At 62.6% G+C, this 43,053-nt stretch carries 43 protein-coding genes; 25 read left to right on the forward strand and 18 right to left on the reverse strand.

All coding sequences use genetic code 11. The features are described 5' to 3' along the window. Positions 1-126 precede the first annotated feature (126 nt). The gene (locus P353_RS17510; RefSeq protein WP_034372286.1) at positions 127-582 is read left to right on the forward strand and encodes an Lrp/AsnC family transcriptional regulator; all 456 of its coding nucleotides are present in this window, start codon (positions 127-129) and stop codon (positions 580-582) included. Between the two features lie 180 nt (positions 583-762). Here P353_RS17510 and azu read toward each other — a convergent pair whose 3' ends face one another. Beyond that, positions 763-1,218, reverse strand: coding sequence for an azurin (azu, locus tag P353_RS17515; RefSeq protein ID WP_034372289.1), 456 nt, complete (start codon positions 1,216-1,218; stop codon positions 763-765). Between the two features lie 211 nt (positions 1,219-1,429). Next, positions 1,430-2,233: an exodeoxyribonuclease III gene (locus tag P353_RS17520; protein ID WP_034372292.1), complete on the reverse strand. Its 804-nt coding sequence runs from the start codon at positions 2,231-2,233 to the stop codon at positions 1,430-1,432. 10 nt (positions 2,234-2,243) lie between these two features. Between P353_RS17520 and pyrE the strand changes: the two genes are divergently transcribed. Both pyrE and P353_RS17530 read left to right on the forward strand, forming a co-directional pair. After that, entirely contained in the window at positions 2,244-2,945 is a 702-nt protein-coding gene (gene pyrE / locus P353_RS17525; protein WP_034372361.1) for an orotate phosphoribosyltransferase, read from the forward strand. A gap of 8 nt (positions 2,946-2,953) precedes the next feature. Further along, on the forward strand, positions 2,954-3,619 hold the full coding sequence (locus P353_RS17530) for a hypothetical protein (RefSeq protein ID WP_034372294.1): 666 nt from the start codon (positions 2,954-2,956) through the stop codon (positions 3,617-3,619). Between the two features lie 11 nt (positions 3,620-3,630). Here the strand turns inward: P353_RS17530 and P353_RS17535 are convergent, their stop codons facing one another. The 5 genes from P353_RS17535 to P353_RS17555 all read right to left on the reverse strand — a co-directional run bounded on the left by P353_RS17535 (position 3,631) and on the right by P353_RS17555 (position 7,350). Next, positions 3,631-3,984, reverse strand: a complete 354-nt coding sequence (locus P353_RS17535; RefSeq protein WP_034372296.1) for a hypothetical protein — start codon at positions 3,982-3,984, stop codon at positions 3,631-3,633. Positions 3,985-4,070: 86 nt separating this feature from the next. Then, entirely contained in the window at positions 4,071-4,289 is a 219-nt protein-coding gene (locus P353_RS17540) for a hypothetical protein (RefSeq protein WP_034372298.1), read from the reverse strand. Positions 4,290-4,379: 90 nt separating this feature from the next. Continuing rightward, positions 4,380-5,501 (reverse strand): HPP family protein, encoded by a 1,122-nt coding sequence (locus tag P353_RS17545; protein ID WP_232776647.1) that lies wholly within the window; start codon positions 5,499-5,501, stop codon positions 4,380-4,382. Positions 5,502-5,636: 135 nt separating this feature from the next. Next, a complete protein-coding gene (locus P353_RS17550; RefSeq protein WP_034372301.1) occupies positions 5,637-6,212 on the reverse strand; it encodes a nitroreductase family protein in 576 nt (191 codons plus the stop codon). A 100-nt stretch (positions 6,213-6,312) separates the two neighbouring features. Continuing rightward, a complete protein-coding gene (locus tag P353_RS17555) occupies positions 6,313-7,350 on the reverse strand; it encodes a hypothetical protein (protein WP_034372364.1) in 1,038 nt (345 codons plus the stop codon). Positions 7,351-7,626: 276 nt separating this feature from the next. On the opposite strand from P353_RS17555, the gene serA reads away from it, so the two are divergent. The 4 genes from serA (at position 7,627) to P353_RS17575 (ending at position 12,312) form a co-directional block, all read left to right on the forward strand. Then, positions 7,627-8,856, forward strand: a complete 1,230-nt coding sequence (gene serA / locus P353_RS17560) for a phosphoglycerate dehydrogenase (protein WP_034372367.1) — start codon at positions 7,627-7,629, stop codon at positions 8,854-8,856. A 160-nt stretch (positions 8,857-9,016) separates the two neighbouring features. Further along, positions 9,017-11,017: an OPT family oligopeptide transporter gene (locus tag P353_RS17565; RefSeq protein ID WP_034372303.1), complete on the forward strand. Its 2,001-nt coding sequence runs from the start codon at positions 9,017-9,019 to the stop codon at positions 11,015-11,017. Beyond that, positions 11,014-11,850: a hypothetical protein gene (locus P353_RS17570; RefSeq protein WP_034372305.1), complete on the forward strand. Its 837-nt coding sequence runs from the start codon at positions 11,014-11,016 to the stop codon at positions 11,848-11,850. The genes P353_RS17565 and P353_RS17570 overlap by 4 nt, the downstream gene beginning before the upstream one ends. 123 nt (positions 11,851-11,973) lie before the next feature. After that, a complete protein-coding gene (locus tag P353_RS17575; protein WP_034372308.1) occupies positions 11,974-12,312 on the forward strand; it encodes a YegP family protein in 339 nt (112 codons plus the stop codon). 43 nt (positions 12,313-12,355) lie between these two features. On the opposite strand, the gene P353_RS17580 is transcribed toward P353_RS17575, so the two are convergent. The 5 genes from P353_RS17580 to gatC form a co-directional block, all read right to left on the reverse strand. Continuing rightward, positions 12,356-13,168: an alpha/beta hydrolase gene (locus P353_RS17580; RefSeq protein ID WP_034372311.1), complete on the reverse strand. Its 813-nt coding sequence runs from the start codon at positions 13,166-13,168 to the stop codon at positions 12,356-12,358. 616 nt (positions 13,169-13,784) lie between these two features. Continuing rightward, positions 13,785-14,477: a hypothetical protein gene (locus P353_RS17585; RefSeq protein ID WP_034372314.1), complete on the reverse strand. Its 693-nt coding sequence runs from the start codon at positions 14,475-14,477 to the stop codon at positions 13,785-13,787. A 194-nt stretch (positions 14,478-14,671) separates the two neighbouring features. Further along, positions 14,672-16,129 (reverse strand): Asp-tRNA(Asn)/Glu-tRNA(Gln) amidotransferase subunit GatB, encoded by a 1,458-nt coding sequence (gene gatB / locus P353_RS17590; RefSeq protein ID WP_034372317.1) that lies wholly within the window; start codon positions 16,127-16,129, stop codon positions 14,672-14,674. A 114-nt stretch (positions 16,130-16,243) separates the two neighbouring features. Beyond that, positions 16,244-17,734, reverse strand: a complete 1,491-nt coding sequence (gene gatA, locus P353_RS17595) for an Asp-tRNA(Asn)/Glu-tRNA(Gln) amidotransferase subunit GatA (protein WP_034372320.1) — start codon at positions 17,732-17,734, stop codon at positions 16,244-16,246. A 21-nt stretch (positions 17,735-17,755) separates the two neighbouring features. Continuing rightward, complete coding sequence (gene gatC, locus P353_RS17600; RefSeq protein ID WP_003074628.1) at positions 17,756-18,055, reverse strand: Asp-tRNA(Asn)/Glu-tRNA(Gln) amidotransferase subunit GatC; 300 nt, start codon at positions 18,053-18,055, stop codon at positions 17,756-17,758. Between the two features lie 212 nt (positions 18,056-18,267). Here gatC and P353_RS17605 point away from each other — a divergent pair, with 212 nt between their 5' ends. From P353_RS17605 to mrdA, 4 genes are all read left to right on the forward strand, one after another. Further along, entirely contained in the window at positions 18,268-19,311 is a 1,044-nt protein-coding gene (locus tag P353_RS17605) for a rod shape-determining protein (protein ID WP_003059473.1), read from the forward strand. Positions 19,312-19,476: 165 nt separating this feature from the next. Next, positions 19,477-20,493, forward strand: coding sequence for a rod shape-determining protein MreC (gene mreC / locus P353_RS17610; RefSeq protein ID WP_034372323.1), 1,017 nt, complete (start codon positions 19,477-19,479; stop codon positions 20,491-20,493). Next, positions 20,490-21,008 carry a rod shape-determining protein MreD gene (gene mreD, locus P353_RS17615; RefSeq protein WP_034372326.1) on the forward strand — a complete coding sequence of 173 codons (519 nt, stop codon included), beginning with the start codon at positions 20,490-20,492 and terminating at the stop codon, positions 21,006-21,008. Before mreC ends, mreD begins: the two co-directional genes overlap by 4 nt. Positions 21,009-21,130: 122 nt before the next feature. Continuing rightward, positions 21,131-23,083 carry a penicillin-binding protein 2 gene (gene mrdA, locus P353_RS17620; protein ID WP_034372329.1) on the forward strand — a complete coding sequence of 651 codons (1,953 nt, stop codon included), beginning with the start codon at positions 21,131-21,133 and terminating at the stop codon, positions 23,081-23,083. A gap of 36 nt (positions 23,084-23,119) precedes the next feature. On the opposite strand, the gene P353_RS17625 is transcribed toward mrdA, so the two are convergent. Next, complete coding sequence (locus P353_RS17625) at positions 23,120-23,878, reverse strand: sulfite exporter TauE/SafE family protein (RefSeq protein ID WP_003074636.1); 759 nt, start codon at positions 23,876-23,878, stop codon at positions 23,120-23,122. Positions 23,879-24,452: 574 nt separating this feature from the next. Then, positions 24,453-26,120: a GMC family oxidoreductase gene (locus P353_RS17630; RefSeq protein ID WP_034372333.1), complete on the reverse strand. Its 1,668-nt coding sequence runs from the start codon at positions 26,118-26,120 to the stop codon at positions 24,453-24,455. 312 nt (positions 26,121-26,432) lie between these two features. Here P353_RS17630 and P353_RS17635 point away from each other — a divergent pair, with 312 nt between their 5' ends. From P353_RS17635 to P353_RS17655, 5 genes are all read left to right on the forward strand, one after another. Then, the gene (locus tag P353_RS17635) at positions 26,433-27,560 is read left to right on the forward strand and encodes an MlaE family ABC transporter permease (RefSeq protein ID WP_034372336.1); all 1,128 of its coding nucleotides are present in this window, start codon (positions 26,433-26,435) and stop codon (positions 27,558-27,560) included. Positions 27,561-27,686: 126 nt separating this feature from the next. Beyond that, entirely contained in the window at positions 27,687-28,547 is an 861-nt protein-coding gene (locus P353_RS17640) for an ABC transporter ATP-binding protein (RefSeq protein WP_419186594.1), read from the forward strand. After that, the gene (locus tag P353_RS17645; RefSeq protein ID WP_034372338.1) at positions 28,547-29,494 is read left to right on the forward strand and encodes an MlaD family protein; all 948 of its coding nucleotides are present in this window, start codon (positions 28,547-28,549) and stop codon (positions 29,492-29,494) included. The genes P353_RS17640 and P353_RS17645 overlap by 1 nt, the downstream gene beginning before the upstream one ends. Positions 29,495-29,602: 108 nt before the next feature. Continuing rightward, positions 29,603-30,286, forward strand: coding sequence for an ABC-type transport auxiliary lipoprotein family protein (locus tag P353_RS17650; protein ID WP_034372341.1), 684 nt, complete (start codon positions 29,603-29,605; stop codon positions 30,284-30,286). A gap of 172 nt (positions 30,287-30,458) precedes the next feature. Continuing rightward, positions 30,459-30,956, forward strand: a complete 498-nt coding sequence (locus P353_RS17655) for a hemerythrin domain-containing protein (protein ID WP_034372373.1) — start codon at positions 30,459-30,461, stop codon at positions 30,954-30,956. 98 nt (positions 30,957-31,054) lie between these two features. Here P353_RS17655 and P353_RS17660 read toward each other — a convergent pair whose 3' ends face one another. Continuing rightward, positions 31,055-31,702 carry a MarC family protein gene (locus P353_RS17660; RefSeq protein WP_003059455.1) on the reverse strand — a complete coding sequence of 216 codons (648 nt, stop codon included), beginning with the start codon at positions 31,700-31,702 and terminating at the stop codon, positions 31,055-31,057. 182 nt (positions 31,703-31,884) lie between these two features. Between P353_RS17660 and P353_RS17665 the strand changes: the two genes are divergently transcribed. Then, positions 31,885-32,577: a dienelactone hydrolase family protein gene (locus P353_RS17665; protein WP_034372344.1), complete on the forward strand. Its 693-nt coding sequence runs from the start codon at positions 31,885-31,887 to the stop codon at positions 32,575-32,577. 185 nt (positions 32,578-32,762) lie between these two features. Here the strand turns inward: P353_RS17665 and P353_RS17670 are convergent, their stop codons facing one another. Together P353_RS17670 and hemB are read right to left on the reverse strand one after the other, a co-directional pair. Continuing rightward, positions 32,763-33,971: a magnesium transporter CorA family protein gene (locus P353_RS17670; RefSeq protein WP_034372346.1), complete on the reverse strand. Its 1,209-nt coding sequence runs from the start codon at positions 33,969-33,971 to the stop codon at positions 32,763-32,765. Positions 33,972-34,104: 133 nt separating this feature from the next. Beyond that, positions 34,105-35,115 carry a porphobilinogen synthase gene (gene hemB, locus P353_RS17675; RefSeq protein WP_003059450.1) on the reverse strand — a complete coding sequence of 337 codons (1,011 nt, stop codon included), beginning with the start codon at positions 35,113-35,115 and terminating at the stop codon, positions 34,105-34,107. Positions 35,116-35,247: 132 nt separating this feature from the next. On the opposite strand from hemB, the gene P353_RS17680 reads away from it, so the two are divergent. From P353_RS17680 to fusA, 8 genes are all read left to right on the forward strand, one after another. Beyond that, positions 35,248-35,664 carry a CopD family protein gene (locus tag P353_RS17680; RefSeq protein WP_034372349.1) on the forward strand — a complete coding sequence of 139 codons (417 nt, stop codon included), beginning with the start codon at positions 35,248-35,250 and terminating at the stop codon, positions 35,662-35,664. Positions 35,665-35,721: 57 nt separating this feature from the next. Beyond that, positions 35,722-36,819, forward strand: coding sequence for a VanZ family protein (locus P353_RS17685; RefSeq protein ID WP_034372377.1), 1,098 nt, complete (start codon positions 35,722-35,724; stop codon positions 36,817-36,819). A gap of 11 nt (positions 36,820-36,830) precedes the next feature. Then, a complete protein-coding gene (locus P353_RS17690) occupies positions 36,831-37,187 on the forward strand; it encodes a (2Fe-2S) ferredoxin domain-containing protein (RefSeq protein WP_034372352.1) in 357 nt (118 codons plus the stop codon). 161 nt (positions 37,188-37,348) lie between these two features. Beyond that, positions 37,349-37,987 (forward strand): alpha/beta hydrolase, encoded by a 639-nt coding sequence (locus tag P353_RS17695; RefSeq protein ID WP_003064008.1) that lies wholly within the window; start codon positions 37,349-37,351, stop codon positions 37,985-37,987. 151 nt (positions 37,988-38,138) lie between these two features. Continuing rightward, on the forward strand, positions 38,139-39,311 hold the full coding sequence (locus tag P353_RS17700) for a D-alanyl-D-alanine carboxypeptidase family protein (RefSeq protein WP_034372355.1): 1,173 nt from the start codon (positions 38,139-38,141) through the stop codon (positions 39,309-39,311). 236 nt (positions 39,312-39,547) lie between these two features. Continuing rightward, positions 39,548-39,925: a 30S ribosomal protein S12 gene (gene rpsL, locus P353_RS17705; protein WP_003059441.1), complete on the forward strand. Its 378-nt coding sequence runs from the start codon at positions 39,548-39,550 to the stop codon at positions 39,923-39,925. Positions 39,926-40,093: 168 nt separating this feature from the next. Further along, complete coding sequence (gene rpsG, locus P353_RS17710; RefSeq protein WP_003059438.1) at positions 40,094-40,567, forward strand: 30S ribosomal protein S7; 474 nt, start codon at positions 40,094-40,096, stop codon at positions 40,565-40,567. Between the two features lie 145 nt (positions 40,568-40,712). Next, positions 40,713-42,821, forward strand: a complete 2,109-nt coding sequence (gene fusA, locus P353_RS17715; RefSeq protein WP_034372358.1) for an elongation factor G — start codon at positions 40,713-40,715, stop codon at positions 42,819-42,821. 30 nt (positions 42,822-42,851) lie between these two features. Here the strand turns inward: fusA and P353_RS30000 are convergent. After that, positions 42,852-43,053, reverse strand: a 202-nt coding sequence (locus tag P353_RS30000) for a hypothetical protein (RefSeq protein ID WP_232776651.1), incomplete at its 5' end; no start/stop codon positions are given.

The raw sequence follows: 43,053 nt of genomic DNA on the forward strand, positions 1-43,053 counted from the left end.
AGTCAAGGCGGCGTAAGACACGGAATTCCCTCGAAAAGCGTTGATGCCGAGAGAATATGGAAGAGGAGAGAGAATGTGCTCTCAATATTCGCCGCTGATCGGTTTGAAATTGGAAGAAACTGCCCCGTGAACTCGCTGGATCGAAAAATTCTTGCTGCGCTCGAAAACAATGGCCGCCTCACGGTGACCGAGCTGGCCGAGCAGGTGGGCCTGAGCCTGTCACCCTGCCACCGGCGTGTGCGTGCACTGGAGGAGTCGGGCGTGATTCGCGGCTACCGCGCCGAGCTGGACCCTGCGGCGCTGGGGCTGGATTTCTCGTCCCTGGTCTTTGTCACGCTCAAGGACAGCAAGTCCGTGCCCGCGTTCGAGGACGCCGTGGCCCAGCTCGACAACGTGGTGCAGGCCCAGCGCCTGTTTGGCGACCCCGACTATCTGCTGCAGGTCGTGGTGCGTGATCTGCCGGCCTATCAGCGTCTCTATGACGAGCACCTGACCCGGCTGCCCGGCGTGCTGCGCATGACTTCCACGCTGGTCATGAAGCATGTGGTGAGCAACAGGCCGCTGACGTCGGCGATGGAATAAGCCATGAAAAAAGCCATGAAAAAAGCGCCGGTGACTTTCGTCACAGGCGCTTTGGGCTAGCCAGATTTGCTATTAATTCAGAAGCTTATTGCGCTTGCCTATCAATGTTTTCAGGTATTTATATAGCTGAAATACTTGTTGGGAAAGCGCTGCTAGCTACTAAAGAGTGAGCTTTCAGGATCAGGAGCCCAGCTTGAGCGTGCCCTTCATGAGAGCCGAGTGACCGGGGAAGGAGCAGAAGAAGGCGTAGTCCGTACCAGCCTTGAGCTTGCTCGCATCGATGTCGAACTTGGTGGTCTCGCCGCCGCCGATAACCTTGGAGTGAGCCAGCACGCGTGCATCGCCGGCCTTCACATAGTCGGCACCAGCACCTGCGGCCATGCCGTCAGTGATCACGGCCTGCATGTCGGCGGCGGTGCTGACCACGATGTTGTGGCCCATGGCGGTCTTGGGCATCTTGCCCACATGCTTGAGAGTCACGCTGAACTTCTTGCAGGACTTGGGCACATCGATGCTTTTGACATTGAACTGCATGGCGTCGTTGCTCTCGACGACGGCTTCACAGCCTGCCGCCATGGCGGGTGCGCTCAGGGCACCGGCTGCACACAGGGCCAGGGTCATCAGAATCTTCTTCATTGGCTATTCCTTTTCCTAAAAGCGAAACGGGAACCGCTGTGGCCTTGTCGCCCTCCAGGTTCCGCCGTTCATTCTTTCGGAAACCTGCCCAGCCGGCTCAGTACAACTCATGCTCGCATGGGTTGTACTGTTGCACCTTGCGCTAACTCAATTCGCCGAGCATGCGTGCGTTCACTGCCTTGCAGCGTGCTGCCGGCGTTGCCTGCGCGCCTCAGAGCGTCAAGTCGTAGCCAATGGTGATGGGCGCGTGGTCCGAGAACTTCTCGCCCTTGTAGATGGATTCGGTGCGCGCCAGGGCCGCGATCGCCGGCGTGGCCAGGTGGTAGTCCAGCCGCCATCCCACGTTGTTGGCATAGGCCTGGCCGCGATTGCTCCACCATGTGTAGCAGGCGTCCGTGGTGTCGGGCTGGAGCAGACGGTAAACGTCCACCAGACCGCCGCTGATCTCGGTCTTGTGCAGCAGCTTGCTCATCCAGTCGCGCTCCTCGGGCAGGAAGCCGCTGTTTTTCTGGTTGCCGCGCCAGTTCTTGAGGTCGGCCTGCTGGTGCGCGATATTGATGTCGCCGCAGAGCACGAAGTCGCGCTCGGCCTTGAGATGCATCAGGTGGCTGTGCATCTTGGCCAGAAAGCGGAACTTGGCCTCCTGGCGCAGCTCGCCCGAGCTGCCGCTGGGAAAGTAGGCGCTGATGATGGACAGCTTGCGGCCGGGCGTGTCGAAGCGGGTTTCGACGTAGCGGCCTTCGGCATCGAACTCGTCGATGTCGAAGCCCACGACCACATCGCTGGGCTCGTGGCGGGTATAGACGCCCACGCCCGAATAGCCCTTCTTCTCGGCAAAGTGGAAGTAGCCTTTCATGCCGGCCAACACTTCAAAGCGCCCGGCCATATCCGAAGCCTGGGCCTTGATTTCCTGGACGCAAATACAATCCGGCGCAGTGGCTTCGATCCAGGCTTCGGCGCCTTTGGTCGTGGCAGAGCGGATACCGTTGAGGTTGAGGCTGGTTAATTTGAACAAGGATGAATCCATGGTGGTGAGTGAGAAGCCAATGGGCGGTGCAGACCGTCTGGCGCAGGATTTCGTGCAGTTTGCCGTCGATGCGGGCGTGCTGCGTTTCGGCGAGTTCAAGACCAAGGCCGGGCGCATGAGCCCGTACTTCTTCAATGCCGGCCTGTTCGACGATGGCGCCAAGATGGCCCGTCTGTCCGAATTCTATGCAAAAGCCATTCTGGCCAGCGGCATGGAGTTCGATATGGTCTTCGGGCCTGCCTACAAGGGCATCCCTTTGGCAGCCACGGTGGCGGTGGAGCTGGCGCGCCAGGGCAAGAACGTGCCCTTTGCCTACAACCGCAAGGAAGCCAAGGATCATGGCGAAGGCGGCACCCTGGTGGGCGCTCCCCTCAAGGGCCGCGTGCTCATCATTGACGACGTGATGTCGGCCGGAACGGCCGCGCGTGAGTCGATTGCCATCATCAAGGCCGCCGGTGCCCAGCCGCATGCCGTGGCCATCGCTCTGGATCGCCAGGAAATGGCGACAGAGAATGGTCAGGACGTGTCGCACAGCGCCGTGCAATATGTGCGCAACCAGCTGGGCATGCAGGTGTGTGCGATTGCCAAGCTGGCAGATCTGTTGCTTTATCTCGAGCAGCAGGGCGGGGAGGCCGGCCCCGAGCATCATGAGCGCGTGCTGGCCTACCGTCAGCGTTATGGTGTCGAAGACAAGGAATAAACACGCAAATGAAGCAGGCCTTGCATGCAAAACTGAGTTTGTATGTGGTAGCTACCGTCTTGGCAGGAGCCATGCCGGCTCAAGCCCAGGCCAATAGCGGCGGTATCTACGCCTGCACGGATGCCAATGGGCGGCGCATCACGGCCGACAGGCCGATTGCCTCCTGCGTCGATCGCGAGCAGCGTGTGCTCGGCAACACGGGGGTCGAAGTGCGCCGCGTGGGCCCCACGCTGACCGATCAGGAGCGCAGCGCACAGGAGGCCAAGCGCCGCCAGGACCAGGTCGAGCAGCAGCGCCTGCGCGAGGAGCGCTCGCGTGACCGCGCCATGCTGGCGCGCTTTCCCAGCCAGGGCGTGCATGATGCTGCCAGGGCCGAGGCGATTGCCCAGGTCAACGATGTGATCGGCGTGGCTCAGAAGCGCCAGATCGATCTTCAGGAACGTCGCCGCAAGCTCAACACCGAGCTGGAGTTCTATCAGAACGATCCGAAGAAAGCTCCCGCCAATCTGCGCCGCCAGCTCGACGACAACACGGAATCCCAGGCCGAGCAGCAGCGCTTCATCAAGCAGCAGGAAGAGGAAAAGCAGCGCATCAACCAGCGCTTCGATGCCGAGCTGCAGCAGCTGCGCAAGCTATGGGCAGAGCTGCCGCCTGCCGCGCCGCGCTCGCACTGACGGCTACGCCTTCAGTCTTCGTGGCCGTCTTTGTGCATGGCCATGACTCGACCCAGCAGCAGGGTCGCAATCCAGGCCACTGCCGCAATGATCAAGGGCATCTGCACCAGCAGCGGTGCCTGAGCCATGAGCATCAGCGCATCGGCTTGCCACAGCGCCCCATAACCCTTGAACAAGCCATAGGCCAGCCATAGCAGCAGGCCTGCGCTGGCAATGGTGGCCATGCTGCGCATATTGCGGCCGTCACGGCTGCCTGCCGGAACGCGCAGGGCCGAGCGCCAAAGCCAGCCCATGGCCGCCAGCACCAGCAGCACGCAGGCCGCGACGGACAGCGGCAACCAGAGGGAGAGAGGAATCAGCGACATGGCGCCGCACTTTAGCCCAGTTGATCACTGGATGAAAAAGAAAATACCCACCGAGGTGGGCATGCATGAAGGGGCTTGTCAGCTGCTCAGTTTGCGCGCCAGACCACATGGTGGCCCGGCACGGACTGAATGCCCAGCACGGTGGCGTGGTGGGCGAGCAGCTCTTCGAAGGTCTTGGTGATTTCGCTGCTGGCAGTGCTGCCTTCATATTCCGTGGCCACCTGTGTCGCGGTAAAGGAATTGGCGCCAAAGCTTTGCACGATGTTGCGCAGCTTGTCGAGGTTGGGGGTGAACACGGCGTCCATGGCAGCAACTCCTTTTCGGGCAATCAAACCAGTACTGCCCATAGTTTATCCAGCAGCCTGTGCCAGGCAAGAGGGCCTTTGCCCACATGGCTATTGATTGATGGAGAGCAATGTGCGAATCACGTCCGAGCGCGTGATGACCCCGACCAGGGTTTTGCCGCGCAGCACGGCAATGAACTGCACGCTGTGCGATGCCAGCTCGTGCAGCAGATCGCCCATGGGCGTGTCTTCCTGCACGCTCATCTCTGGTGCGCGCATCAGCTCCTGAGCTATGGATTGCACCTTGGATGGCCGGCTGCGCAGGCGCTGCCAGAGGTTTTGCTGCTGGCGCGCGCGGTGGTCCTGCCAGAGCCAGTCGAACAGGTCGGCGCGCAGCACCCGGCCGATCAGCTCGCCCTGTTCATTCACCACGGGCAGGCTCTTGATCAGGTGGCGGTGAAACAGCTCGGCGACTTCTTCGAGCGGAGTCTGCGGGCCCACGGTCAGGAGCTTGGCGGACATGACGGTGCCGCAGTTCACGCTGGACAGCCGGCGCTTGATGGCCTCCTCCTCGGCGGCGGCCAGCAGCTCACCCAGGTCCTCGGGTGTCAGGTTGTAGCTTTGCTCGAAGCGCTGCAACAGTTGTTCCAGATCCTGCTCGCTCAGTGCCAGGCGCGTGGTGGGGCGCTGGGTCTTGGCCGCCAGGGGCGGCTGGTGCAGATAGGGGCGGCCGCAGGCGCGGTGGTAGAGCACGCCGACGGCGGCAAGAACGCCCGAGAGCACGGCCATGGGCACCAGCAGATGCCAGCCAAGGGGAGCCATCTGTGCGGAGGCCAGTACCGTCAGCAAGGCCACGGCGCCGCCCGGCGGGTGCAGGGCGCGCAGCAGCAGCATCAGGGCAATGGCGCCCGCCACGGCCAGCGCGGCCAGCGAGGTCTGGGACAGCATGGGGAACGCCCACAGCAGCAGCAAGGTGTAGAGCGCGGGCACGGTGTTGCCGACCACACAGTTCCAGGGCTGGGCCAGCGGGCTGCTGGGCACGGCGAACACGAGCACGGCGGTGGCGCCCAGCGGTGCGAACAGGAACAGGGTGTTGGGAAAGAAATGCTCGACCAGCCCCACCAGAATGCCGGCCAGTGCCAGACCCAGACCTGCGCCGATGCTGGCGCGGATCAGCTCTTTCCAAGAAGGGCGCGAGGCCACCGGCCCCAGGCGCTGCCACATTGTTTGCATGACGGACATAGGCTCAGGCTGCGGGGCGCAAGATTGATAGCTGCTCCCGCAATGTTGTATTGATTAATGCGGCAATTCTGTCAAAAAAAAGCTCCACAGGGTGAGCTGTGGAGCTTTGGCGGGATTGGCGCCGCTTCAGGCAGTGGCGGCGGCTTGAACGGCTCCGGCACTCAGCATTTCGGCCAGCAGCTTGCGGCCCGAGGGCTGCTCGCGCTCGCGCAGATCGTCGGGCAAAGTGGAGGCATCGGCGCGGCGGCCCACGGCGATCACGCATTCGGGCACCAGATGCTCGGGCAGGTTCAGCACCTTGCGGGCTTCATCGGCAGAGAGGCCGCCCATGGCGTGCGTGGCCAGGCCCATGGCATGGGCCTGCAGCGCCAGATAGCCCCAGGCGCAGCCCGCATCGAAGCTGTGCTTGGCGGCGGAAGCCTGCTTGTCCGACAGCAGCACGATCAGCGCGCCGCCATTCAGGCACCAGCGGCGGTTGGCTTCGTTGGGGATCTGCGAGAACGCCTGCCAGTTCGCGTCATCGCGCAGGGCGTAGGCAAAGTGCCAGGGCTGCTTGTTGCTGGCCGAAGGCGCCCAGCGGGCGGCTTCCACCAACTGCTCCATCTGGGCAGCACTCAGTGCTTCAGGTACAAAGGCGCGGGGCGACATGCGCTCGATGAATTGCGCGTGGACGGGAACGGTACTGCTACGGGTGGTGCTCATGGTGATATCGCTGAACTGAAAAGAAAAGGGCCCGCCTACTGTACAGAGGCGGGCCCGAAACCATAGCGCAAGCTCCGGCCTTTTTGCCGGAGCCGGAAAATCAGGACTTTTGACCCGATTGCGCGCCGATGCCGCGCAAATGGCGCTCCATGCGGAACATCACCAGCGCCATCATCACCATCACCAGGCAGGAAATCAGCAGCGTGGCAAAAGCCGTGTCCATGCCCAGAAACTCCCACTTTTCCTCATCGGGGTTGTCGCCGCGCAGCTTGGCGGCCGTGCGGTCGAACGACAGCGTGTAGTTGGTCAGCAAGGTGTTGACGATCTGCGGGGCGGACTGCTGCTGCAGCTTCTTGGCCAGGTTTTCGTTGCCCAGCACCTTCTCCAGTGCCACGGGCAGTCCCTTGATGTAGGCCGTGTACGAGCCCTCGCCATGCTCCATCTCTGCGGCCTGGGCACGGTCGTTGATTTCGGAGGCCAGGTTCACCGGATCCATCAGCATGGCGTCTTCGCCCGCCGCCTCGGCAGCGGCCGCAATCGCTGCATCGGCTGCCGCATCTGCGGCGGCACGGGCCATGCGGTCCTCGCGGGTCAGCGAGATGCGGCGTGCCGTCCAGGCGGCATCCACTTCGGCAGCGGCCGCGTCGGCGGCGTCCTTGTCGCAGCAGGAGTTCTCACGCGCTTCGCGCATCTTGATCTGGCGGTTGACATCGTCGGCCGAGGGCAGGGCATCGCCCTTGAGCAGGGGGTGGATGGGATCCAGGCCCTGGCTGCTGTTTTCCGTTTCTACGCGTTTGCGCGCAGCCGTGTCCTTGTAGATGAAGCCACGCAGCAGGCCGTCGGCCTTGCGGAAATCCGGACGCAGGGCGGGGTCAGCCAGACGCTTTTCCATGGGCACGGCGTTGCCGAGGCCGCTCAGATCGCGACCGGTCTCTTCTTCCATGTACTTGAGGTCGTAGGGTGCATCCTTCCAGTTCAGCGCCGTTGCACCGGCAGTGGCGGTATCGGGCTTCTTGGGCTTGTAGTGGTCCCAGATCCAGTGGCCCATGCCAAACAGCACAAAGATGGAAAAGGCGAGCAAGACAAGACGCAGAACTTGAATCAGCAAATCTTCTGCGCGGCGCAAGAGGGTCAGCATAGGCAGCAAATCCTTGTAAAAAGCTTGAGTGGTCTGCACTTTCAACTATGAAATTGGAAGCGCGTGAATGATCGCGATTGTAGGAAGCGAATCAGAAAGTCGTAATTTGTTACAGGTGAGGCGACAAATGCATGCTTCTGTCCTGCCCAGCGCTCGTTTTTGGGCCAGGCACGCCGGTGCTGCTCCTCTTCACCTCACGAAGGGGCGATGCACCCAGATCCTGTAACGGAATTACGAAACCGCTGTAATGGAGTTTTGATGGATCGAGGCTGGATCATGGGTAAGACGTCGCTGGATAAATCGAAGATCAAGTTTTTGCTGCTCGAGGGCATACATCCCTCCGCGCTCAAGGTGTTGCATGACGCGGGCTACACCAATGTGGAGGCACTGACCGGCGCGCTGGACGGCGAGGAACTCAAGCGCAAGATTGCCGATGTGCACTTTGTCGGCATTCGCTCGCGCACCCAGCTCACGGCCGATGTGTTCGCGGCCGCGCAGAAGCTGGTGGCCGTGGGCTGCTTTTGCATCGGCACCAACCAGGTCGACCTCAACGCGGCGCGCGAGCGCGGTGTGGTTGTCTTCAATGCGCCTTACTCCAACACCCGTTCGGTGGCGGAGCTGGTGCTGGGCGAAGCCATTTTGCTGTTGCGCGGCATCCCCGAAAAGAATGCGGTCTCCCACCGCGGCGGCTGGAAGAAGAGCGCGGAGAATTCCTTCGAGATTCGCGGCAAGACGCTGGGCATCGTCGGCTATGGCTCCATCGGCACCCAGCTGTCGGTGCTGGCCGAAGGCCTGGGCATGAAGGTCATCTTCCACGACGTGGTGACCAAGCTGCCGCTGGGCAATGCCCAGCAAAGCAGCGGTCTCAGCGAGCTGCTGGCCCAGTCCGACATCGTCACCCTGCATGTGCCCGAGCTGGCTTCCACCAACGGCATGATGGGAGCGGCCCAGATCGCCGCCATGAAGCCCGGCAGCATTCTGATCAATGCGTCGCGCGGCACCGTGGTCGATATCGAGGCCCTGGCCGAGTCGCTCAAGAGCGGCAAGCTGCTGGGCGCCGCCATCGACGTCTTCCCCAAGGAGCCCAAGAGCAACAAGGACGAATTCCTGTCGCCGCTGCGCGGCATGGACAACGTCATCCTCACGCCGCACATCGGCGGCTCCACCATGGAAGCCCAGGCCAATATCGGTCTGGAAGTGGCGGAGAAGCTGGTCAAGTACAGCGACAACGGCACGACCACCTCGGCCGTCAACTTCCCCGAAGTGGCACTGCCCGAGCACCCCGGCAACAACCGCATCCTGCATGTGCACGAGAACCGTCCCGGCATTCTCTCTGCCATCAACCAGGTGTTTGCCGACAACGGCATCAATATCGCGGGCCAGTACCTGCGCACCGATGAGAAAGTGGGCTATGTGGTGATCGATATCGATGCCAAGTCCTCGGCGCTGGCGCTGGAGAAGCTCGCGCAGATTGCGGGCACCATTCGCTGCCGCGTGCTGTTCTGAAGCCTTGGCAGCTGAACGCAAAAGGAGACCTCGGTCTCCTTTTTTCATGAACCAGCCATTGCCAACGCCAGGAGCCGGCGCGAAGGGGCGCACGACGGATATGGTGTCGTGCGCCGCTGATGCTAGGCTTGTGCCGTTAAAGACCCCTCCCGCTTGCACAATGAATACACCAACCAAGAGAGAGTTCACCTTCCGTGGCGTGCTGCTTGGCGCGCTCATCACCCTGGCGTTCACCGCCGCCAACGTCTATCTGGGGCTCAAGGTCGGGTTGACCTTTGCCTCGGCGATTCCCGCTGCCGTGATCTCCATGGCGCTGCTCTATCGCTTCAAGGATTCCAACATCCTTGAAAACAATCTGGTGCAGACCCAGGCCTCCGCGGCCGGCACCTTGTCCTCGGTCATCTTTGTGCTGCCGGCCCTGCTCATGCTGGGGCTGTGGACGGGTTTCCCGTTCTGGCAGACGGCATTGATCTGTGCAGCCGGCGGCACGCTGGGCGTGCTCTACACCGTGCCCCTGCGCCGCGTGCTGGTGGTGCAATCCGAGCTGCCCTATCCCGAGGGCGTGGCCGCTGCCGAGGTCTTGCGCGTAGGCGACGAGCAGCGCCACGCCCATGACCCGGAGAACCTGGGCAAACCGCGCAGTTCGGGCTTGCGCGAGCTGGGCTGGGGCACGGGGCTGGCCGCGCTGTTCGGCTTTCTCAGCGGCGGTCTGCGCCTGCTCGGCGATGCCTTCAATTTCTGGATTCCCGCAGGCAGCGTGGCCTTTCGCGTGGCGGCGGGCTTCTCGCCTGCCCTGCTGGCCGCCGGCTATCTGATGGGCGCGGCCGCAGGCATTGCCGTGCTTGTGGGGCTGGTGCTGTGCTGGGGCGTGGTCGTGCCCTGGCTGACGGCCCAGGCTTCTCCTGCGGCCGGCCAGGCGCTCTCCGAGCTGTCCACCCAGCTTTGGGGCAGCAAGGCCCGCTTTCTGGGGGCGGGCGTCATCGGCATCTCGGCGCTGTGGACCGTGGCCACGCTGGCCAAGCCCATTGTCCAGGCGATTCGCAACCAGCCTGCGCGCAGCGTTGCCGAGGGCGCCGGCGGCGACGAAACCGACAAGGACATGCCGCGCAGCTGGATGCTGATGATAGGAGCCGCCGCCCTGGGCGTGCTGTTCCTGGTGGTCAATGACTTCATCGCCGGGCATATGCCTGATCTTGCCGCTGGCGCGCGCTACGGACTGGCGGCCCTGTGCGTGCTGTTTGCGGCCCTGTTCGGCTTTCTGGTGGCGGCGGCCTGTGGCTACATGGCCGGCCTGGTCGGCTCTTCGGCCAGCCCCATCTCGGGCATCGGCATCATTGCCACCTTGCTCATGGGAGTGAGCCTGCTGGCGCTGCATGCTCTGGTGCCGGCCTATGCCAGCGCCGTGGCGGGGCAGATGGGCATTGCACTGGTGCTGTTCATGGTCTCGGCCGTTCTGGCCATGGCTGCGATCTCCAACGACAACCTGCAGGATCTCAAGACCGGCTATCTGGTGGGCGCCACGCCCTGGCGTCAGCAGATCGTGCTCATCATCGGCTGCCTTGTCGGCGCGCTGGTCATACCGCCCGTGCTGGATCTGCTCTACAACGCCTACGGTTTTGCGGGCAGCATGCCGCGTGCCGGCATGGACCCGAATCAGGCACTGGCCGCACCGCAGGCCACGCTGATGATGCAGATTGCCAGCGGCATCTTCAAGGGCTCGCTGGACTGGAGCATGCTGGGTCTGGGCGTGGCCGTGGGCATTGCCGTGATCCTGGTCGATCTGGCCCTGCGCAAGAGCGGCAAGGGCGCGCTGCCGCCACTGGCCGTGGGCCTGGGCATCTATCTGCCACCCACCATAGGCCTGACGCTGACCATAGGCGCGGTGCTGGGCTGGTGCATTGCCAGAGCCATCAAGGCCTATGCGCAGCGCGGCGGCAAGGACTGGACTGCGGTGGCCGAGGAGCGCGGCCTGCTGCTGGCCTCCGGCCTGATCGTGGGCGAGAGCCTGATGGGCCTGCTGATTGCTGCACTGATAGGCTTCAGCGGCAAGGATGCGCCGCTGGCCCTGGTGGGCGAGGGCTTTGCGCCCGCCATGTGGCTGGGCCTGGCCTATTTCGTGGGCCTGTGTGTGTTCTTCTATCGCCGGGTGCTGCGCAAATGAAGACAGGACGTTTCGACGGGGAGCAGGCCGAATACCGCCAGGGCAACTTCGGCTTCGCCCATGAGTGGCTGCAGGAGTTCAAGACGCTGGACGAGGTGCTGGAGCGGCTGTCTGTGCTGCGTGCCGCCGACCCTGCACATCGCTACCTCTGCACGCTGGACGATGTGAGCCAGTGCAGCTACACCAGCGGCCATGCGAGCCAGGATGAGCGCCTGTATCTGGACAGTCCCGACGACATGGATTGGGACGACCCGGCGCAGGAGCAGGCCTTGACGCTGGCATCGCTGCAGCACCGGGTGGCGCAGCTGCAGAGGCCTGAGCTCGTGCAGGACTGGGCGCAGGTCTGCGGCACGCTGCTACTGGCTGCCGAGGACGTGAATGCCCTGCTGCAGGCCAACCGCAGTCCCGAGGCCCTGCTCGACGAGGTGGTCTATGTACAGCGTCTGCCCGTGCCCAGCGACGAGCTGATGATTGCGGGCCAGCCCAAAGGCTATTTCAGCGCGGACTGGGACAGCTTCCAGAACCACGCCGTCATCTGCCATCTTGCGGCGCAATATGGTTATCGCTTCTTCGGCATGGGCGCCGCATGGATGGGTTTTGTGCGCTGCAGCCTGCCCGATGCGGTGCTGGTCGATCGGCTGATAGAGGATTTGCGCATGCTCTACGGCCAAGGGCAGGGCGAGGTGCGGGAGCATGCGGGCTGGGCACAGCTGGCGTCCGTGCTGCTATCTCGGCGTACGCTGATGCTCGGTTATGCCGAGAATCTGGCCGAGGGGCTGGCCGAGAACCCGGGGCTGGATCAGCCACCCTATGACAGCGCCATGAAAAGCTGACAAGGCTGGATTTGTCACCGCCGGAGCCGGCCATGAGATGCCCGGTTTCAGCGGTGATGGTTTTATAGTGTGCGGGCTACCCCCTGCGGCGCAGGCCGCTTTTTGCAACTGAAGGAGAAACCAATGGCAGGTCATTTCGAGTTGAGCAAGAGCAGCGATGGGCAGTTCCGGTTTGTGCTCAAGGCCAGCAACGGCGAGATCATTCTCACCAGCGAGCTGTACAAGACCAGGGCGGCGGCCGAGAACGGCATTGCCTCGGTGCAGACCAACAGCCCGCTGGCCGAGCGCTATGAGAAAAAGACAGCCAGCAACGGCAAGGAGCACTTCAACCTCAAGGCTGCCAACCATCAGGTTATCGGCACAAGCCAGCTCTATGCATCGGCGGCCTCGCGCGATGCGGGCATTGAGTCCGTCAGGAAAAACGGCGCGACGACGGTCGTCAAGGATTTGACTGGCACTTGAAACCCATCGCCGCACAGCACCTGCTGGGAGCGTCAGAGGCCTTTCAGGCCTCTTTTTGATGCCCGTCCACAAACTGCTCTATGGCGCTCCAGAAACCGTTGGCGCGGAAGATGGTCGAATGGTTCGCCTGGGCAAACGCCAGCACCCGCACTGCCTTGCCCTTGAGGCTGCGCAGCAGGGCGTCGGTGCGCTCGGGCAGCACCACCTGGTCGCGTCCCGCGCGCAGCACCAGAATCGGCCCGCGGTAGTTGCGCAGATGCGCGGCAGAGTCGAAGGGATCGCGCAGCAGCAGCTCCACGGGCAGCCAGCCATACATGCCGCGCACCGTGTTCAAAATGCTGTCGAAGGGCGTGACCAGCACCAGTTGCTCTGGCTGGCGCAGATCGGCCACGGCAGCCGCCACGCCCGTGCCCAGGCTGCGCCCGATCACGGTGATGGGCAGCTCGGGGTGCAGGCGCTTGACCTCGTCGAACAGGGCGGCGGCATCGAGCTCCATCAGCTCCTGCGTGGGCTCGCCCTCGCTGGCGCCATAGCCGCGGTAGGCCAGCATATAGATATCGCTGTGCGGCAGGCTGCGCGACAGCTGCTGGCGCCGGTGGGCAATGTTCTCGGCATTGCCGCCAAAGTAGATCACCGCATTGCGCGCCTTGCCGTCGGCCGGGTGCAGTTGCCAGCCCCGCAGCAGCACGTCGGCGCGCTGCAGCGAGAAGTCGGTGCTCTCGGCAGCCACCTGCGTGCCGCCTCCCGGAAAAATCATCTGGCGCTGCTGCGCAAACATATAGCTGCAGATGCAGACATAGACCGCCAGGCACAGGGCCAGCAGCCAGAGCAGGGGTTTGAGCAGCTTGGAGAGCATGGGGCGCAAAAATGTGGGGTTTGCGCCGGATTGTGCGCAGATTTGTGTGGGTTTGGTGTGCGCTTTACCTCGGCTTTATGTAAGCGGTGGTTTTTGAAATTGATAGCGGGTGGCGCTTGTGTTGTCTGTGCTTGGGGCTGGTTTGGCACGTACTTCAGCTTCAGCCCTTCTTCTGGATGACGGAGCTGTCTGCATGCCTGCCTTGCTTGCAGAGGGCGGGTCTCGGCCCGCCTGCCGACCTACTTTCTGCTGCCGGTATGCCGGACCACCAGAAAGTAAGCAAAGAACACAGCCCCTGCTGCCCCCGTCCCTCCGGCTTCGCCTGCGGGCAACGTGGGCAAAAGGGGGGGCAATACCGGATGCGGGATAGCTTCTTTGAAAAATTAATAGCTGCTACCGCAATCAGCAATTGGGCTTGAAGCCAATTTCGTTCCAACTCTCGCAGGCCGTCCGTACCCGCTTCCACCCGTGTGTCAGCGCCTGCGGCACGCGGTTCGGGCTGCGGGCAACGCTGCCGAAGGAAAGCGTTGCATCGTGATCTGGCATTGGCCTGCAGGCTGATCCAGTTGGAATTCCTTGTTTCCTGCGATCAGGTGGCGACCTGATCAATCAGCCCTCACGCTCCCGGCAAAAAATACCCCGCCTTGTGCTGATTCCGAGAACTGCTCACGCACAGCTTCAGTCGCGCCTCCATGTACTGGCGCACTTCCGAGCGGTCACACATCTGGGCCAGGTCTTCCCAATAGAGCAGGCTGGTGAAAGAAGGCTTCGCGGACTCAGCCGTGTCGCCCTCGCTCACTTCTGCGGCGCGCGCAGGGGTGGGAACATAGATAGGTCCATTCACCGGGGCGTAGTGCTGCACCGGGCGGCCTGCGGCTTCTTCCTTGCGTCTGGAGGTCAGCACAAAGTAATGCTGGCGGGCGTCGGCCAGATGGGGCTTCTTGTCGGCGTCGAACACCTTGTCCAGGCGCTCCAGCCCTTTGGCCACATCGGCGGCGTAAGTCCAGTTGCTCAGGTATTTGGTCTCGATGAACAGAAAGACCTGGCGTGCGGGGTCTGAGATGAGCACATCGGCCAGCTTGCTGCGCAGGCGCTCGTGGCACAGGTAGGCGTGGGTGTCAAACGAGATATGGGGGCTTTGAATGCCCAGGTCTTCGCGGCCCGTGACTTCCTGGATGTAGCGGTTGAACTGGACGATGCGTTTGGCATAGCCGGCCGTGAATTCGTTGAAAAAGTAGCCGGCAAAGAACTTGGTGCAGAGGTTGCGTTCTTTTTCAGATTCGATGAGGGAAGCGTTCGAGAAGATCACTGATTTTTTTCCTGAGCAGGTGGCACAGGAGATGGAAACTGGGGACTTGGGCGTCCGGCAAACGACAAGGCCGCAGGCATTGCTGCCTGCGGCCCTTGGGGTACGCCCCATTATCTGGGGACAGAGGCACGCCTTTGGGGACGCGCGTGTAACGACGTGCGTGTAACGACGCGCTTGTAGCAGAGTGAGCGCCCTCAGGCCAGCTTGGCCTTGAGCAGCTCGTTGACCTGGCTGGGGTTGGCCTTGCCCTTGGAGGCCTTCATGACCTGGCCGACCAGGGCGTTGAAGGCCTTGTCCTTGCCGGCGCGGTATTGCTCCACGTTGGCGGGGTTGGCGGCGATCACCTCGGCGATGATGGCTTCCAGTGCGCCGGTGTCGTTGGACTGCTTGAGGTCCTTGGCTTCGATGATGGCGTCCACATCGGAGCCTTCACCGGTCCACAGCGCCTCGAACACCTGCTTGGCCGAGTTGTTGCTGATGACATTGCCGTGGATGCGGGCGATCAGGGTGCCCAGCTGCTCGGCGCTGACCTTGACCTGGTCCATGCCGATCTCTTCCATGTTCAGGCGGCGCGAGATCTCGCCCATGATCCAGTTGGACGCCAGCTTGGGCTGGCCGCAGGCCTTGGCGGCGGCTTCAAAGTAGGCGGCCATGGCCTGGCTTTGCGTCAGAGTGGTGGCGTCGTACTCGGGCAGGCCGTATTGCTCGACAAAGCGCGCGGCCATGGCGCGGGGCAGCTCGGGCATCTCGGCCCTGACCTGCTCCACCCATTCAGGCGCCACGACCAGCGGGGGCAGGTCGGGGTCGGGGAAGTAGCGGTAGTCGGCCGCGTCTTCCTTGGTGCGCATGGCGCGGGTCTCGCCCGTGTCGGGGTTGAACAGCACGGTGGCCTGCTGGATCTTGTGGCCGTCCTCGATCTGCTCGATCTGCCAGAGGATTTCGTAGTCGATGGCGATCTGCATGTTCCTGAACGAGTTCAGGTTCTTGATCTCGCGGCGTGTGCCAAGCGGCTGGCCGGGCTTGCGCACGGAGACGTTGGCGTCGCAGCGGAAGCTGCCTTCCTGCATGTTGCCGTCGCAGATGCCGATCCAGGTGACGATCTTGTGCAGCTCCTTGGCGTAGGCCACGGCTTCGGCGGTGGAGCGGATATCGGGCTCGGTCACGATTTCCAGCAGCGGCGTGCCGGCGCGGTTCAAATCGATGCCGGACTGGCCGATGAACTCGTCGTGCACGGACTTGCCGGCGTCTTCCTCCAGGTGGGCGCGCACCAGGCGCACGGTCTTGAGGACGTTGTTCTTGCCTTCTTCCAGATAGAAGCTGACTTCACCGCCCTGCACCACGGGGATCTCGAACTGGGAGATCTGGTAGCCCTTGGGCAGGTCGGGGTAGAAGTAGTTCTTGCGCGCGAAGATGGAGCGCGGCGCAATCGTCGAGCCCAGCGACAGGCCGAGCTTGATGGCGCATTCCACGGCCTTTTTGTTCATCACCGGCAGCGTGCCGGGCAGGGCCAGGTCCACGGCGCTGGCCTGGGTGTTGGGCTCGGCGCCGAAGGCGGTGCTGGCACGGCTGAAGATCTTGCTGTTGGTCGCCAGCTGGGTGTGGGTTTCGAAGCCGATGACGACTTCGTATCCATTGATCAGTTTCACAGTCATTGTTCTGTGTGTCCTAACTGCTAAAAGAGAAGCAGCTTGCGCTTTGTCTGATTGGATTTCAGGTTGTTTTTGTGCTGAAAGTAAGTCAGTACATGCGAAAGCAGCTATTAATTTTTAAATGCCAACAGGGCTCTTCAGGTGGAAGTCTGTCGCTTGCTGGAAGCGGTGGGCCGCGTTCAGCAGTTTGGCTTCGCCGAAGTAGTTGCCGATCAGCTGCAGGCCCACGGGCATGCCGCCGTCGCCAAAGCCTGCGGGCAGGCTGAGACCGGGCAGGCCGGCCAGCGATGCGGGCAGGGTGAAGATGTCGGCCAGATAGTTGCTCACGGGGTCGGCCTTGCCGCCAATCGCCCATGCGGTTGTCGGCGCGGCTGCGCCGGCGATGACGTCGCAGTCCTTGAAGGCGGCCTGGAAGTCGTCGGCAATCATGCGGCGGATCTTCTGTGCCTGCAGGTAGTAGGCGTCGTAATAGCCTTCGGACAGCACATAGGCGCCGATCATGATGCGGCGCTTGACCTCGTCGCCGAATCCTTCGGCGCGGGTCTTCTTGTACATATCGTTGAGGTCTTCGTACCTGGCGGCGCGGTGGCCGAACTTCACGCCGTCAAAGCGCGACAGATTGGACGAGGCCTCGGCCGGAGCCAGGATGTAGTACACGGGCACGGACAGTTCGGTGCGCGGCAGGCTCACGGGAACCAGCTTGGCGCCCAGCTTTTCGTATTCCTTGAGCGCTGCGTCGACGGCTGCGCGGACATCGTCGGACAGGCCTTCGCCAAAGAACTCGGCGGGCACGCCGATGCGCAGGCCCTCGATCGAGTCACCGAGGCGGGCAGTGAAGTCCTCGGCGGGGTAGTCCAGGCTGGTGGAGTCGCGGTCCAGATCGGGGCCGCACATTTCGGAGAGCAGCAGCGCGCAGTCTTCGGCGCTGCGGCCCATGGGGCCGGCCTGGTCCAGGCTGGAGGCAAAGGCGATCATGCCGTAGCGGCTGGCGCGGCCGTAGGTGGGCTTGATGCCGGTGATGCCGCAGAACGAAGCGGGCTGGCGGATCGAGCCGCCGGTGTCGGTGCCGGTCACGGCCGGGGCCAGACGTGCGGCCACGGCAGCGGCAGAGCCGCCCGAGGAGCCGCCGGGCACGCGCTCGGTGTTCCAGGGGTTGCGCACGGGCTGTGCCGCGTCAAAGCCCACGGGGGCCACGGCCGAGTTCTCGTTGGCGCCGCCCATGGCAAATTCGTCGCAGTTGAGCTTGCCCAGGGTGACCACGCCGGCATCGGCCAGCTTCTTCACCACGGTGGCGTCGAAGGGCGAGCGATAGCCCTGCAGCATCTTGCTGGCGGCGGTGGTGGGGAAGTCCTTGGTGACGAAGATGTCCTTGTGCGCAATGGGCACGCCGGCCAGCTTGCCGCCCTTGCCTTCGGCGATCAGGGCGTCGGCCGCCTTGGCCTGGGCCAGGGTGGCGTCTTCATCGATGGCGACAAAAGCGCCCAGGCTCTGGTGCTGCTTGGCGCGGGCCAGGAAATGCTGGGCGGCTTCGGTGGCGGAGACCTGCTTGGCGCGCAGCTGCGCGGCCAGCTCGGCCACGCTCAATTGGTGGAGTTCGGTTTGGCTCATGTTCTTGTGTGTCCCGCGCGTTTATTCGATGACCTTGGGCACGAGGAAGTAACCCTTCTCGGCTGCAGGGGCGTTCTGCATGTTGGCGTCGCGGTTATTGCCCTCACTTACCAAATCGTCACGTAGCCGTAAGGCGACGTCCTGGATGGCTGCCACCGGATGTGACAGGGGGCTGACGCCTGAAGTATCCACAGCCTGCATTTTTTCGACGATGCCGAAAAAGTTGTTTAGTTGCGCGAGCATGCGCTCACTTTCGTCTTGCGACAGCTCAAGGCGGGCCAAGTTGGCGATGCGCGCAATGTCTTGATCGTTCAATGCCATAGAAATTATTTAACAGGGCCGCCGCGTGTAAAGCAGTGTTTCTAACCCTGACAGTAGAAGTTATTCACAGGGGATACGGTATTATCTCGGCTTTGCCGCAATACCTCCGTTTGGCTGGTCATTGTGCAAAAAATGCCCACCACCCAGACTCCATTACCTTACATCCCGGCGACGGCCAGCCGATGCGCAAGCCGTGCCTGAGAGGACCTTGAATGTTCGGAGCTTTCCGTCGGTACTTCTCCACCGACCTTGCCATTGACCTTGGCACAGCTAACACCCTGATTTTCGCCCGAGACAAGGGCATTGTTCTGGACGAACCTTCGGTGGTTGCGATCCGTCACGAAGGCGGCCCTCACGGCAAGAAGGTGATCCAGGCTGTCGGCCGCGAAGCCAAGGCCATGCTGGGCAAGGTGCCCGGCAATATCGAAGCCATCCGTCCCATGAAGGACGGCGTGATCGCCGACTTCGTGATCACCGAGCAGATGATCAAGCAGTTCATCAAGATGGTGCATCCGCGCTCGGTACTGACGCCCAGCCCCCGCATTATCATCTGCGTGCCCTGCGGCTCCACCCAGGTCGAGCGCCGCGCCATCAAAGACGCCGCCGAAGCTGCGGGCGCCACGGCCGTGTACCTGATCGAAGAACCCATGGCTGCCGGTATCGGCGCGGGCCTGCCCGTCTCCGAAGCCTCGGGCTCCATGGTGGTGGACATCGGCGGCGGCACGACCGAAGTGGGCGTGATCTCGCTGGGCGGCATGGTCTACAAGGGTTCCGTGCGCGTGGGCGGCGACAAGTTCGACGAGTCCATCATCAGCTACATCCGCCGCAACTACGGCATGCTGATCGGCGAGCCGACGGCAGAACTGATCAAGAAGCAGATCGGCTCGGCCTTCCCCGGCTCCGAAGTCAAGGAACTGGAAGTCAAGGGTCGCAACCTGTCCGAAGGCGTGCCGCGCAGCTTCACCATCTCTTCCAACGAAGTGCTGGAAGCGCTGACGGATCCGCTCAACCAGATCGTTTCCGCCGTGAAGAACGCGCTGGAGCAGACGCCTCCCGAGCTGGGCGCCGACATTGCCGAACGCGGCATGATGCTGACCGGTGGCGGCGCGCTGCTGCGCGATCTGGACCGTCTGCTGGCCGAAGAAACCGGTCTGCCCGTGCTGGTGGCCGAAGAGCCGCTGACCTGCGTGGTGCGCGGCTGCGGCATGGCACTGGAGACCATGGATCGCCAGGGCAGCATCTTCACCAGCGATTAATCGCTGTGCAATGTGGTGTTTTGCGGCACGCGGCATAGTGCGCGTACCGCAGCCACTTCCATGAACAGGGCCTGAGTCCGTGATACGCCTGCATACCGCGCTCTCTTTTTGCATTCCTTCTGGTTGGGAAGGCCGTGCGCATACGGCCACGCCCAGGGAGCGCACATGAGCCTGGACACCCTGGACCACCGCGCTCCATCACTGTTCAAGCAACAGGCCTCGCGCACTTCCCAGCTTGCCCTCTACAGCGCCTTGGCGCTGTTTTTGATGGTAGCCGACGCACGTTTCAAGATCACCACCCCCGTGCGCTCCGCCTTGTCGGTGGCGCTGTCGCCCGTGCAATGGGTGGTGGCCCAGCCGGTGCTGGCCTATCAGAACGCCAGCCGCTATGCCGAAGTGCAGCAGCAGGCCGTGGCCCGCGAGGATGCTGCGCGCAAGGAGCTGGTCGTCATGGCTCAGCGTGCCGAGCTGGCCGACGAGTTGATCAAGGAGAACGAGCATCTGCGCTCCATGCTGGAGTTGCGTGAGCGTTCGTTGACGCCGGGCCAGGTGGCCGAGGTGGTCTATGACAGCCCCGACCCCTATACGCGCCGCGTGGTGATCGACAAGGGGCAGGCCGACGGGGTCGAGCCGGGCTCTCCCGTACTGGATGAAAAAGGCGTGATCGGTCAGGTCACGCGCGTCTACCCGACGCGCGCCGAGGTCACGCTGCTCATTGATCGCGATCAGGCCATTCCCGTTTTCAACCCGCGCACCGGCGCGCGCAGCGTGGCCTATGGCGATGCGTCTTCGACGCGCGCTGGCGGGCTGGAGTTGCGCTTCATGCCCAGCAATGCCGATGTACAGGTGGGCGATCTGCTCACTACCAGCGGTATTGACGGGCTTTATCCCTTGGGTCTGCCCGTGGCCAAGGTGGTGACGGTGGACCGCCGTGCCGACTCTGCCTTCACCCGCATCTACTGCGAGCCCGTGGGCCGCGTGCAGGGCGTGCGCCATGTGATGGTGCTCAAGCCCCAGGGGCGGACGGAGCATCCCGAGGCTGCCAATATGCAGGCCCAGGTCGATGCCGGGAAGGCCGACCGCGCAGCCAAGGCGCGCGGCAAGAAGGAAGCGGCCGCTGCCGAAAAGGAGAAGGCCGCCGCCGATAAGGCGGGTGCCAAGCCCGCAAAGGACCCCGCATGATCATGCCGCGCGGCCAGCAGCTGTTGCTGCCGGTCAATCCTCTGTTCATCGTCGTCACCCTGGTGATCGGCCTTGCCGTCAACATGCTGCCGCTGGGCCGCATCGTCTGGCTGCCGGACATGCTCATGTTGCTGCTGGCCTTCTGGAGCCTGAACCAGCCGCAGCGCGTGGGTCTGGGCATTGCCTTTGCGCTGGGCCTGGTCATGGATGTGGACCGAGCCTCGCTGCTGGGCCAGCATGCACTGGCCTACACCTTGCTGGTCTTCGTGACGGGCTGGATGAGTCGTCGTCTGCTCTGGTTCTCGAGCCCCGTGCAGGCTTTGCACCTGCTGCCGGTATTTGCTGCAGCGCACGGCATTCAGGTACTGCTGCGTGTCGCGACGGGGGGTATCTTCCCCGGGCTGGAGTTTCTGATAGCTCCAGTGATCGAGACCTTGCTGTGGCCTGTGGTCAGCGCTTTGCTGCTGGCGCCGCAGCGCCGTGCGCCGGACAGCGATGAAAACCGCCCTCTGTAGATGAAAGCCCCCTTGAGTCGCTGCGCGCCTTTCCCCCTCTCGTTTCGCGGGGGGGAACGACTGCCTCGCTGCGGGGCGGCCCTTGCTTGCAGTCACTGGCTTGGCGTGCGGGGAGCCTGCGCATGATGGAGATCCGTAACACCGAAGTCGAGCTGCAGCGCTTCCGGATGCGTGCAGTCGTCATGGGCTGCGTGGTGTTCCTGGCGTTCTGTCTGCTGGTCTGGCGTCTGCTGGTGCTGCAGGTCGAGCGCCATGAGGAATTTGCCGAGCGGGCCGAGAGCAATCGCACGGCGGTGGTGCCCATCGTGCCCAACCGGGGCCAGATCCTGGACCGCAACGGCGTGGTGCTGGCGACCAATTACTCGGCCTATACGCTGGAGATCACACGCTCCAAGGTCGAGGATCTGGACGAGACCATCGAGGGGCTGTCCGGGGTCATAGAGATCACGCCGCGCGACCGCCGCAAGTTCAAGCGGCTCATGGATGACTCCAAGAGCTTTGAGTCGATTCCGATCCGCTCGCGCCTGACGGATGAGGAAGTCGCCAAGTTCGCGGCTCAGCGTTATCGCTTTCCGGGCGTGGACATCAAGGCGCGCCTGTTCCGCTCCTACCCGCTCAAGGAAACCGGCAGCCATTTGATCGGGTACATCGGTCGTATCAATCAAAGGGAAAAAGAAGAGATCGACGATTCCGACGATGCCGCCAACTACCGCGGCACCGAGGTCATGGGCAAGCTGGGTGCCGAAAAGAGCTATGAGCTGCAGCTGCACGGCCAGACAGGCTGGGAGGAAATGGAAACCTCGGCCGGCGGCCATGCGGTGCGCCGCCTGGGCAGTCGCCCTGCCACGCCGGGACACAGCCTGCAGCTGTCGGTGGACATCAAGCTGCAGAAGATGGTGGAAGACCTCTACGGCAATCGCCGCGGCGTGGCCATCGCCATGGACCCGCGCAACGGCGAGGTGCTGGCCATGGTCAGCAAGCCGACCTACGACCCGAATCTGTTTGTCGACGGCATCGACCAGGAGAGCTGGAAGGCACTCAACGAATCGCTGGACCGCCCTTTGCTCAACCGCTCCATGCGCGGCACCTACCCTGTGGGCTCGACCTACAAGCCCTTTATGGGCCTGGCGGGCATAGAGACCGGCAAGCGCACGCCAGGCACGGTGATCCAGGACGGCGGATCCTGGACTTTCGGTGGCCACACCTTCCGCTCCGGCCATGCGCTGGGCCCGGTGGACCTGGCGCGCGCCATCCAGCATTCCAGCAACGTCTATTTCTACACTCTGGCCAACGAGATGGGCGTGGATGCGATCCACGACTTCATGAAGCCGCTGGGCTTTGGCCAGATCACCGGCATCGATCTGCCCGGCGAGGTGCGCGGCGTGCTGCCCAGCAAGGAGTGGAAGCGCAAGACCTACAAGCGCGCCGCCCAGCAGCAATGGTTTGCAGGCGAGACGATTTCCCTGGGTATCGGCCAGGGCTACAACAACTTCACCATCCTCCAGCTCTCGCATGCGCTGGCCACGCTGGTCAACAGCGGCATGAGCTTCACGCCCCATGTGGGCAAGGAGCTGATCGACTCCGTCACCGGCACGCGCACGGCCATTGTTCAGCCAGCTCCCGTCAACCTGGGCTACAAGCAGAGCAATGTCGATGCCGTCAAGCGTGGCATGGTGGGGGTGGTGACCGGCGGCACTGGGCGTGGCGTATTCGGTAGTGCCAGCTACCTGTCGGGTGGCAAGACCGGCACGGCCCAGGCAGTGAGCGTGGGCCAGAAGGAAAAGTACAACGCTGCGCGTCTGGCCGAGTATCAACGCGACCATTCGCTCTATATCGCCTACGGCCCGGCCGAAGCGCCCAGGATTGCCGTGGCCGTGATTGTGGAGAATGCCGGCTTCGGTGCGGCGGCGGCCGCACCTATCGCACGCCGCATCCTGGACTACTGGCTGGTGGGCAACTATCCCAGTGAGGCTGATATTGCTGCCGTGCGCCAGGGCAAGGCAGGCGCGCCGATCGGCACGCCGCGCCGTGTGGAAGATATCCCAGTGCTGTCCGACGACGAAACGGCACCTTGATCAATGGATAGCTGCTGACGCTTTTAACGCAAGGGCTTAACGCAGAAAAGCGTCGTAACCTGTCTTCAGAATCAGCAAGCTGACCACGCCGATGAAAATCGTGCGTACAAAGCCCGTTCCGTGGCGCAAGGCCATCCAGGTGCCCAGCATGCTGCCCAGCACGTTGGCCACGGCCAGCGGGATGGCAAAGTGCCACCAGACATGGCCCTTGAGCGTGAACAGCAGCAGAGCTGCGGCGTTGGAGGCCAGATTCAGCAGCTTGGCGCTGGCCGAGGCGTTGAGGAAGTCATAGCCCAGCAGGCGCACGAACAGGAACACGAAGAAGCTGCCTGTGCCCGGGCCGAAGAAGCCGTCGTAGAAACCGATCAGCAGGCCGATGGCGCTGGCGGTCAACATCTCGGTGCGGCCCGCCAGGCGCGGCTCGTGGTCGCGGCCCAGCTCTTTTTTGGCCAGGGTATAGCCCAGCACGCCCAGCAGGATGAAGGGCAGCAGCTTGCGCAGAAAATCGGGCGAAATCAACGTAACGGCCCAGGCCCCGAGAAAAGCTCCCACCAGCGTCGTGCCGATGGCGGGCAGCAGCGTGGCCCAGGTGATATGCACACGCTTGCTGTACTGCCAGGCGGAAATGGCCGTTCCCCAGACAGCGGCGCTCTTGTTGGTGCCAAAGAGCGTGGCGGGCGTGGTGGTGGGGAAGGCTGCAAACATGGCCGGCACCAGAATCAGTCCGCCGCCTCCCACGATGGCGTCAACAAACCCGGCAAGGGCCGAGGCGAGGGAAACAAGAATCCATTCCATGGAGCAAATGCCTGCAATTGGTGCATGCCGTGAGCAGCGCGCGTTGCCGCTGGGGCGGCGCTGCCGGAGGCGGGATGAAGAAGCCAGGGGAGAGCGGGCGTGAATGCCCGAGGATGGCGCCGGCATTGTCGCACCGCCGCCTCAAGCCTGTGCGCCGGCATAAAAAAAGCGCCCACTATGGGGCGCTTTTGAACGCATCTTTGATGCTTTTATATGTATTGGTCTGGTTGTGTCGAGTTGTCTCCTCGGCCCTCCATGCTGCTTCGTGGAGCAGCGAGAGTGACGAGAATGTAAGGGCTGCACCTGTGTGGTGCATTGGGGAATTCCCTTGGGTTATATCAAAAACGTCTGACAAATGAATCAGAAAGTTTCGTGACATCCTTATGAGTTTTGCGATATTTCAAAAACAATAGCGTCATATGCTTATAAGCAAAAGATCTCTGCGGACTTTGATTCATAGAGCATGACGCCGCGCGGAATTCTTCCGCTCGGACAGACTTTGCGCTCCAGAGCGAATCTCAGGCGCTGACGGGCTTGTCGCAGTGAATCGCTCGACTTTTTCGAGAGACCGTTTTCAGGTCGCATCACGAATCCACTGCGCCGCCTTCTCGGCCATCATCAGCGTCGGGCTGTTGGTATTGCCGCTGGTGATGGTGGGCATGGCGCCAGCATCGACCACGCGCAGGCCTTGCACGCCTCTTACCTTGAAACGGCTGTCCAGGACCGCCATCGGGTCGTCGGCGCGCCCCATCTTGGTCGTGCCCACGGGGTGGAAGATGGTGGTGGCGATATCGCCGGCCAGACGCGCCAGCTCCTCGTCGCTCTGGTATTGAGCACCGGGCTTGAACTCTTCGGGGTGGAAGCGTGCAAGTGCCGGCTGGCTGACGATGCGCCGCGTGACGCGCAGGCTGTCTGCCGCCACCTGCCGGTCTTCTGCCGTGGAGAGGTAATGGGGGGCGATGGCAGGCGCCTGGTGGAAATCCGCGCTTTGCAGTTGCACCGTGCCGCGGCTGCTGGGGTTGAGGTTGCAGACGCTGGCGGTGAAGGCGGCAAAGTCGTGCAGCGGCTCGCCAAAGGCATCCAGCGACAGCGGTTGCACGTGATATTCCAGATTGGGGTGGGCCAACGCCGGATTGCTGCGTGTAAAGGCCCCGAGTTGCGAGGGTGCCATGCTCATGGGGCCGCTGCGCTTGAGTGCGTATTCCAGGGCTATGGCCGCCTTGCCCCAGAGAGTGCCGGCCATGGTGTTGAGCGTCTTGGCGTTGTGCACCTTGTAGACCGAGCGGATTTGCAGATGGTCCTGCAGATTGGCGCCCACGCCGGGCAGGTCGCGGCGCACGGCCACGGCATGGCGGTGCAGCAATTCGCCGGGGCCTATGCCCGACAGCTGCAGGATATGTGGCGAGTTGACCGCACCCGCGCAGAGCAGCACTTCGCGCCCGGCCTGCACGGTCACCATCTCCTGCCCGGTCCAGACTTCGGCTCCGGTGCAGCGCTGGCTGCCGTCCGGCAGATCTTCCAGAAGCAGCCGGCGCACCTGGGCGCGGGTCCACATCTCGAAGTTGGGGCGGCCGTAGCAGGTGGGACGCAGAAATGCCTTGGCCGTGTTCCAGCGCAGACCTGACTTCTGATTGACTTCAAAGTAGCCCACGCCCTCGTTGCAGCCGCGGTTGAAGTCGTCGGTGGCCGGAATGCCGGCCTGCTGCGCGGCCTGGGCAAAGGCGTCGAGTATGTCCCAGCGCAGACGCTGCTTCTCCACGCGCCACTCGCCGCTGCCGCCGCTGCTCTTGCTGCCGTGCAGGCGTTTGAACTCCTCGCCGGCATCGCCTCCGGGGTCCAGACGCCAGTGATCCTCGTGCTGCCTGAAGGCCGGCAGGACCTGCTCCCAGCGCCAGGTGTCGTCGCCGGTCAGCTCGGCCCATTGCTCGTAGTCGCGGGACTGGCCGCGCATATAGATCATGCCGTTGATGCTGGAGCAGCCGCCCAGTGTCTTGCCGCGCGGGTAGCGAAGGCTGCGGCCGTTGAGTCCGGGGTCGGGTTCGGTCTGGTAGAGCCAGTCGGTGCGTGGGTTGCCTATGCAATAGAGATAGCCCACAGGGATATGGATCCAGTGGTAGTCATCCTTGCCGCCTGCTTCGATCAGCAGAACCCGGTGATTCTTGTTGCGGGTGAGACGGTTGCACAGCAGCGAACCTGCTGTGCCGCCGCCGATGACGATGTAGTCGAACTGGGTATCACTCATGGGCAGATCAAAAGGCCGGTACAGCTTGGCGCAGAGGCCAGAGCGTCAGGCAGTCATGGGCAAAAAGTCCGGTTCATTAGGTGCGATGACCTTGCCAGTGTCGATAGGGAAAGCGCTCGCATACTCCTGTTTTGGAAGCTGCCGGCGCAGTGCTGGTTTTGACTTTCGCGGGTTTTTGATAAAAATTGCAACGCTATCATTGCGTGGCATGCGGCAGCGGCCTACGTGCTGCGTTTGGCATGTTCCTCGCTTGGCGCGTTATGCTGGCCCTTGTGGCCAGCCCGTCTCCCTCATGTCCTAGGAAGCTTTTCTTTGCCCAGCCCAGACCAACTACCTCAATGCCCGCTGCAGTCCCGCGAAGGTCAGCAATGGGCCGTGCCTGTGGGCCGCTGGAGTGCTGCCGAGCTGGGCGACCGCCATATCTGGCGTCAGCTGGCGCCGCAGATCAGGGCGGTGCCCAAGGGCGTGGCCTGGGATTTGCAGCAGATGGTCTGGTTCGACCATATCGGTGCGCAGCTGCTGTGGGAGCAATGGGGCAAGGCCTGGCCGGCCCACTTGCTGACGACCAAGAACCAGCGCTCCATGCTGGAGCGTGTGGCCAGGTTCAGCGAAGTGCCCGAGTCCAAGCCCGAGCCCTCGGGATGGATGTGCGAGGTCAATCGACTCGGTCAGATGGTGATCGACGCCTGCGGGCACTTTTCCAACTTGATTCAACTGGTCGGTCAGTTGCTGCTGGACTGCCTGCGCCTGCTGCGCAATCCATTTCGTGGCCCCTGGCGCGATATTTCAGGCCACCTCTATGCGACGGGGGCGACAGCCTTGCCGATCACGGCACTGGTCGGCTTTCTGATCGGCGTGGTGCTGGCCTATCTGATGGCGCTGCAGCTGCGCCAGTTCGGGGCCGAGTCCTTTATCGTCAACATTCTTGGCATTTCGCTGATCCGCGAGCTGGGGCCGCTGCTGGCGGCGATTTTGGTGGCAGGACGCAGCGGCTCGGCCATTACGGCGCAGATCGGCGTGATGCGCGTGACCGAAGAGCTCGACGCCATGCAGGTCATGGGCATCTCACAGGGCTACCGGCTGGTGCTGCCGCGTGCGCTGGCGCTGGCCGTGTCCATGCCGCTGGTGGCTTTGTGGACCATTCTGGCGGCGCTGGCTGGCGGTATGGTCGCGGCGGACCTGACCATGGACATCACGCCGTCTTACTTCATTCAAAGCCTGCCTGCGGCCGTAAAGATCGGCAATCTGGTGCTGGCCATGGGCAAGTCCGTGGTGTTTGGCGTGTTGATTGCCCTGATCGGCTGCCATTGGGGCCTGAAGGTAGAGCCCAATACCCAGAGCCTGGGGCGCGGCACCACGGCGGCGGTGGTGTCATCCATCACCATGGTCATCATCGTGGATGCCATCTTTGCCATCCTCTTCAGAAACGTGGGCTTTTAGGATGAACTACCCCCTGTGCGGCTTCGCCGCTTCCCCCCAAGGGGACGACACCTTCGCTGCGGGGCGGCCCTTGCTCGGCGTCTCTGGCTTGGGTCGCGTCAGCCTCGTGGAGCGGGGGGCACGCAAATGACAGAGGTGATGCACAACCGTCGTATCGAGGGGGCCGTGGGCGACTACGCGCCGCCGCAGGATGTGAAGCCGCTGGTGCAGGCGGTGGACTTGTGGACCGAATTTGGCGAAGGCGCATCGCGCTTTGCCGTGCACCAGGACTTGAACTTTGATGTCTACCCGGGCGAGATTCTGGCCCTGGTGGGCGGCTCCGGCACGGGCAAGACGGTGCTGCTGCGCCAGATCCTGGGGCTGCTCTCGCCATCGCGCGGCACGGTGACCGTGGATGGCAGGCCCTCGCGCGAGGTCATCAGCGGCGAGCTGGCGGCGAGTCAGGTGGGCATGCTGTTCCAGCAGGGTGCGCTGTATTCGGCCTTCAACGTGCTGGACAACATCGCATTTGCGCTGCGTGAGCAGGGTACCTTGCCCGATGCCGTGGTGCGGGATGCGGCCATGGTCAAGCTGCAGATGGTGGGCCTCAAGCCAGAGCATGCCGCGCGCATGCCTGCAGACCTGTCGGGCGGCATGATCAAGCGTGTGGCGCTGGCACGCGCGCTGATGATGGATCCACCGCTGCTGCTGCTCGACGAACCCACAGCGGGACTGGACCCCAAGGGCTCGGACGAGTTCTGCGAGCTGCTGCGCGATATCCATGCCGAGCTGGGCCTGACCGTGATCATGGTCACCCACGATCTGGATACGCTGTTTGCACTGTCCACACGAGTGGCGGTGCTGGCCGAGAAAAAAGTGCTGTTCACCGGGGCTCCGCGCGATGTGGCCCGGATCAAGCACCCGTTTATTGAACACTTCTTCCAGGGAGAGCGTGGCCGCCGTGCCATGGCCCCGGTGCAAGGCGGCATGGCCGCAGAGGAAAGCTGATGGAAAACAAGTCCCATGCCATGGCTGCCGGCATCTTCGTGCTGGTGGTGGCGACCCTGCTGGCAGGGCTGGCCGTCTGGCTGACGCGCGACAACCGCGAATACCAGCTCTATGAAATGTCCACCAAGGACGGTGTCAGCGGCCTGCAGCCCCAGGCCACGGTGCGCTACAAGGGCGTGCCCGTGGGCAAGGTGGTGCGCATCGGTTTTGATCCGCAGATTCCCGGCAATGTGCTGATTCGCATTGCCGTGGGCGAGGACACGCCGGTCACGCCGGCCACCTACGCCCAGCTTGGCTATCAGGGGGTGACGGGTCTGGCCCATATCCAGCTCGACGATGACAGCAAGTCTTCGCAACCGCTCAAACCCGGGCCCAGCGGCCTGCCGCGCCTGCCCATGAAGTCGTCGCCGCTGAACATGCTGGCCGACCAGGGGCCGGTGCTGCTGGAGCGGGTTGACGAAATTTCACGCCGCCTCAATTCCATGCTGGGTGAGGACAACCAGAAGCGGGTGAGCGTGGCGCTCGACAATATCGCTGCCGCATCTGGTGGGATCAAGGACTTGGCCGAGACCATGAACAAGACGGCCAAGGACTTCCCGCAGATCACGGCAGATGCGCACCAGACCCTGCAGTCCCTCACCAAGGCCGGCAATGCCGCCACGGGCGTGGCGACCGATCTGCAACAGACCGTGCGCAAGGTCAATGCCCCCGACGGTCCGCTGCAGCAGATTGCCGAGGGCACGCAGGCCCTGTCGCAGGCGGCCGAGTCGTTGGGGCGCAGCACCCTGCCGCGCATGAACGGCGCGGCGGACGATGTCTCGCGCGCGGCACGCACCATGGGTGCGGCGGCAGGCCGCTTCAATGACAACCCGCAGTCCGTCATCTACGGCCAGGGCCTGGGCCAGCCAGGCCCCGGAGAACCCGGTTTTGTGGCTCCGGCCAAGTGAATCGGCAACAAGGACACGACTTGCGCAAACTCGGATCAGGCAGGGTGTTTTTCCCGATAGAAATTCCCCTTGTCCCTTCCTGTTTGCGTCAGTCCTAAAGGAATCAATATGGCAGACACAAAGGTTTCACTCACAGGCCGCGAAGCATGGCGATTGCTGGGCGCTTCTTCCCTGGTGCTGGCGCTCGCAGCCTGCTCAGGCCTGCCCACGGCACCCACGCAGCCGGTGCGCTATGACCTGGGCATGGCCGACCTGGCCGCGCCGGCCGCGAATGCAGCCGCTCCTTCGGTTGCGCCGGTGCCGCTGGTGCTGGCCGAAGTCCAGGCTCCAGGCCTGCCCGAGGGCCTGACGGCCATGTTCTACCGTCTGAACTACAGCGACAGCCAGCAGCTGCGTGCCTACCAGAACGCGCGCTGGAGCCTGCCTCCTGCACAGATGGTGGAGCAGCGTCTGCGCATGCGTCTGGGGCTGGAGCGCCCCGTGCTCTCGGGCAAGGACAATGTCCGCCCCTTGCTGGCCGACAGACGCTCGATTGCGCAGCTGCGCGTGACGGTGGACGAGTTCAACCAGGTCTTTGACAGTGCCAGCAACAGCCGTGCGCTGCTGCGCCTGAGTGCCAGCCTGATTGGTGCCGGCGAGAGTGCGGGCAATCAGTTGCTGGGCCAGAAGGTGTTCACGGTCGAAGTGCCATCCAACTCGGCCGATGCGGCCGGTGGCGCCCAGGCCATGGCGCGCGCGGTGGATGAGGCGGCTGCCCAGCTCAGCCGCTGGCTGCAGGGTTACGGGCGCTAGAGCCCGAGCAGCCCCAGGCATTTCAGCTCCCCAAGCCCTGCCATGCAGGGCTTTGTTGATTCCGGGCAAGCCCTGGGCGCCGGCGGGCAGCTGCTTTGCTGATGTGGGTCAATGGCCTGGCCAGGTCTTGTTCTTAAGCTGCCAGTTCCTCAATCTCGCACAAGGAACTGCCATGGCCAGCCTCGAATGGAATGCCGCTCTCATCCTGGATTTTCCCGTCATGGACGCGGTGCATGAAGAGTTCGTCACCTTGCTGGCCCAGGTGGAGGCCGCAGCCGACGAGCAGCTGTGCGCGCTCTGGGACGAGCTGATTGCCCATACCCAGCAGCACTTCGATCAGGAAGACCGCTGGATGCAGACCACGGGCTTTGCCACGGGCAACTGCCACAGCCAGCAGCACAAGGTGGTGCTTGCCGTGATGCGTGAAGGCGCGGTCAAAGGCGCTCAGGGCGAGCTGAGCACGATTCGCCATATGGCGAGCGAGCTGGGCCCCTGGTTCAGTCACCATGCGCAGAACATGGATGCCGCCCTGGCCCTGCATATGCGCCGCACGGGCTTTGACCCGGTGACCGGCGCGGTGCTGGTGCCCGAGGCTTTGCCTGCAGAGCCGATCACCGGCTGTGGTGGTGCCTGTGGTGAAGCTGAAAAAATGGAAGTAGTAACTGCCTGAAACTGGCACGCGCTAAGGCGAGAGACAGCGAGCAAGCGCCGCCGGGCAGCGAAGCTGCCGTGTCCCCCTTGGGGGAAGCGGCGTAGCCGCTCAGGGGGTCAAGGGTATATCGCCGGGGAGGCCAGGATGGGGAAGATCTTGATCAGGCCTCCTGCCATCACCTCGATGGCCAGCGCGGCCAGAATCAGTCCCATGAGCCGGGTCATCACATTGATGCCGGTCTTGCCCAGCACGCGGGCAATAGGGTGGGCCAGTGAAAAGCACACCATGATGGCCGCAGCCACCACCACACCGTAGCCGACCAGCGCCACATGCTGCCAGATGGTACGCGCCTGATCGGCATAGATCACCACGGTGGACATGGCGGCAGGCCCGGTCAGCAGCGGAATGGTCAGCGGCACGACGGCAATGCTGTTGCCCTCGGCAGCCTTTTCGACGCCGGCTGCCAGCGTGGCATTGTTGGGGCGGTCTTCGGCGGGGCGTGCGTTGAGCATGTTCATCGCGCTGATCAGCAGCAGCAGACCGCCGCCGACCTGAAAGCTTTGCAGCGAGATATTGAAGAACTGCAGAATCTGCAGCCCCAGCAGGGCGCAGACCGCAATCACGCAGAAGGCGGCAAAGGCGGCGGTGCGAATCGTCTGCCAGCGCTGCTCGGCGTCGAAGCCGGCCGTGTAGTGGATGAAGAACGGGACGATGGCCAGCGGGTTGATGATGGCGACCAGGGTGATCAGCGGCTTGATATCCATTACAGCTCGCCTCCTGGCATGGGGGGCTTCTTGCGACTGTCTGCCTTTTGTGGGGCTGGGATAGCTTGCATCAACACTCCTGTGAAAAAATGGCCGAATCATCGACGCGGCATCAGCCATTACAGCATTGCTGGCGGTCGCGTCGCGGATTTCCCTTTTGAACCATGTTAAGGAGCTTCGCAATGGGCAGCTTTATTGAACTGACAGCCGTGGATGGCGCAAAAACCCCGGCTTATGTGGCCATGCCGGAGGGCCAGGCACGTGGCGCCATCGTGGTGCTGCAGGAGATCTTTGGCGTGAACTCGCATATCCGCTCCGTGGCGGACCGCTATGCCGCCCAGGGCTATGTGGCCGTGGCTCCCGCCATGTTTGCCCGCGTCAAGCCTGATGTGGAACTGGGTTACAGCGACGAAGACATGAAGGCTGGCTTTGCGCTCAAGACTGCGGTGGAAGCCTTGCCCGAGCCCGGCGCGCTGCGCGATGTGGAGGCGGCCGTGGCCCATGCGGCGACGCTGGTGCCCGGCGGCAAGATCGGCGTGGTGGGCTTTTGCTGGGGCGGCCTCATGACCTGGCGCTCGGCCTGCAATCTGGCCAGCGTCTCGGCTGCAGTCTGCTATTACGGCGGCGGCATGACGGGCGAGCTGGAAGCCAGCCGTCAGGCCCTGTGCCCGGTGCTGGCCCACTTCGGCAGCAAGGATCACTACATCTCGCTGGAGTCCGTCGAAGCCTTCAAGAAGGCCCAGCCCAAGGTGGAAGTGCATGTCTATGACGCCGACCACGGCTTCAACTGCGACCAGCGCGGCTCCTATAACGAAGCGGCAGCCCAGCTGGCCGGTGAGCGTACGCTGGCTTTCTTCAAGCAGCATCTGGGCTGATCGAAGTATCAAAACAATAGCTGCTAGCGCTTTATGCACAAGCGCTAGCAGCAAATGTTATTCAAGTTATGGGGTCAAGCCATAAGGCGTGCACTGCCCCAGCGCAGAGATAACGAGGAAGGGCAGCCCCGCACCGAGGCTGCCCTTCCCCTCCCGAAGAGAGAGGGGGGAGGCGGCGGAGCCGCTCAGGGGGTCTCCCTGTCCTCGCTTTCCAGATAGCGGCGGCGCCAGAAATAGGCCACCAGCACCACGGTGATGATCACCATGGCCACCAGGGCCCAGATGAAGCCGTCCTTTTTGTGCACCAAGGGGATGAACTCGAAGTTCATGCCGAAGATGCCTGCAATCAGGTTCAGCGGCAGAAAGATGGCCGTCACCGTGGTCAGCGTGCGCATGATGTCGTTGGCGCGGTTGCTCTGCGCCGAAAAGTGCATCTGCACGGCGGTCTCGGCGCTTTGCTCCATGCGGTGAATGTGATGGGTCACGCGCTCTATATGTTCGAGCACGTCGCGCGATCGCACGCGCAGCAGTTCGCGCTCATGTTGGCGCGCGGGTGTGTGCTCGGGCGGCCAGCCCTCCAGTGCCTCGGTCCAGTCCTGTACGGCGGCGCGCTGGTCTTCGCAGATTTCATCAAGCTGGTGCAGCGCCAGGCGCACGTCGAGCACGCTGGCCCAGTTGCTGAAGCGCTTGTTGGGCTTGAGCAGCGCCATCTGCCAGTGGTCGATCTGGCGCGTCAGTGTGCGGCGCAGGTCCAGATAGCCGTCCACCATGCCGTTGACCATGCGCAGCATCAGGTCGGCAGGCTCCACGGGCATCTTGGCGCTGACCTGGCGGCCGTCCGTCTTGGCGGGGCCGGAAATCAGGCGCTGCCAGAAATTCTCCAGCACAAAGCAGCCGTCGGGATGCACGGACAGCAGGATCTGGTCATACAGCGCAAAGCCCACGGGCTGGGTTTCCACGCGTTGCAGCACAGGCGCTTCGCGCTGGCCACTGTGGGCCGGGTTGTGCGATGGAGGCGGGGCGCTGGATGCAGCACTGCCGGTGCCTGTCATCACTGCAGGCGGGCCTAGCGGTGCGGCCACGGCTGGCGAGGCGGTGGCGTGGCTGCCGTTGAGCGGCGGCAGGTGGGCGTTGGCCAGGCGCCGGAACACCAGCACGTCGTACACCGAGGTGTAGTCGTAATTGGAAGGGATTGCCGGATTCAACAGGTCGGAGACATGCAGGTCAACGAGGGCGGAGCCGCCCAGCCTGGCCAGCATGGTCTGAATGGCCGGCAGTTGAGCCTCCAGCTCCGAGCGTGTGCAGGAGACCCAGTAAAACCCCGTTGTCGCCGCCTGCGTGGGCAGTCCGTCAACAGGCTGGGCATAGAGGGGAGAGATATGCAGCACGCGCATGGGAATAGGCAGTCTCGATGTCAGTGCAAGAAGAAGATGCAAAAACGGCCCGTGCAAGCTGCCCGGGCCGTCAGATCATGCCTGAAAGGCTCTCAGACACAATCATGACCTGCGCTGACAGCTATCAATTTTGTTACAGGCCGCGCAGCTTCTTGGCGGCGTCGATGGCAAAGTAGGTCAGGATGCCGTCGGCGCCCGCGCGCTTGAAGGCCAGCAGGGCTTCCATCATCACGGCATCGTGATCGAGCCAGCCATTGGCGGCAGCGGCCTTGAGCATGGCGTATTCGCCGGACACCTGGTAGGCAAAGGTCGGCACCTTGAACTCGTCCTTGACGCGGCGCACCACGTCCAGATACGGCATGCCGGGCTTGACCATGACCATGTCTGCGCCTTCGGCGATGTCCTGCGCCACTTCGCGCAGGGCTTCGTCGGTGTTGGCAGGGTCCATCTGGTAGACATTCTTGTCGGCCTTGCCCAGGGCGCCGCGCGTGCCCACGGCGTCGCGGAAGGGGCCGTAGAAGGCGCTGGCGTACTTGGCGCTATAGGCCATGATGCGGGTGTGAATATGGCCTTGGAGCTCCAGTGCCTCGCGGATGGCGCCGATGCGGCCGTCCATCATGTCGCTGGGTGCCACCATGTCCACGCCGGCTTCGGCATGGGCCAGGGCCTGGCCGACCAGCACTTCCACGGTGTCATCGTTGATGATGTAGCCGCTCTCGTCCAGGATGCCGTCCTGGCCGTGGCTGGTATAGGGGTCCAGCGCCACATCGGTCATCACACCCAGCTGGGGGAATTCCTTTTTCAGCGCGCGCACCACGCGTGGGATCAGACCGTCGGGGTTCAGGGCTTCCTTGCCGTCGGGGGTCTTGAGGCTGGATTCAATGGCGGGGAACAGCGCCAGATAGGGGATCTCCAGCTTCACGCATTCCTCGGCCACGGGCAGCAGCAGATCCAGGCTCAGGCGGTCCACGCCGGGCATGGAGGGCACGGCCTCGCGCTTGTTCTGGCCTTCGTGCACGAACACGGGGTAGATGAAGTCGTGCGGCGTCAGCACGCTCTCGCGCACCAGATTGCGGGTGAAAGCATCGCGGCGCAGACGGCGCGGACGATTCTGGGGAAAAGGAGTAGGGCTGGACAAATGCATGGGGAAAATTGTGCCCCATTCGCCATGGCTTGGCTTGCAGCTGCGTGACTATTCCATGACGGCTGCCTCATTGCGGGGTAAAGACGCGGCGCGCAGCGGCTGTGGCGCAGCGCAGGCCTTTACACTGGCCCCATGCTATGGGTCAAAGCCTTTCACATCATTTTTGTCGCCAGCTGGTTTGCTGGTCTGTTCTACCTGCCGCGCATCTTCGTCAATATCGCCATGGTCACCCCGGGCTCGGTGGCAGAGCGTGAGCGCCTGCTGCTGATGGCGCGCAAGCTGCTGCGCTTCACCACCATGCTGGCTGTGCCTGCGCTGGGCCTGGGCCTGTGGCTGTGGCTGGGCTGGGGCTTTGCGGGCGGCTGGCTGCATGCCAAGCTGGCCGTGGTGCTGCTGGTCATCGGCTACCACCATAGCTGTGTCGTGCTGCTGCGCAAGCTGGCGGACAACACCTGTCATAAAAGCCATCGCTGGTTCCGCTTCTATAACGAAGTGCCGGTGCTGCTGCTGATCGCCGCCGTGATTCTGGTGGTGGTCAAGCCCTTCTGAGTCTTGCGCCGAGAGTAGGAGGCGACTGTGTCCGATTCCGCGGTGCCGGTGATTTCCATGCGCCATACCTCGGCCTGGCCGCTGGCGCTGGTCTATGGCCTGCTCATCGTGTTTGCCAGCCTGTTCCCGTTTGACGGCTGGCGCGCCCAGGGGATTGATCCCAGCGTATTCCTGTTCGCCAGGATTCCGCCGCCGTACTGGACCTGGTTCGACGTCAACACCAATATCGTCGGCTATGCGCCGCTGGGCTTTTTCCTGGCGCTGGCCCTGATGCGCTCTGGCCAGCCCAGGCTGGCCGTGCCGCTGGCTTTTCTTGCTGGCACGCTGCTGTCGCTGTGCATGGAGTTTCTGCAGATCTATCTACCGCGCCGCGTACCGTCCAATCTGGATCTGGTGCTCAATGCCGGCGGTACCTTGATCGGTGCCCTGCTGGCTGCGCTGCTGGAGAAGCTGGGGGCTCTCTCGCGCTGGAGCGCTTTTCGCAACCAGTGGCTGGGCGAGGGCGGGGCGGGGGTGCTGGTGCTGCTGGCGCTGTGGCCGTTTGCGCTGCTGTTTCCGGCGGCCGTGCCGTTTGGCCTGGGTCAGGTGCTGGAGCGCATCGACGACACCTTGCAGGACTGGCTGCTGAACACGCCGTTCGAGGACTGGCTGCCGCTGGGCGACTTCGCGCTGACGCCGCTGTCGCTGGTGACGGAGATGCTATGCGTGATGCTGGGGCTTTGGATACCCTGTTTGCTGGTCTACTGCGCCGTGCGCCATATGGGCCGCCGCGCGCTGGCCGGACTGCTTCTGGTGGCGGCAGGGGTGGGGGTGACAGCGCTGTCGGCTGCGTTGAGCTGGGGCCCCGCTCATGCCTGGGAGTGGGTGGATCTGCCGGTGCGCCTGGGTGTCTGGGGTGGGCTGGGCCTGGCTGTGATTGCGCTGCCGGCCTCGCGCCGGGTGTGCACCGTGCTGTTGCTTCTGGTGCTGGTGCTGCATCTGAGCATCCTCAACCAGGCACCCACCAATGTCTACTTCGCCCAGACCCTGCAGGCCTGGGAGCAGGGGCGCTTCATCCGCTTCTACGGGCTGGGCCAGTGGCTGGGCTGGCTCTGGCCTTACGTCACACTGGCGTATGTAGTGATTCGACTCTCGCGTCGCCAGCAGCCTGCCTAGAATGATCCACCATGAGCGACACCCAGAATCAAGACCAGGCCGGCGGCTACTACCAGCGTCATATCTTCTTTTGCCTGAACGAGCGCCCCAATGGTGAGGACTGCTGCGCTCTGCACGGCGCCAAGGCGGGCTTTGACCACTGCAAGCGCAAAGTCAAGGAAGAGGGGCTTGCCGGTAAGGGGCAGGTGCGTGTGAACAAGGCCGGCTGCCTGGATCGCTGCGCCGGCGGTCCCGTGGCCGTGGTCTACCCCGAGGCCGTCTGGTACACCTTCATCGACGACAGCGATATCGATGAAATCGTCGAATCCCATCTCAAGAACGGCAAGGTGGTCGAGCGCCTTGTGCTGCCCGAAAGCGTGGGGCGGTGATCTGGCTGTCTTGAGTCCTGTGGCCGCCCCGACAGGCTTGCGGCAAAGCGGCTCTTGTCTGGTGCGGCCGACTTTGGGCTTGCTTGTTCAGGAACTTTAAGTGTTTTGAAGCGTCAGCCCAATTACAGCAAGCGCAAAAAGCTACAACTAGGATAGCAATCGTGAATTCCCAGACCGAACGACTGACGCTCACCGGCACTGCCGGTGCCATTGAGGCCCTGCGCGATGCGCCGCAACTGGTCGAAGGCCAGAGTCCCAAGGGCGTGGCCATCATCGCCCATCCGCATCCGCTGTTTGGCGGCACCATGGACAACAAGGTGGTGCAGACCCTGGCGCGAGCCTTTGTTCAGTGCGGCTACACAGTCGTGCGTTTCAACTTTCGCGGCGTGGGCGCCAGTGCCGGCGAGTATGACGCCGGCAAGGCCGAGCTGCAGGATTTGCTGGCCGTGGTGCAGCAGGTGGCTCCCGAAGGCCCTGTTGCTCTGGCCGGCTTTTCCTTCGGCGCGTTCGTCACCAGTCATGCACTGGCCCAACTCTGGGGTACAGGTCGGGTGCAGAAGGCCGTGCTGGTCGGCACCGCCGCCAGTCGCTTCGAGGTGGCTCCCGTGCCTGCCGAGGCCCATGACCAGACCCTGGTGATTCATGGCGAGGCGGACGACACCGTCGAGCTGTCCGCCGTGATGGACTGGGCGCGCCCGCAGATACTGCCTGTTACCGTGATTCCTCAGGTCGGCCATTTCTTTCACGGACAATTGCCTCTGCTCAAGAGCCTGGTGGTGCGCCACCTGAAGTCCCTGTAAGAGCCATTTCCCACACCTTGACGCACGTGAATTGCTGCCCCGTCTTGGTTAACTCCCTTTTCATAGCGCCAGGCCGAGGTATATCCTTGGCTTTGGCCGTTTCCGACGGTAAATCACCGCGCTTACCTTTGCTTTAGCGAGAGTCCTCTTCATGAAGCCCATCTACTCCACACTGCGTGTTCTGGCCGTTGCTGCCGCAGTGGCGCCCGTGTTTGCCATGGCACAGGTGGCGGCCCCTGTTCCTCCCGAAATTGCTGCCCGCAACTATCTGCTGGTGGACGTCACTGCCGGCCAGGTGCTGGGCGCCAAGGACGTCGATGCTCCCGTCGAGCAGGCATCGCTGACCAAGCTGATGTCGGCCTATGTGGTGTTCGACGCCTTGCGCTCCAAGAAAATCACGCTGGAGCAGCGCATGCCCGTGAGCGAGCGCGCCTGGAAGATGCCCGGCTCGCGCATGTTCATCGACCCCAAGATGCAGGTGCCCGTCAATGACCTGCTCAGCGGCATGATCATCCAGTCCGGCAACGATGCCACCATGGCATTGGCAGAGGCCGTGGGCGGCACGGCCGAGAACTTCGTCAAGATGATGAATGACCAGGCCAAGGCCCTGGGCATGAAGAACACCAGCTACAAGAATCCCGAAGGCCTGACCGAGCCCGGCCACCTGACGACGGCGCGTGATCTGGCCATCCTGGCCCAGCGATTGATGCATGACTTTCCCGAGTACATGCACTACTACGCCACCAAGCAATACAGCTATCCCGGCACGCCTGCCTCCAACGGCAGCAACCGCAATGCCTTGCTGTTCCGCGATCCCACCGTGGACGGCCTGAAGACCGGCCACACCAATGCCGCCGGCTATTGCCTGGTGGCTACGGCCAAGCGCGACCTGCCCAATGTGGGCCAGCGCCGTCTGCTGTCCATCGTGCTGGGAACGGCCAGCGAAAAAGCGCGTGCCAACGAAAGCCAGAAGCTGCTGAACTGGGGTTACACCGCTTTCGATGCCGTCAAGCTGTTTGATTCCGATCAGCCCGTCGCCACTCCGGCTGTCTGGAAGGGGGCGGCCAATGCCGTCAAGATCGGCAAGGCCGACGGCGCCGTGGTGGTGACCGTGCCCTCGGGCACAGGCGGCAAGCTGACCACCGAGGTGGTGCGCCAGGATCCGCTGATCGCTCCTATCGCCAAGGGCCAGTCCATGGGCGTGCTCAAGGTCAAGTCGGGCGCGGATGTGGTGGCCGAGGTGCCGCTGGTGGCGCTCGAGGCCGTCGAGCAGGCCGGTTTCTTTGGGCGCCTGTGGGACACCATCCGCCTCTGGATCAAGTAAGTTCCCAGGTCGGCAGGAGGCGGCTCCTGCCGGCAACAGCCTTTGTCGGCCATGCAAAGCATCTTGCTGCCTGAGGGGCTATTGCCCGCAGGTGCTTGTGCTGATTTGCGCAAGCTGGTACATTCGAGGGCTTTTCGGAATTTCCGAAGGGATTCACGTTTCCGCATCAGCATCTGTTGCTGCGGATAAACCTTTTGCTTTCACGAAGCAAATTCACGTTTAGGGACGTTTAATTAATGCCAACCATTAACCAACTCGTGCGTCAGGGCCGCACGGTCGAAGTTGTTAAATCCAAGAGCCCTGCTATGGAAAACTGCCCCCAACGCCGTGGCGTGTGCACCCGTGTGTACACCACCACTCCCAAGAAGCCTAACTCGGCTCTGCGTAAGGTGGCTAAGGTTCGTCTGACCAACGGTTTCGAAGTGATTTCGTACATCGGCGGTGAAGGCCACAACCTGCAAGAGCACAGCGTTGTGCTGGTGCGCGGTGGTCGTGTGAAGGACTTGCCCGGTGTGCGTTACCACATCGTGCGCGGTTCCCTGGACCTGCAAGGCGTCAAGGACCGTAAGCAAGCTCGCTCCAAGTACGGTGCCAAGAAGCCTAAGGCTAAGTAATCAGCCCTGGTTTTTTGAAAACAAACGGTGTTTGATTCGCCTGACTGGCGCGGTCAAACGTAGTGGCCCTGAGCACGAATGTTTTGTGCGGGTCGAGTAAGTGAGAGTTTTGAATAGCTCTCGCGGTATCTGAAAAGATGCCAACTGAAGCAAAGATAGAGGTAAAAAATGCCACGTCGTCGCGAAGTCCCCAAACGTGAAATCCTGCCGGATCCCAAGTTCGGCAATGTAGAGCTGTCCAAATTCATGAACGTGATCATGGAAGGCGGCAAGAAGGCGGTTGCTGAGCGCATCATTTACGGCGCTCTGGACCTGATCGAGAAGAAGCACCCCGGCAAGGACCCTCTGGAAGCTTTCGTTGTTGCCATCAACAACGTCAAGCCCATGGTCGAAGTGAAGTCCCGCCGTGTTGGCGGTGCCAACTACCAGGTGCCCGTGGAAGTGCGTCCCGTCCGTCGTCTGGCTCTGGCCATGCGCTGGATCAAGGAAGCCTCCCGCAAGCGTGGCGAGAAGTCCATGGCTCAACGCCTGGCCAACGAGCTGCTGGAAGCTACGGAAGGCCGTGGCGGCGCCATGAAGCGTCGTGACGAAGTGCACCGTATGGCCGAAGCCAACAAGGCCTTCAGCCACTTCCGCTTCTAATCGGAATCTCGCTCGAGATACAGGGCCGCATGCAAAAACTTGCTGCGGCCTTGTGTCGATTCTGAGCGCCCCCATATAGAGCTGCTGCCTCCTGCGCACAATGCGGGGCCGGCAGTACTCCCATACGATCAAGCAAGGATCCATCATGGCTCGCAAGACCCCCATTGAGCGCTATCGCAACATCGGTATTTCCGCTCACATTGACGCAGGTAAGACAACCACTACAGAACGTATCCTGTTCTATACCGGTGTGACCCACAAGCTGGGCGAAGTGCACGACGGCGCTGCCACCACCGACTGGATGGAGCAAGAGCAAGAGCGTGGTATCACCATCACTTCCGCTGCAGTGACCTGCTTCTGGAAGGGTATGGATCTGTCCTATCCCGAGCACCGCTTCAACATCATCGACACCCCCGGCCACGTGGACTTCACGATTGAAGTGGAACGTTCCATGCGCGTGCTGGACGGTGCTTGCATGGTGTATTGCGCTGTGGGTGGCGTGCAGCCCCAGTCCGAAACCGTGTGGCGTCAGGCCAACAAGTACAAGGTGCCTCGTCTGGCCTTCGTGAACAAGATGGACCGTACCGGTGCCAACTTCTTCAAGGTCTATGAAGGCATGAAGACTCGCCTGAACGCGAACCCTGTGCCCGTGGTGATCCCAATCGGCGCTGAAGAAAACTTCCAGGGCGTGGTTGATCTGGTCAAGATGAAGGCCATCATCTGGGACGAAGCTTCCCAGGGCATGAAGTTCGAATACCAAGATATCCCTGCTGAGCTGGTGGAAACCGCCAACAAGTGGCGTGAAAACCTGGTGGAAGCCGCTGCCGAAGCTTCGGAAGAGCTGATGAACAAGTACCTGGAAGAAGGTACTCTGACTGAAGAAGAAGTGAAGCTCGGCGTGCGTACTCGTACCCTGGCCACCGAAATTCAGCCCATGCTGTGCGGCACCGCGTTCAAGAACAAGGGTGTGCAGCGCATGCTGGACGCCGTGATCGACTATCTGCCCGCTCCTGTGGACATCCCTGACGTTACCGGTACCGACCCCGATGACGAAGAGAAGAAGCTGAGCCGCAAGGCTGACGATGCTGAGAAGTTCTCGGCTCTGGCCTTCAAGCTGATGACCGACCCCTTCGTGGGCCAGCTGACTTTCGTGCGCGTGTACTCTGGCGTTCTGACCAAGGGCGAGACCGTTCTGAATGCCGTCAAGGGCAAGAAGGAGCGTATCGGCCGTATCGTGCAGATGATGGCCAACGACCGCGTGGAAGTGGAAGAAATCCGTGCTGGCGACATCGCTGCTTGCGTGGGCCTGAAGGACGTGACCACCGGTGAAACCCTGTGCGACATCGCAGCGCCTATCGTGCTGGAGCGCATGGTGTTCCCCGAGCCCGTGATTGCACAGGCTGTGGAGCCCAAGTCCAAGACCGACCAGGAAAAGATGGGTATCGCTCTGTCGCGTCTGGCTGCAGAAGATCCTTCCTTCCGCGTGCGTACCGATGAAGAATCCGGTCAGACCATCATCGCCGGTATGGGCGAGCTGCACCTGGAAATCATCGTTGACCGCATGAAGCGCGAATTCAACGTGGAAGCCAACGTGGGCAAGCCCCAGGTTGCCTACCGCGAAACCATCCGCAGCACGGTCAAGGACGTGGACGGCAAGTTCGTTCGTCAGTCCGGTGGTAAGGGTCAATACGGTCACGTGGTGTTCACTGTCGAGCCTCAAGAAGCCGGCAAGGGCTTTGAGTTCGTCGACGCCATTAAGGGCGGTGTGGTTCCTCGCGAATACATCCCTGCAGTGGAAAAGGGTGTGATCGAAGCGCTGACCTCCGGTGTTCTGGCTGGCTACCCCGTGGTCGACGTGAAGGTTACGCTGACTTTCGGTTCGTACCACGATGTGGACTCGAACGAAATGGCGTTCAAGATGGCCGCTATCTTCGGTTTCAAGGAAGCTGCCCGCAAGGCCAACCCCGTCATCCTGGAACCCATGATGGCTGTGGAAGTGGAAACGCCCGAAGACTACGCCGGTACCGTGATGGGCGATCTGTCCTCGCGTCGCGGCATGGTTCAGGGCATGGACGACATGGTCGGTGGCGGCAAGGCCATCAAGGCTGAAGTGCCTCTGTCCGAAATGTTCGGCTACGCCACTTCGCTGCGTTCCATGACCCAAGGTCGCGCCAGCTACACCATGGAATTCAAGCACTACGCTGAAGCTCCTCGTAACGTGGCTGAAGCCATCGTTGCTGCCCGCGCCAAGTAATTGACGCAGGTTTGACGAATCCGTCATAATCTAAGGCTTCCAATCGCGGCAGTCCCTTGAGGATTGCCGCGATTTTTGCCGGTCTGCGATCCCATGCCGTCCTGTTTCCTGTGCGGGGCGAGTCAGCAATGAGGTGCAGACCTTAAACATCACACAGGTTTTTGCTCTTTCGGAGAAATCATGGCAAAAGAAAAGTTTGAACGCACCAAGCCCCACGTGAACGTGGGCACCA

It is taken from the genome of Comamonas testosteroni (genome assembly GCF_000761245.1).
Taxonomy (GTDB): Bacteria; Pseudomonadota; Gammaproteobacteria; order Burkholderiales; family Burkholderiaceae_C; genus Comamonas; species Comamonas testosteroni_C.

Coding starts and splice junctions, on each gene's coding strand:
- gatA (WP_034372320.1), bottom strand. CDS start 17,734: ATGAGCCAAACCGAACTCCACCAATTGAGCGTGGCCGAGCTGGCCGCG.
- P353_RS17570 (WP_034372305.1), top strand. CDS start 11,014: ATGAAGACAGGACGTTTCGACGGGGAGCAGGCCGAATACCGCCAGGGC.
- P353_RS17680 (WP_034372349.1), top strand. CDS start 35,248: ATGCTATGGGTCAAAGCCTTTCACATCATTTTTGTCGCCAGCTGGTTT.
- P353_RS17645 (WP_034372338.1), top strand. CDS start 28,547: ATGGAAAACAAGTCCCATGCCATGGCTGCCGGCATCTTCGTGCTGGTG.
- P353_RS17630 (WP_034372333.1), bottom strand. CDS start 26,120: ATGAGTGATACCCAGTTCGACTACATCGTCATCGGCGGCGGCACAGCA.
- fusA (WP_034372358.1), top strand. CDS start 40,713: ATGGCTCGCAAGACCCCCATTGAGCGCTATCGCAACATCGGTATTTCC.
- P353_RS17575 (WP_034372308.1), top strand. CDS start 11,974: ATGGCAGGTCATTTCGAGTTGAGCAAGAGCAGCGATGGGCAGTTCCGG.
- azu (WP_034372289.1), bottom strand. CDS start 1,218: ATGAAGAAGATTCTGATGACCCTGGCCCTGTGTGCAGCCGGTGCCCTG.
- P353_RS17690 (WP_034372352.1), top strand. CDS start 36,831: ATGAGCGACACCCAGAATCAAGACCAGGCCGGCGGCTACTACCAGCGT.
- P353_RS17530 (WP_034372294.1), top strand. CDS start 2,954: ATGAAGCAGGCCTTGCATGCAAAACTGAGTTTGTATGTGGTAGCTACC.
- gatB (WP_034372317.1), bottom strand. CDS start 16,129: ATGACTGTGAAACTGATCAATGGATACGAAGTCGTCATCGGCTTCGAA.
- P353_RS17700 (WP_034372355.1), top strand. CDS start 38,139: ATGAAGCCCATCTACTCCACACTGCGTGTTCTGGCCGTTGCTGCCGCA.
- P353_RS17660 (WP_003059455.1), bottom strand. CDS start 31,702: ATGGATATCAAGCCGCTGATCACCCTGGTCGCCATCATCAACCCGCTG.
- serA (WP_034372367.1), top strand. CDS start 7,627: ATGGGTAAGACGTCGCTGGATAAATCGAAGATCAAGTTTTTGCTGCTC.
- P353_RS17580 (WP_034372311.1), bottom strand. CDS start 13,168: ATGCTCTCCAAGCTGCTCAAACCCCTGCTCTGGCTGCTGGCCCTGTGC.
- rpsG (WP_003059438.1), top strand. CDS start 40,094: ATGCCACGTCGTCGCGAAGTCCCCAAACGTGAAATCCTGCCGGATCCC.
- P353_RS17625 (WP_003074636.1), bottom strand. CDS start 23,878: ATGGAATGGATTCTTGTTTCCCTCGCCTCGGCCCTTGCCGGGTTTGTT.
- P353_RS17605 (WP_003059473.1), top strand. CDS start 18,268: ATGTTCGGAGCTTTCCGTCGGTACTTCTCCACCGACCTTGCCATTGAC.
- P353_RS17545 (WP_232776647.1), bottom strand. CDS start 5,501: ATGCAAACAATGTGGCAGCGCCTGGGGCCGGTGGCCTCGCGCCCTTCT.
- mreD (WP_034372326.1), top strand. CDS start 20,490: ATGATCATGCCGCGCGGCCAGCAGCTGTTGCTGCCGGTCAATCCTCTG.
- P353_RS17565 (WP_034372303.1), top strand. CDS start 9,017: ATGAATACACCAACCAAGAGAGAGTTCACCTTCCGTGGCGTGCTGCTT.
- P353_RS17555 (WP_034372364.1), bottom strand. CDS start 7,350: ATGCTGACCCTCTTGCGCCGCGCAGAAGATTTGCTGATTCAAGTTCTG.
- mrdA (WP_034372329.1), top strand. CDS start 21,131: ATGATGGAGATCCGTAACACCGAAGTCGAGCTGCAGCGCTTCCGGATG.
- P353_RS17640 (WP_419186594.1), top strand. CDS start 27,687: ATGACAGAGGTGATGCACAACCGTCGTATCGAGGGGGCCGTGGGCGAC.
- P353_RS17685 (WP_034372377.1), top strand. CDS start 35,722: ATGCGCCATACCTCGGCCTGGCCGCTGGCGCTGGTCTATGGCCTGCTC.
- P353_RS17550 (WP_034372301.1), bottom strand. CDS start 6,212: ATGAGCACCACCCGTAGCAGTACCGTTCCCGTCCACGCGCAATTCATC.
- pyrE (WP_034372361.1), top strand. CDS start 2,244: ATGGTGGTGAGTGAGAAGCCAATGGGCGGTGCAGACCGTCTGGCGCAG.
- P353_RS17655 (WP_034372373.1), top strand. CDS start 30,459: ATGGCCAGCCTCGAATGGAATGCCGCTCTCATCCTGGATTTTCCCGTC.
- rpsL (WP_003059441.1), top strand. CDS start 39,548: ATGCCAACCATTAACCAACTCGTGCGTCAGGGCCGCACGGTCGAAGTT.
- P353_RS17650 (WP_034372341.1), top strand. CDS start 29,603: ATGGCAGACACAAAGGTTTCACTCACAGGCCGCGAAGCATGGCGATTG.
- P353_RS17535 (WP_034372296.1), bottom strand. CDS start 3,984: ATGTCGCTGATTCCTCTCTCCCTCTGGTTGCCGCTGTCCGTCGCGGCC.
- hemB (WP_003059450.1), bottom strand. CDS start 35,115: ATGCATTTGTCCAGCCCTACTCCTTTTCCCCAGAATCGTCCGCGCCGT.
- P353_RS17540 (WP_034372298.1), bottom strand. CDS start 4,289: ATGGACGCCGTGTTCACCCCCAACCTCGACAAGCTGCGCAACATCGTG.
- P353_RS17670 (WP_034372346.1), bottom strand. CDS start 33,971: ATGCGCGTGCTGCATATCTCTCCCCTCTATGCCCAGCCTGTTGACGGA.
- gatC (WP_003074628.1), bottom strand. CDS start 18,055: ATGGCATTGAACGATCAAGACATTGCGCGCATCGCCAACTTGGCCCGC.
- P353_RS17665 (WP_034372344.1), top strand. CDS start 31,885: ATGGGCAGCTTTATTGAACTGACAGCCGTGGATGGCGCAAAAACCCCG.
- mreC (WP_034372323.1), top strand. CDS start 19,477: ATGAGCCTGGACACCCTGGACCACCGCGCTCCATCACTGTTCAAGCAA.